This is a genomic window from Methylomonas koyamae (assembly GCF_001644025.1).
Taxonomy (GTDB): domain Bacteria; phylum Pseudomonadota; class Gammaproteobacteria; order Methylococcales; family Methylomonadaceae; genus Methylomonas; species Methylomonas koyamae_A.
Genome location: NZ_LUUK01000162.1, coordinates 1 through 45196, shown reverse-complemented (window position 1 = coordinate 45196; position 45196 = coordinate 1). Strand labels below are relative to the sequence as shown.

At 46.7% G+C, this 45196-nt stretch carries 33 protein-coding genes and 1 pseudogene; 17 read left to right on the top strand and 17 right to left on the bottom strand.

The genetic code is table 11. The annotated features are described in order from the left end of the window. Nucleotides 1-43: 43 nt before the first annotated feature. The 3 genes from A1355_RS11755 to A1355_RS11745 all read right to left on the bottom strand — a co-directional run bounded on the left by A1355_RS11755 (nucleotide 44) and on the right by A1355_RS11745 (nucleotide 5381). Nucleotides 44-3037 carry a Tn3 family transposase gene (locus A1355_RS11755; protein WP_064028276.1) on the bottom strand — a complete coding sequence of 998 codons (2994 nt, stop codon included), beginning with the start codon at nucleotides 3035-3037 and terminating at the stop codon, nucleotides 44-46. A 6-nt stretch (nucleotides 3038-3043) separates the two neighbouring features. Further along, entirely contained in the window at nucleotides 3044-4339 is a 1296-nt protein-coding gene (locus A1355_RS11750) for a site-specific integrase (protein ID WP_064028254.1), read from the bottom strand. A gap of 385 nt (nucleotides 4340-4724) precedes the next feature. Beyond that, complete coding sequence (locus A1355_RS11745) at nucleotides 4725-5381, bottom strand: HAD-IA family hydrolase (RefSeq protein WP_231883646.1); 657 nt, start codon at nucleotides 5379-5381, stop codon at nucleotides 4725-4727. A gap of 539 nt (nucleotides 5382-5920) precedes the next feature. Here A1355_RS11745 and A1355_RS11740 point away from each other — a divergent pair. Then, on the top strand, nucleotides 5921-7447 hold the full coding sequence (locus tag A1355_RS11740; RefSeq protein WP_064028251.1) for a hypothetical protein: 1527 nt from the start codon (nucleotides 5921-5923) through the stop codon (nucleotides 7445-7447). A 103-nt stretch (nucleotides 7448-7550) separates the two neighbouring features. On the opposite strand, the gene A1355_RS11735 is transcribed toward A1355_RS11740, so the two are convergent. After that, nucleotides 7551-8441 (bottom strand): LysR family transcriptional regulator, encoded by an 891-nt coding sequence (locus A1355_RS11735; RefSeq protein WP_064028249.1) that lies wholly within the window; start codon nucleotides 8439-8441, stop codon nucleotides 7551-7553. A gap of 226 nt (nucleotides 8442-8667) precedes the next feature. Between A1355_RS11735 and A1355_RS11730 the strand changes: the two genes are divergently transcribed. The 6 genes from A1355_RS11730 (at nucleotide 8668) to A1355_RS26125 (ending at nucleotide 14607) form a co-directional block, all read left to right on the top strand. Then, the gene (locus tag A1355_RS11730) at nucleotides 8668-9405 is read left to right on the top strand and encodes an MBL fold metallo-hydrolase (protein WP_197471791.1); all 738 of its coding nucleotides are present in this window, start codon (nucleotides 8668-8670) and stop codon (nucleotides 9403-9405) included. Nucleotides 9406-9896: 491 nt separating this feature from the next. Next, nucleotides 9897-10727, top strand: a complete 831-nt coding sequence (locus A1355_RS11725) for a class I SAM-dependent methyltransferase (protein ID WP_231883645.1) — start codon at nucleotides 9897-9899, stop codon at nucleotides 10725-10727. 80 nt (nucleotides 10728-10807) lie between these two features. Continuing rightward, complete coding sequence (locus A1355_RS11720) at nucleotides 10808-11626, top strand: class I SAM-dependent methyltransferase (RefSeq protein ID WP_231883644.1); 819 nt, start codon at nucleotides 10808-10810, stop codon at nucleotides 11624-11626. Between the two features lie 59 nt (nucleotides 11627-11685). Next, nucleotides 11686-12750, top strand: a complete 1065-nt coding sequence (locus tag A1355_RS11715) for a PD40 domain-containing protein (RefSeq protein ID WP_064028242.1) — start codon at nucleotides 11686-11688, stop codon at nucleotides 12748-12750. 98 nt (nucleotides 12751-12848) lie between these two features. Continuing rightward, a complete protein-coding gene (locus A1355_RS11710; RefSeq protein WP_082885506.1) occupies nucleotides 12849-13922 on the top strand; it encodes a class I SAM-dependent methyltransferase in 1074 nt (357 codons plus the stop codon). Nucleotides 13923-14211: 289 nt separating this feature from the next. Then, complete coding sequence (locus A1355_RS26125; protein WP_064028240.1) at nucleotides 14212-14607, top strand: hypothetical protein; 396 nt, start codon at nucleotides 14212-14214, stop codon at nucleotides 14605-14607. A gap of 66 nt (nucleotides 14608-14673) precedes the next feature. Here A1355_RS26125 and A1355_RS11700 read toward each other — a convergent pair whose 3' ends face one another. The 6 genes from A1355_RS11700 to A1355_RS11680 form a co-directional block, all read right to left on the bottom strand. Further along, nucleotides 14674-15072 (bottom strand): cupin domain-containing protein, encoded by a 399-nt coding sequence (locus A1355_RS11700; protein WP_064028268.1) that lies wholly within the window; start codon nucleotides 15070-15072, stop codon nucleotides 14674-14676. A gap of 47 nt (nucleotides 15073-15119) precedes the next feature. Further along, nucleotides 15120-16697, bottom strand: coding sequence for a sigma 54-interacting transcriptional regulator (locus A1355_RS11695; RefSeq protein WP_064028238.1), 1578 nt, complete (start codon nucleotides 16695-16697; stop codon nucleotides 15120-15122). Between the two features lie 96 nt (nucleotides 16698-16793). Beyond that, nucleotides 16794-17867: a hypothetical protein gene (locus A1355_RS11690; RefSeq protein WP_157197861.1), complete on the bottom strand. Its 1074-nt coding sequence runs from the start codon at nucleotides 17865-17867 to the stop codon at nucleotides 16794-16796. A gap of 5 nt (nucleotides 17868-17872) precedes the next feature. Further along, complete coding sequence (locus A1355_RS11685; protein ID WP_082885505.1) at nucleotides 17873-18772, bottom strand: ZIP family metal transporter; 900 nt, start codon at nucleotides 18770-18772, stop codon at nucleotides 17873-17875. Between the two features lie 52 nt (nucleotides 18773-18824). Next, a complete protein-coding gene (locus A1355_RS26610) occupies nucleotides 18825-19112 on the bottom strand; it encodes an FmdB family zinc ribbon protein (protein ID WP_082885504.1) in 288 nt (95 codons plus the stop codon). 121 nt (nucleotides 19113-19233) lie between these two features. After that, nucleotides 19234-19890 carry a beta-class carbonic anhydrase gene (locus A1355_RS11680; protein ID WP_064028266.1) on the bottom strand — a complete coding sequence of 219 codons (657 nt, stop codon included), beginning with the start codon at nucleotides 19888-19890 and terminating at the stop codon, nucleotides 19234-19236. Between the two features lie 978 nt (nucleotides 19891-20868). Here A1355_RS11680 and A1355_RS11675 point away from each other — a divergent pair. Together A1355_RS11675 and A1355_RS11670 are read left to right on the top strand one after the other, a co-directional pair. Next, a complete protein-coding gene (locus A1355_RS11675; protein WP_064028232.1) occupies nucleotides 20869-21375 on the top strand; it encodes a hypothetical protein in 507 nt (168 codons plus the stop codon). Further along, nucleotides 21372-22319, top strand: coding sequence for a ComEC/Rec2 family competence protein (locus A1355_RS11670; protein WP_064028230.1), 948 nt, complete (start codon nucleotides 21372-21374; stop codon nucleotides 22317-22319). The genes A1355_RS11675 and A1355_RS11670 overlap by 4 nt, the downstream gene beginning before the upstream one ends. A 232-nt stretch (nucleotides 22320-22551) precedes the next feature. Here A1355_RS11670 and A1355_RS11665 read toward each other — a convergent pair whose 3' ends face one another. Then, the gene (locus A1355_RS11665) at nucleotides 22552-25959 is read right to left on the bottom strand and encodes a ThiF family adenylyltransferase (protein ID WP_231883643.1); all 3408 of its coding nucleotides are present in this window, start codon (nucleotides 25957-25959) and stop codon (nucleotides 22552-22554) included. Nucleotides 25960-26156: 197 nt separating this feature from the next. Here A1355_RS11665 and A1355_RS11655 point away from each other — a divergent pair, with 197 nt between their 5' ends. The 7 genes from A1355_RS11655 to A1355_RS11625 are packed head-to-tail and all read left to right on the top strand — an operon-like array spanning nucleotide 26157 to nucleotide 35272. Then, the gene (locus A1355_RS11655) at nucleotides 26157-26945 is read left to right on the top strand and encodes a helix-turn-helix transcriptional regulator (RefSeq protein WP_231883642.1); all 789 of its coding nucleotides are present in this window, start codon (nucleotides 26157-26159) and stop codon (nucleotides 26943-26945) included. Nucleotides 26946-26988: 43 nt separating this feature from the next. Next, a complete protein-coding gene (locus A1355_RS11650; protein WP_157197860.1) occupies nucleotides 26989-27822 on the top strand; it encodes a ComEC/Rec2 family competence protein in 834 nt (277 codons plus the stop codon). Nucleotides 27823-27849: 27 nt separating this feature from the next. Then, nucleotides 27850-28554, top strand: coding sequence for a hypothetical protein (locus tag A1355_RS11645; protein WP_157197859.1), 705 nt, complete (start codon nucleotides 27850-27852; stop codon nucleotides 28552-28554). A gap of 17 nt (nucleotides 28555-28571) precedes the next feature. Further along, a complete protein-coding gene (locus tag A1355_RS11640) occupies nucleotides 28572-30068 on the top strand; it encodes a DUF3375 domain-containing protein (protein ID WP_082885503.1) in 1497 nt (498 codons plus the stop codon). Beyond that, nucleotides 30065-30817 (top strand): DUF4194 domain-containing protein, encoded by a 753-nt coding sequence (locus A1355_RS11635; RefSeq protein WP_231883647.1) that lies wholly within the window; start codon nucleotides 30065-30067, stop codon nucleotides 30815-30817. Before A1355_RS11640 ends, A1355_RS11635 begins: the two co-directional genes overlap by 4 nt. Then, nucleotides 30814-34125, top strand: coding sequence for an ATP-binding protein (locus A1355_RS11630; RefSeq protein ID WP_082885501.1), 3312 nt, complete (start codon nucleotides 30814-30816; stop codon nucleotides 34123-34125). Before A1355_RS11635 ends, A1355_RS11630 begins: the two co-directional genes overlap by 4 nt. After that, complete coding sequence (locus A1355_RS11625) at nucleotides 34103-35272, top strand: Wadjet anti-phage system protein JetD domain-containing protein (RefSeq protein WP_064028219.1); 1170 nt, start codon at nucleotides 34103-34105, stop codon at nucleotides 35270-35272. Before A1355_RS11630 ends, A1355_RS11625 begins: the two co-directional genes overlap by 23 nt. 696 nt (nucleotides 35273-35968) lie before the next feature. Here A1355_RS11625 and A1355_RS11620 read toward each other — a convergent pair. The 6 genes and pseudogenes from A1355_RS11620 to A1355_RS11590 all read right to left on the bottom strand — a co-directional run bounded on the left by A1355_RS11620 (nucleotide 35969) and on the right by A1355_RS11590 (nucleotide 43728). Further along, a protein-coding gene (locus A1355_RS11620; RefSeq protein WP_231883641.1) for an IS3 family transposase occupies nucleotides 35969-37101 on the bottom strand; the annotation gives its coding sequence in 2 pieces (ribosomal slippage) (nucleotides 35969-36837 and nucleotides 36837-37101; 1134 coding nt in all). An 89-nt stretch (nucleotides 37102-37190) separates the two neighbouring features. After that, a complete protein-coding gene (locus A1355_RS11610; protein ID WP_064028217.1) occupies nucleotides 37191-37580 on the bottom strand; it encodes a rhodanese-like domain-containing protein in 390 nt (129 codons plus the stop codon). A gap of 31 nt (nucleotides 37581-37611) precedes the next feature. Then, nucleotides 37612-38769 carry a YncE family protein gene (locus A1355_RS11605; protein ID WP_157197857.1) on the bottom strand — a complete coding sequence of 386 codons (1158 nt, stop codon included), beginning with the start codon at nucleotides 38767-38769 and terminating at the stop codon, nucleotides 37612-37614. A 275-nt stretch (nucleotides 38770-39044) separates the two neighbouring features. Continuing rightward, on the bottom strand, nucleotides 39045-39638 hold the full coding sequence (locus tag A1355_RS11600) for a TetR/AcrR family transcriptional regulator (protein WP_064028213.1): 594 nt from the start codon (nucleotides 39636-39638) through the stop codon (nucleotides 39045-39047). Between the two features lie 449 nt (nucleotides 39639-40087). After that, on the bottom strand, nucleotides 40088-40702 hold the full coding sequence (locus A1355_RS11595) for a recombinase family protein (protein WP_064028211.1): 615 nt from the start codon (nucleotides 40700-40702) through the stop codon (nucleotides 40088-40090). 149 nt (nucleotides 40703-40851) lie between these two features. Beyond that, a pseudogene (locus tag A1355_RS11590) lies at nucleotides 40852-43728 on the bottom strand (Tn3 family transposase). Nucleotides 43729-44097: 369 nt separating this feature from the next. On the opposite strand from A1355_RS11590, the gene A1355_RS11585 reads away from it, so the two are divergent. Next, complete coding sequence (locus A1355_RS11585) at nucleotides 44098-45150, top strand: DNA-binding protein (protein WP_064028209.1); 1053 nt, start codon at nucleotides 44098-44100, stop codon at nucleotides 45148-45150. Nucleotides 45151-45196: the final 46 nt, after the last annotated feature.

Sequence of the window (45196 nt, the reverse complement as noted above, 5' to 3'; positions counted from 1 at the left end):
AGAGGGTCGGCCGGGATTCATGTAAAAAGCTCAAAAAATATACTTAAGTATATGATTCAAAATCAAGAATTCGAAAATCCTTGTTTAATAATTCTACTTTGCGGCGGAAATCGAGGATGTAGTCACCATAACGATTGATGTGATCTAATCGATATGGCGCCAGACTGGACAGAATCTCCTGATTAATCAACACTCCATCAGACTGTAATTTTTTCAACACTCGACTCATTCCAACTACATTATGTAGAATAACCAGGTTAGCAACGAGATGGTTATATTTGACGATCTTTTGTTGTTCATGACGAAGATTCTCAGCGATTTCCCCTTCACTGCCAAAGAACAATTTTTTTGCAAAACCGTTGAATTGTTCTGACTTATTGGTTTCTGATTGAATAAGTTGACGTAATTCGATATCTCCAACGTATTTAAGCAGAAACATCGTTCGGATGACTTTTCCCAACTCTTTGAAGGCAAAATACAGTTTGTTTTTGCGACTATAGGTTCCCAACCGCCGCAAAATGGCCGAAGCTGATATTTTTCCTAACTTGATCGACACGGTTACACGTAGCATGTCTGGCAAATGTGTTTCGATCATCTGCCAATCGATATCCCCTGTAAACAAACGATCAATGTGCTGATATTTATTGCCGCTGTCAGGTTTGTGGAATACCAAATCTTTGATGCCACGAATGCGAGGCATTAATTTAATTCCAAGAAGGTGTGATAGTGCAAAGACCGTGTAACTTTGAGCTTGGGTATCCCCATGTACAGTGTCCGGTCTAATATCGGAGGTGTTGGTCATCAGTCCATCCAATATGTGGGTGCCTTCATAGGTACCGCAAGATATGAAGTGACTGAATAGTGCAATAAATTTATCTGAAACGTGGTAGTAACCGATGCCACCGTACCCCCCGTACCGAATGTGAAACTCAGAAATCAGGTTTTGCTCGTAGAGATTCCATTTTGTGCCATCCGCGGATACGTGTTTTCCAGAACCCCAGTAATTTGGTAATTCAAATTGATTATATGCATTGATGACTTTGACGATGGCTTGTTCCAGGACATCTTCAGTGACATATTTGATATTTAACCATGCCACTTGTTTACGACTTATTCCTCGAATCGATCTTGCCGTTTGTGTAGGGCCTAAATTACAACCGTAACAGAATAAAGTGCTGATCACTCGGGGTCTCAGCTCATCAATGCGGCTTTCGGTGCCAATCAATGGTCTGAAGAGTTTATTCAACTGCAACCAGCGCTCGGTATCAATCAGTACATCCACGATACTAATGTTTTCCATATGCTCGGTAATCAACTGATCGATTTGACGAAGGCCAGATGGCTGTTCGATCGAGGGTGGTTTTTTCAACAGTAACCGGCCATCAACAATTTCTGCATAGGTATTTTTCGGGAATTCCGCGTCAACTGTCTCGGCAATTTCGTGCATTGCTAATTTCAACTTTTGAGAAAAAGTTGTTGGCTCGATTTCAATTCCCGTCACTATTCCATATTCCACCAATTCCTTTTTTAGCGTTTCGTCATCGACTAGTTGCTCGCGATAATCATCATAGCGTTCGCCGTGCTGGATGAATAAATCTCCCGATTTCAGCTCCTCGCGAATAGCATATAGGACTGCTAGCTCTAAATAGCGACGATTAATGGCGACTATATTTCCATTGCTGCGCTCACAAAAGACCAATTTTTTCCAGGCTGTGGATAACCAGCGAAAATCATTTTCATCATATCCATCCAAAGGCAATTGAATAATTTCATGACGATTATTACGCAAGCTCTGTAAGAGCTTTATCATCCTAATCAGGGTATCGTCTTCGCTAGAGCTTTGCGGATTAATAATTTCAATACAATTGAGTAATTGAGCACGCAGTGCCTTGTATGGCTGAAGCAAAAAAGGCAAATGATTACGGCCTGCATAAGCTAAGTGTTCATCGCAGATCGCTACTAGATCATCAACATCAGCAATCAAGGACGAACCGATTGCTTCGACACGTTGACGATCATCTCCATCAATCCGGTAAGCCAGCAAAATTTCTTTTAGCTGACTGACAAGGCGATCAGTCTGGTTCAGTTGCTCTTGTTGATATACCGCGAGCTTGGTACGGGCTTGATTATCCAGTTTCTGAAGCATACGGATCAGCATATCTGTCGCATCATCAAGTGTTTTTGCAAATTGCGAACGAATGTAAATGACTGCCAAGGCATAACGCTTGTGTGGCTTCAGCTCGGCCATCTCACTGGCGTCCAACGATCGGGCAACGTAACGATACTGTTTCAGTTTGGGTACTGGTATATCTGGCTTTGGCAATTGTTCGACTAACACTTGTAGTCGCCGTATATGCTGAAGAAATGAGCGGGTCTCCTTGTTGGTCGGTTTTTTCGGTTCGCGTTTCAATAAGTTCCAGGCACTGCCGATTTCACCGGTATTTACTTTGAATAAAGTATCGATCAGCGTTTTGACCTTTGGATCCAACTGGTTAGTAATACTTGCAAAATGTATCTCATGGATTTTTTCACGAGCTTGGATTGCTAAACGATCCAGCGTGGAAAAAGCGGGTAATTCATAACGATGATGAACTAGCTCCTCCAACATCACGTTGATAATATCGACGACCACATGTCTGGTGTCAGCGGCAGTCTCTGAAATATGCTCTAACCAAGCGCGGCCTTGATTATCCAGTGGACGGACATCCAAATAGCGTCGCAAGGCGGCGATCACCGGAATTCGCTTGGTAGATCTATCGAAACGAGTTAACTCCTCAAATTTTGGCGGTCTTGGATATCCAGTTTGAAAGAGGATATATTGACGGATTACTGGTGGTACATCCTTAATTTGAACGAAATACCCGAGGCGTTGAAAAAGCTTCAGGTATAGAAAGGCAGCGGTACGTGCCGTTGGGCGCTTGGCTATTTGGTCAATGAATTCAATCTCGGCCGATGTCAAGGTATATACATCCTGAATCTCTTGAGTAGTCGGATCGGCTTTCAGCCGAGGATAGGCCGTTTCATGTATCTGGGTCATGGTCAATTATTCCCATTGTTTGCCACTGACCGGATCACGGCAATAGGCCTCTAGGAAGCATTGACCTGCGTCGGCGAGTTGATGAAGTTCATCCAGTAAGGTATATAGACAATCATCCAGCACATCCTCGGTGGGTGTTGGCACCGAAATACGATAAAAGCATCCCTCGCGGTCTATCTGCTGCGCTTGAAAGCGGGTAAGGCAGCTTTGTGTAATGTTTCGTAGTGCTCGCGACTTACCATTTTCTTTCTTATTATTGAACGGTACCAATTGAATGGAGACTTCAATAATGCATACAGGTATTTCTGGAATAGCTGGTAATTTAGGGACTATTTTCTGCGAAGCTTTTATGGAAAGTGGCAATACCTTCTCTAATCCGCGCTCAAATCGGGCTTTGAGATCTTCATCAGCCCCGTCCAAATAGCGCATTGCCGTTTTTACGTCACGCCAACCCACGTAATTCATTAATTCGCGAATATCCCAGCCGCTCAATCTTGCCCAATTGGCAAAGCCACGTCGCAGCGAATGGCTGCTAAATACCTCTGAATTAGCAACGCCAGCTCGAAGGAACAGCTGACGTAGTATGGGGACAATACTGCCAGCCGCAAGCCCGGAATCAGATAGATGACCCCAACGATTAATTTTACGAAATAATGGACCTTCTGTTAGCGTAGAAAACGCAAGCCAGGCTTGGACGGCTTCAATCGGGCATAACCTGGACAGCGCCGGACAGGAATATTCTCTGCCTTCCAGTTGTCGATCGCCCTTGCTACGCGGAAGAAAACAGGTCATACCCTCTTCAGGTTTGATTTCAATGCATTCAACACGTAGATTAATCAGCTCATCCGATCGAAATCCTCGCCAAAACCCAAGTAACACCAAAGCCCGATCCCGAGTATGCTTTAGCACAGTCGCATTATCACCGCGCTTCAGAGCGCACGCCGTTGCTTCTTCTAACCAATGACAAATAGATTGAAGTATCTCCACTTCCAATGGTTTGGCCCGTTTTTCTTGTGCAGGATGCAGGGTCCTAATACCTTTGAGAACCAATCGAATCTTGGGGTCCTTGGTTGGGTCCGGAAATCCATGATCTTGGTGCCAGCGTGATAAAGCAGCCAAGCGATGCTTTAGTGTGTTCAGTGAAAGCGATTCTGCATGCTCAGCAAGGTACTGAGCAACATTATCGACAGTGGAAGGAAGTAACCCGCCCCATTCGATTTCGAAATGACGGATTGCCGAATCATAACTGCGCCGGGTATTGGTTCGTTCGGCTGCGTTCAAATATTGTTCGACTCGATTCATCCTTTTTATCGTTAATTTTGATGTTCGGACAGACTGCTTAGTGGCCACAAAATAAAGCTAACGTACAAATTTCCCTAATGCTTTGTTTGCCCCAAATTAGCTTCTCATGAGGCCTAGATTGAAAAATTGGCCAGGCCTTTGAATTAGGGTAAATAGCGTCCATATTTAAAATATAGGGCGTTTTTTGCTGATTCTGCAAACAGTTTCGCCTTCATCGCTGCAGGGAGGCCAGCCCGTTCCCGGTCATTCAGATCAACGTCTGGTCCACGGGGATAAAGAATGGCTCTAACCAACACCGAGCTTCGCTACAAAGTCAACAACGCGATCTTTCGCCGAATAAGGTTTGCATTGCAGGAGTTGAACGTCCCGCATCATTATTAGTTGTTCATTGTGCAAAATCGGCGAGTAATTTCGGTAGCAGCAACATATCGTCAAATAACTCGATACTTTCTCCTCCATACGAAGCATATTCTCCCTTATGCAAATATCGAAATGCTCGCATACCTGCTGCCGCAGCTGCCTCAACCCCAACTTCGCTATCTTCAATCACCACGCATTGATCAGGCATAAAACCCATCGACTTGGCGGCATATTGGAATAAACCCGGCTCCGGTTTCCAGGAGCCCACTTCGTACGAACTGAAAAGGTTGTCGCCAAAATAAGGTGCGAGACCACTAATTTCCAGTGATTGCCGGATTTTTGGCATTGGCCCACTCGAGGCGATGCACTTGGGCACGTGTAAAGCTTCCAACATTTCGATGACACCAGGCATCGGCTTTAACTCGCAACGGAACAGTTCGGAAACACGCTGGCGATAATGTTGTTCAAAAGTTTCCGGCAACTTCCTGCCGAGGCGAATCTCGATATCGGTAAGAATTGCGGCCAATTTTTTACCGCGATAGCGCAACATCAAAACGTTGACGGTCTCATTCAACTGAGGAAGTAAGTCAAGGAACGCTTGGTTGCAAAGGGCCTCGCTATCTACTAGCGTACCATCCAAATCAAAGATTACGCAGAGTCCGTTCATTATTACGAGTTTCATTCCAATTCATACAACGTTTCACTTTGATCAACCTACTTGATAACCAACTCTTAGTTTAACGGCGTGCCGGGATTGGCTATGTCTTAAGGGCAGCGTTTTTCAAGTCATACACTGAACGCATACTACCACTCTACCGCTTTTAGCTAACAAAATGAGAAGGTAGACAACAACATACGGTTCAGCACTCTTATCAAGACCAACGGTTTAAGTAAAGAACTCATAAGTCTTTAAGAGATATCGCGATTTACACGATTCATTATATAGATCAATAACGTAAAGTAGCTTTACGCTAATTTTACGTGAATCCCGGCCCTCTTTTTTGAGGGCCGTCCAATGGTTCTAACTCAAGTTTTTATTCATTCAATGCAAATATGCATGATAAACATGTGATTATGCATATTTTATGTGCATTTTAATTACCCCAAGTGTGCCCTACAATGCATTCGAAAGGTCTCAGATAGGAAAAACTTCAAAAAGCCAGTGTGGGCGCGTTTTGTTCGAACGACTCGGAGACAAGAACAAGCATATGGAGGAAAACGATGAAAAAACTAATATTTTTGCTAGCACTACTTGCTTCTGCGCCGCTTTCGGCCGATGGGGACCACGTTGCTGGCATCGGGCAAGAACAACTTGGCACGGCGAATTTTGCCGTTTCTTGTTCACCGGCAGTTCAATTAGAGTTCAACCGCGCGGTGGCTATGCTGCATTCCTTTTGGTACGACGAAGCCAAAAAAACCTTTGCTCATATCTCGGAAGTTGAACCTGATTGTGTGATGGCACAGTGGGGTATTGCAATGAGCCTTTATCACCAGTTATGGGCAACACCACCCACAGTGGCAGAATTACAGGAAGGTCGTGACGCTTTAACGCGAGCACAAGGGTTACACGTGAAAACCGACCGCGAACGCTTGTACTTGGAGGCAGCCGCCCAACTATACCGCTTGGAAGAAGCTGACTATGGCCGCCGTAAATTGGCTTACACACAGGCGATGGCAAAGGTGCAAGCGCAGTTTCCCGACGATCCTGAAGCCAATGTCTTCTATGCGTTAGCCTTGATTTCCACCACCGATCCTCATGACAAGACCTATGCACAATCCAAAAATGCTTTGACCCTATTGCAAAAGGTATTGGATCAGATTCCCGATCATCCCGGTGTGGCCCATTACATCATTCATGCTAGTGACAATCCCGACTTGGCTTCGCAGGGTTTGGCCGCAGCCCGAGCCTATGCTCACATAGCTCCCGCCGTACCGCACGCGCTGCATATGCCATCGCATATTTTCATTCGTTTAGGATTATGGGAAGACGCGGCCGCGTCGAATTTGGCCGCCTATCTCGCTGCCAAAGACTATGCAAAGCTCAACTTTCCCGGCAAGGTTTGGGATCAAGAACTCCATTTCATGGATTACTTAATGTATGCCTACTTGCAAGACGGCCAAAACAGCAAAGCCGAAACGTTATGGAAGGAGGCTGACAAGATTAAAAAGACCCATCCAGAAAATTCGACGTCGGCTTACGCTTTAGCCGCAATACCGGCTCGTTATTTCATTGAGCGCCACGCATGGAAAGAAGCCGCAAAGCTTTCCTTACAGCCAAGTGATTTTCCGTGGGATCAGTTTGGCTGGTGTGAAGCCATTACGCAATTTGCCCGCGGTTTGGGCGCTGCCAGAAGCGGCGATCTGCAACAGGCACAAATCAGTGAAGTCCGATTGGGAGTCCTCAGAGACGCGGCAACAGCCGAGAATAATGCCTACGCGGCGGACCAAATCGAAATTCAACGGCTGGCCGTGGCGGCCTGGATCGCTTTGGCTGACCATCGGGAACAAGAGGCAGAAGCATTGCTGCATAACGCAGCTGATCTGGAAGACATTACCGAGAAAGATAACGTCACGCCGGGTCCCATCCTACCTGCCCGTGAAATGCTGGGCGATTTATTTCTCGAACTGCACAGGCCGGAAGCCGCCGCAGAAGCTTATCGGTCGTCATTACAAAAATCGCCCAAGCGCTTGTATGGCCAGCAAGGACTGCGGCTTGCAGAACAACAGTTGCCAGTTCAAACACAATGATGCCAAATTTTTGAACAACGCTTGTTTTAGCGCGGATCGTTGGAGGTCCGCGCTATTCTCCTGACGCTATCCATAAGATCCTGTGAGATAACGCAAAACCGGGCTAAGCAACTGCTCGTTTAGGCTTTCGCCCTTCCAGTAATTCGATTTCGTTATTCAAAAACTCGACCATTCGATCCCGAAAGATGCGGACTCTTGCCGTCGTGCGTAAATCGACATGGCTAAGCACCCAAACGTCTTGCCCTGGCTCGAGATATTCGACAGGGATGCGTTCCAGTTCGGCAGCCTCATCGCCCAAGGAACAGGGCAGCAAGGCTAAGCCCAAGCCCTCTTTACACATGTTGAACATGGCGACCCCGGAATTCGTCCGATAAGCCCGTTTGAGCTTGGGGAAATTCTTTTTAATCCAAAACGGTAGAGTGACACCATCCCCTAGCCAAGTGATGCAAGGAGGCATATCCGATAGGTTTTTTACCAAATCCGCATGTCCGTATACCTGAAATGCCATTTTGCAAATATGTTTGCCGACCACGTTAGGCGGCGGTTCGTTTACCGCCTGGATTGCGATGTCTGCTTCGCGATTAGCCAGATTCACCACATGGTCAGCCGTGATCAACTCGACATCGACTTCCGGATAATCGCGTTTGAAATCGCGGATGACCGGCATCACAAAACGCTTGGAGCAAACATCGGACACGTTTATTCGGATCATCCCTGAGACTTCCTCAGTGTCAATCTCGATTTTTCGATGGATGGCATTGGCTTGTATCGCCATTTCTTCGACTTGCGTAACGATTTTTTCGCCTACCGGGGTAATGACCCAGCCTTTTGCCGTGCGATCGAACAGCGGCTTTCCTAGGGCATTCTCAAGCGCAGCAATGCGTCGGCTGACAGTTGATTGATTGACGCCAAGTCGGTTCCCGGCCTCAGTGACGTTGCCCGAGCGTACAACCTCAATGAAATAACGCAGATCGTCCCAATTTGTATCATGCATATTTGCAAATCCAGTATGTTAATTTTGACTAATTCCATGCATTTTAATCTGTCTCGTGCTGCCTTACAATGCATTTGAAAGGTTGCAGACAGAAAAATTCTCCGGGAAAAAATGCTGTGACCGATCACTGGTTAAAGCGCTGATTTAACCGGTTCTAATAACTAGATGGCGTTCGCTTAAATAATCAAATTGACACTGAAAAATGTGTCTTTCAGAGGAGAGTCAAGTGAAACTTAAACATTTGCGTCCGGTGCTGTTGATGGCGGCATTACTCATTTCTGCCTGCGCAGAAACCAGTCGGTCCGTGCATACCAACCTGACATCAGGGAAAGCCAAAGTCACCCTTTTGTATAAGGGACATGTTCAACCCATTGAGGGTAAAACCTTCTTGCCATGGTCAACCCATGACGGCGTTCGATCACTGTCCACCTCGGTTTTTTTAATTGAAAGTGGCGGGAAGGTGTTAATCGGCGATCCAGGTGAAGTACGGAAAGGCGAATGGCCAAAAATCATGGACAAATTAGCCGACATGGGCATCTCCCCGGAAGATGTGGATTATGTGTGGATTGATCACCACCACCCCGACCATACTATGCATCTAGGTGCATTCCCTAATGCACCAGTGGTCGACTTTTGGTCGATCTATAAAGATGAGATATGGTCGGACCATCCCGATAATTTCGAGATTATTCCCGGCGTAACCGTCGTCAGGACGCCGGGCCATACCGAAGAAGATAGCAGTCTTTTAGTGGATACAGATGAAGGTGTCATGCTCATTACCCATATGTGGTGGCATAACAATTTGACACCTGTCGTCGATCCCGTGGGGGAAGATCAGGCCAGTTTAGACAAGTATCGCAAAGCGTTGCTTCGAAAAGCCGATTTATTGTTTCCAACACACGGCGAAATTATGAAAAATCCTTTCAAGAACAAGGAATGGGATGGTAAACCTTATACCCCCTAAGAGTTCGACACGGCCCAGATCATTCGCATAATGCCAACCGATTGCATGTAATGACTATCGAGAAGAGTCTAACACCGAGCGCTATATTTGTTAGTCCAATCCTTTCAAAATCGGTAAGCGGCCAAAGTAAAAGTGCAATGTTTCATACGTTGTACTGAACCGCTTGCCGGATTAATTCATAACAGCGAGGCCTTTAGCTTGCGTATGCCGCGAGTGAGCTTAACGGTCGTAATGGGAGATTTGCTGCGTTTCCAGTTTTCGGCAGTGTGTTGTTTTACCTAACGAAATTTCCGCTTAAGCAAAATATTCGCTTGACCATGACTGACGAGTACCAATTTATCTTGGCATGCAAATATGCATATTCATTATGCTAGATTAGAGATTGGTAATACGTTTCGGATTTGAGTTATTTTCCGTACAATTTATCTGTCTATTCTGGGTGTAGGCAGTTAACTAATTGGTCTCTTCGATTTAATCTAAGGAATATGACTATGGAACAAAGCATGAACGAACTAATGAGCCATACGGCCGACATGGGACAGGCGGAAATGTTTTCCAAGGCCTGGTACAACGAGTACTTCCGGCGTGCCGCAGAAAGTCCGACCCACTCACGTTTTTGCGAGGCTGTTTATGGCATCAACTTGTGCCAGCATGGCATGATGGACACCGACGAGATGGACTTTCTGGCCTCATTGCTTAAGCCCGGCGAGAAGGTGCTGGAAATCGGGTGTTCCAACGGCCACATTACAGAATATCTGCACGAAAAGTCGGGCTGCAACATCTTGGGTCTTGATTATGCCGATGCCGCCATTGCCCAGGCACAGGAAAGAACCCGGGATAAAGCCGCCGCATTGAATTTCCAGTCCGTGGACTTGATTCATGACGAATTGCCTGGCTGCGATTACGATGTCATCCTGGCCATTGATTCGATCTACTTCATGGGCGATTACAACAGGACGCTGGCCAAACTCAACGCCCGGCTGCGGCCTGGCGGTCGTATGATTATCGCAGCGTTTCAGGCCAAAGAAGAGCATGATTCCGATACGATTCTGTTGGCCGGTCATACGCGTGTGGATCAGGCTCTACAGACATTGTCATACCGCTATGTTCAGCACGACTTCACTCCGAATATTCGCAATCACTGGATCAAAAATTACGAATTCTCCCGCAAACTTCAATCTGATTTTGCGGCAGAAGGCAACGCCTTCCTGTGCGAAGCCCGTATGGCCGAGAATGGTTGGTTCAAGGATCATGCCGAGCGAGGGACGCTGGTCAGATTCCTGTATGTGATTGAAGATAATGCGAATATCGGGCTCTGTTAGGCGGAGATCCTCTCTGCAATAAATCGAAGGTGAAGGGCCGCAGTGCTACTGGTTATCTTTTTAAAAATTCCCGTTATTGATTGCAAAGGAAAATGACTATGTCTGGTTACGTTGATGAGGTTGTCATACCGTATGACCACGATCTTGGCCCTGTACTGTTCGAGCATTACGGCGCTGATACCGCAAGACGCATCGCCGAACAAACGCCGACCGACGTGCTGGAAATCGCGGCCGGCACTGGCATCGTCACGCGTCACTTGCGCACCTTGTTGAAGAAAGAAGCTCGCTTGACCGCCATCGACATTAGCGACTCGATGATGGATGTAGCGCGGCAAAAGTTTCAGCCCGGCGAACAAGTAGTGTTTCAAAACGCCGACGCCACGGCATTACCGTTTAATGACGAGGCCTTTGATGCTGTAATTTGCCAATTTGGCATCATGTTTTTCGACCGGGACAAAGGGTTTCGTGAGGTTTACCGGACCTTGAAGCCGGGCGGTCGATACCTATTCCGAGTGTGGGACTCCGAACGCTACAACCCCTTTGCGAGCTTGAGCTTTGAAGTGCTCAAACAATATTTTCCGTCGGATACTCCTCAGTTTTTATTCGATCCGGTTTCCTGTCATCAAATCGATCCGCTCAAGGAACAGTTGATTCAAATTGGCTTTGATCCGATTGTCATCTCTGTACAGCGTCACGTCTACGATATTCTTGATGTAACGGCCTTTGCCCGGGCTTTAGTGTACACGCCAGTGATCTTTGAAATCAGAGATCGAGGCGATGTCGATCCCGAGGAAATCGTAAAAGAACTGTCGGATGCCTTCAAAAAGGAGTTCGGTTCCAGTCCGACGCGCTATCCGATGCAAGCAATTCTTTTCGAAACAGAAAAGCCCAAGGTTTGATCTCAGCAAACAACAACATTCACTTTTGATCGATCCAGAAAACCTATGAGACACACGTTATGAAAACAAAATCATTGAAGCTCAATCTTCGTTTCGTTGGGTTCGCGCTGCTGTTAGGACAGAGTGCATCGTATGCTATGCCCGGCATGGATATGCCATCCGGCGCAAACGCCCAAGCGCCTTCTTTGGCCAAAAGCATAGGTGCACCGATCAACTCGGACGCAGCTGAATTCGAAATGACCTACAGTGCCGACGGCAAAACGGTGTTGTTCGTTTCCACGCGTCCTGGCAGCATCGAGTCAAAAGGCAATCCTTACAGCTTTGACATCTGGATGGCGCACAACGTCAATGGTGTTTGGCAAACGCCGATTCATTTGGGGCCGGACATCGACCCCAAAGTCGGCCCGAACATAAATACTGAAGCGTGGGAACTGGAACCCAGTCTGTCCGACGACGGCAACGCGATTTATTTTACCCGCTATCAACCCGGTAATTTTTCAACTGGCGATCTGTATGTGGTACAAAAAATCAACGGGGTATGGCAACAAGCCAAAAGTTGGAATGATGTACCCGAGTTACCTCACTTAAACACTCCGACAGGTGAAGAACATTGCCCAATCATCGCCTCGGATAGTCTGATCTATTTCAGTTATCAGCAACCGGGCGTGACCCAAGACAGCGATATTTGGAAAGTCGAAAAGAAAAACGGTAAATGGCAAAAACCGCAAAGCCTGGGATCAAGAATCAACTCACCGTACCGCGACCATTTGCATTGGACAGGGTTGTCGAAGGACGGCAAAAGCCTGATCATCACCAGCACACGCACCGACATGGGCTCGCGTGGCGGCCATGATGAATGGATTTCTCACCAAAACACCAAGGGTGAATGGCAAGAGCCATTGAACCTCGGCGACACCATCAATACCTCCGGTGAAGACATGTGCTGGTCATTCACACCGGACGGCAAGAAGTTTTTTGGTGGCTGGGGGCCTCAAGGTTCATACAACATGGACGTGCTATGGATCAACAAGGACGATGTCCCGTTGCTGAAAAATTTCGATCCTATTGGCCCGCCGCCAAACCTGATGGCCAAAAACAAGGCGACAGTCAGCAGTATTAAATAGGCGCTAAGTTCTGCGAAAAGAAGACACTTCAGCATTCTGGACGCATCTCGGATTCAGTGAATTGAGGTGCCTGACACTACACATCCGCAGGACAATACATGACATTGCATTTGAATGAAGTCGATACCGGCAAGTTGGAACAACTCCAAGGCAAAGTGATGAATGACGTCGCCGGTTCCATGGGGCTGTTGATGGCGTATATTGGCGACAAGCTCGATTTGTACAGCGCGCTACTGGAAATTAGTCCGGCTAGCAGCCAGGAACTGGCCAACAATACCGGCATGGACGAACGCTATCTGCGTGAATGGCTTTCCGCCAATGCCGCCGCAGGCTACGTCAATTACGATGCCACGTCCGGAAAGTTTTCGCTGTCGCCGGAACAATCAGTCATTTTTGCAGCCGAAGGCCATCCAGCCTGCATGCAGGGATTTTTTCAGGCGGTGATGTCGGTGTATATCGACGAGCCAAAGTTGACCGAGGTTTTCCGTTCCGGTAAAGGATTGCCTTGGCGCGACCACAGCCCTTGTCTGTTCTGCGGCACCGAGCGCTTTTTCCGGCCGATGTATGCGATGAACTTAATCGACCACTGGCTGCCGGCGCTGAACGGCGTGCGAGAAAAACTCGAAGCCGGCGCCCGCGTCGCCGATGTCGGCTGTGGACATGGCTCGTCGACCATCCTGATGGCCAAAGCTTTCCCGAATTCGACGTTCCACGGCTTCGATTTTCACGAACCGTCGATCGAACATGCCCGCGAAAGCGCGCGCGCCGCCGGCGTCGCCAGCAACACCATTTTCGAGGTAGTGACGGCAAAAGAATATCCAGGCAAAAACTACGATCTGGTGACGATCTTCGACGCCTTGCACGACATGGGTGATCCGATCGGAGCGGCGACACATGTTGCCGGTACTCTGGCCGAAGGCGGGACTTTTATGCTTGTCGAACCATTCGCCGGCGATAGCCTGGAAGAGAACCTGCATCCGTTGGGACAAATTTACTACTCATTCTCTACCATGGTCTGCGTACCCGCATCTAAATCGCAGGAAGTCGGCTTGGGCTTGGGTGCACAAGCGGGGCAAAAACAGCTCACGGAAGTGCTGAATGCGGCTGGTTTTAGCCAAGTCAGACGCGCCGCAACTACGCCTACTAATTTAGTGCTGGAAGCCAGGCTTTAATTTTCTGATTGTGTGGCCGCCCCCCATGTAATACCGAAGCGTCGGCTGGGCCGCATCGAAGCGCCTGGCAACACTATTTGTTTCAGTTATCAGCGGTCCGGCGTGACTCAGGACTGCGTATCTGGAAAGTCGAAAAGAAAAACGGCACTTGGCAGAAACCGCAAAGCCTGGGTTCACGTATCAACTCCCCGTTCCGCGGTTATTTGCATTGGACCGGATTGTCGAAAGATCGCAAGAATCCGGTGATTACCAGCATGCGCACTAATATAAGCTTGCGCGGAGGCCGGTCATGATGAATGAATTTCTTACCAAAATCCCAAGGGTGAATGACAAGAGCACTCTGATCCTTGGCGACACCATTAATACCGCCGGTGAAGACATGTGTTGGTCATTCAGTTCAGACGATAAGAAGTTCTTCGGTGGCTGGGGACTGCTAGGCAACCGAATCAAGAGCAATCGATGTCAGCCAATGCTCAACTGTCCGAGCATATTGCCGCGTCGAAAGGTGCGGCGAATCATGAATTCGACTTGGGAAAAGACTGCCGCGCCTCAGGATGTATATATCACGTTGCTCTTGAATCCGAAAGTTCCCAACGAAGCGCCGTTCACGAAAACCGAATACGTTTTGGCAGAGAAATCCAGACCAAAAATTCTGAGCCCGTTGATCACTTATCCGTGCTGCTGATAAAGGCTGTAAAACGCTTTTCTCGTTCATATTAATCTACCTCTATCAAAACCATTTTTTAAGCTGTTAATGTGCGTCAATCTTAGCGGAAGCCATCTCAAATATAATAATTTCAGCTTCGCTTTTTCCGATATTCTCTACCGTCATTTCAGCACCGGTTTCCCAAAACACTTCACCTGGACCGAAAACATTGCTTTGACCGCTATCCTCAATTTTCAATCTTCCTCTGAGTACATAGCGCGGTCCTGGGCCTTCATGAGTATGCAATGGTGTCTTGTAGCCTTTGGGAAATCGCACCCGTATAACATTAGTATCAATTTCCTTAGCTGGAAGTGAAACGTATTTTTTCAATAACAGTTCGCGCGAAAATTTTGCTGATGATTCATCGGCATTGACTGCAGAATTCATCAAAAGGTAAAAGCCCAATATAGAAGCTAAATAAATAGTGTGGCTAAGATGTTTCATACGATTGGTCTCTCTGATAAGGTTGTGGTGAACGATAGTGACATTTATCACTTCCGAAAAACTCCTGCATCGATGTTGTAGTGTTTCAACTTCTGGTGTACAGCGCGGCGACTTATGCCGATCTCATTGGCTACCGCAGTGACATTGCCGTTGTGTTTGGCTAAGGCGTCTTGTAAGGTTTTCGTCTCAACTTGGCTAGCGGCCAACCGTTTTTTGCCGCGTAGGTTTCTCTCGTCCCTCAAAACACCACCGTCAGGACTTACGTCTACGCCGACCTTGATGATGATTTGTCCGGGCGAAAACAAAAATGCACGTTCCAGTGCATTCTCCAGCTCCCTAACATTTCCCGGCCATTCATAGGCCATGATCTGCTGCCAGGCTTCGTTATTCAAAACCTTCGGCGGCTTGCCATAACGATGGGCTATTTGTTTCAACAGATAATTGACTAATGCAGTAATATCTTCGCGACGTTCCCTCAAAGGCGATATGCGGATGGTAACGACGTTAAGCCGATAATACAGATCCTTGCGGAATCTCCCCTGGTCGACCAGTTCGAGCAAGGGGCGGTTCGAGGCGGTGATGATACGAACGTTGCTATGCAGAACCTGCACACCGCCGACTCGCTCGAATTCGCCTTCCTGGAGGACACGAAGAAGATTGGCTTGAGAGAGGAGCGGCAAGCTATCAATTTCGTCGAGAAAAAGGGTGCCGCCTTCTGCTCGCTCAAAAAAACCGCGCCTGAGATCGTGCGCTCCGGTAAAAGCGCCTTTTTCGTGGCCGAATAAGGCACTTTCGAGCAGGCTTTCCGGAATGGCGCCACAATTAACCGCTACAAACTTATGTTCGCTACGATTACTCAGCGCATGAATGGCTCGCGCGATTACTTCTTTGCCAACACCGGTCTCGCCGTTAATCAGCACATTAGCCGAAGTGGGGGCAACCAATTCCACTGCTTGCAACGCTTCGCGCATCACCTCGGATTCGGCGATTAGCTCCGGCCGATCCAATCCGCGCTTCTGACCCGAAACAGCCTTTGGATTCCATGTTTGAGCCATTTTTTCCGAAACGCGCGCGGCGACCTCGGCAATGGCTGAGCGCGAAACAATCATGCCGCCTTCGTTGAAATATTCGTCACCTTCTTCAATCAGGGCGGCTTCACGATCGGTGTAGATCGTAACTTCGCACTTCCCGTCACCGGTGGCAATGCGCTTGTTGAGTACTACCTTTGCATAGCCGAAATTTCGGGCCGCAATGCCACCAAATACCGAAGCGGTGGTGCGACACAGCTCAGGTGCCTCCTTAACGCTCTCGCCAAATGGGCAATGGAAGTTTTCCACGCATAAGCAGCCTGCCGAGTCACTTGGAACCGGGGAGAAGCTTCCGCCAATTTGTTTCTTGATATGTGTAATGATCGACACATATTGTTCGGGGGTGATTTTACCGGGCAATCCTAATTGACGGCGGGCATGGGCTTCAAGATAACTGCTGGCAGTCAATCCTAAGTCTTGGATATGATTGGCCGTCCCTCTTTCACTGTTGTATTGCCCCGCCAGTTTGACGCTTTGGGTAATAAACATCTGTAGGAAAGATATGGCACTTAGTTCGGGCAATAAGGTGTCGGACATACATTAAGCTCCTGGGGTTGTGCCTGAACAACTAATCTAAAAGAGGGCATTTTAACTTTGTGGGCTCAAATGGGCTTGACCAAGGCATCCATCTTTCTATGCTGAATAATCCGCAAAAAACCAAAGGTTTGTTTGAAATCTGTTATCTTCAGTTCTTTGATCGCGTTCTACGGACTGTTTGAGCTTCAATAATCGATGGAGCAATTCTGCCTTTAGAAATTTTCTCCCCAAACTATGTCGTATTATCGAACCAGCGCCTAAAACCTGATCGGTAGACGTACGGACCGCATGAAAGATCAAGGTTCCGTTCAAGTAAGGCACCACACCTAGTATATCGTGGGTAGTATTATAAGAATGGCTAACATAAAATTGCCTATCAACAACGATTACCCCCAAACTTGTTTCTTGAAAAACATGATGTCCCAATATAGCGGTCTGTCTATCTTCTAGGGCTCGATTTAACCAGTAGTAACTTTCTTCAACGCCTAAGGAAAAATGATTAGGATAATTGTTTAAATCATTGAATAAATCGGCAAATAAACCTGATAAAACTTTGCAACTTTTCAAGGCACCTTTTAATTCCAGGCCTGGTTTGACGTTTTCATCTTCTCTGGAATATTCCGAAATACCCTCGATACCATGATCTTTGTACTGACGCCAGCGGTTGTAAAGTATTTTTTGATAGACTTTGGAGATCGAAAAGAGCAGATCTTGCTGCTTAGCGTCGTGTTGCTTTTTCCGGATTTCAGATAACTCTTCTATTTCACTTGCTGACAAATTAAGGTGATCGCCAGGCTCGGCGTTTAATAAGGCCAACGCTTCAGAGGTCTGCGCTTCGTGAAAATAAAACGCTTTAAATGTATCTGTGCTCGCATTTTCTGGAATTCTGCCGTGGGCCAAAACGTCGCCATGCATGACGGAAATATAATTATTTTTAATAAATTCAGTCACCGACTGCAAAGGGTATTCTAGGTAAATTGCAGTAATGGTCGCCAATTCCTTTTCGTTTCCTTCGCTTATTTCTTGTGAGATGGGTTCTCCACTATTTAATTTTGATAGTTGATCACTATGCAGGCCAATGAGCTTTAAAACCTCGTCTGAAGTCGGCATGGCTGCACAAGGAGTTAAAGTTGAACAAATTAAAATCGGAAAAATAAAGAAATATTTCATTGCCATCAAATACGGTATTTTTCATTTTCGCCTAGTGGAGCATGGGCTATTTTTGCTTCCAACACAGGTCCAGATTCTAGCGGTCGTGTCGTTTTAGTCTCAACCGCCCCTTGTCGATCATGGAAAGCCTCGGCTTGTCCATGAATCCAATACACCAGAAAAATACTGAACGTAATGAGGCCAATTTGCTGAAATGCCGGTTGTTTTGCTGTAGCGCTACGTTGATGGAGACTAGGGATAAGATCGGCTATGGCAACATATAAAAAGCTTGATGCGGCTAAGGCCAATATGTAGGGCAACATTTCATGCAGATTTGCCAGACTGAAATAGGCCAGTACTCCTCCGACCAGTGTGGATAGACTGGACATCAGGTTATAGCGTAATGCGTTGGTACGGCTGTAACCGCTTTCAATCAGAATAGCAAAGTCACCTATTTCCTGTGGGATCTCATGAGCTGTTACCGCAATGCTAGTAATGATCCCCAGATGTGTATCCGTAAGGAAAGCCGCCGCGATGAGGACGCCATCGACAAAGTTGTGGATGGCGTCGCCCAAAATAATCAGGGGACCAGCCGACCGATGGGAACGTCCCCTGTTATGAGCAACGCAATTGCCAGCATGACAGTGGCGCCAAAGCAGCAATTTTTCCAATAGGAAGAAACCGATTATGCCAGCCAAAACCGTAGCCAATAAGCTTTGTGCATGCTTTTCGCCGGCAGTGCGTAGTGCATCCGGCAGGAGATCCAAAAAAGCGACGCTCAACAAGGCCCCAACGGCGAAACTAAGCCCATGAGGTAAGATTCGTGGGTGGTAGCGATTTGGAATCAGTAAAAATAAGCCTGCCGCGCCGACGCTGAGCAGGCCTCCAGTGAGGGTGAAAATGATGATCCAAACAAGTGTGCTCATGAGAGGTTGGCCTGAATTATTCTCGAACCAGCGATGAGATCCAGACGCCGCATCAAGCGGCAGATGGAGAGGATGCCGTGCTGGTAGTTGCGTGGTGATGTCCCCCGCAGCATCCACATCCTGGACCATGACGATGACTAGCCTCTTCGAGTGGGCGTTGAAGCGAAGCCATTGCTTGGTTTCTGCCTACAGCCATGTAACCGTGAACGGCAGGCGCCGATAAAATTCTTTTTTCCATGATGCCGCCGCATTGGGGGCATTCGGGTGCATTACTGTTGACGGAATGACGAAATTCCAAATCAGAGCCGCAGTTTCCGCAATGGTAATCATAGGTTGGCATAGAACATTACCTCTAATATTTAAGACGTTAAAAAGTACGCATGGGGTTTTGATCGATCCCGGGCTTGCGCCCGGGAAAGTGCTCCGAGATTGAAGCAGATCAGTTATTTTCCCAATCAGGGTTAGGCTGACCAGCGAGAAGGCTGCTTGGCGGTAACACCGAATTGAGCAGCGGTGACATCAGTGCGAGCCCGTTTTTGCGCATCAAAAGTTGGAGCACGCAGACGGCGAGTCTCGACTTCCCATACCCAACCGCTAATTAATACATCTTTCGGAATTAATGGATGGTTACGGAATGTTTCAACGGTTTTAATGCAGGTTTCGTCAACATCATCCATCATGCCAATCCATTTAGCGAAGGCGCCTTTATCGAGTTTAAGTTCTGATAAAGTCGGGTCTAGCGTTAACGAATCAATATCGACCCCTCTAGCACGAAGCATCTTTTCCAAATCGTTCGCGTTAGCGGAAAGCATGCCGCATTGGGTATGCTGAACGATGACAATTTCCTTGGTGCCAAAAAAATTGCAGGTCAGCATCGCTGAACGGATTGCATCATCGGTGACAATCCCTCCCGCATTACGGAAACAGTGGGCATCACCACCGCCGACCGGCGAATCCACCTTGATTCCGAGGGCTTCATCAACGGGTAGACGCTCGTCCATACAAGCAAGGACCCATAAACTACGGTCATTGTGACCATCTGGCCCATATTGACGACGAGAGGCCCAGTGATCATAGGCCGCGATACGGGTGGTTAGTTGGTCTTTTAACGATGACATAAACATCTCCTGAATTGGTTTTTAGTTCTTGGGTACGTCCAAGTAGCCTGCACGTACCCACTTTGTTGGCCGTGGCTGTTGAGGCCCGACGGAGATGTATAATGCATTGAACGTACCATGTTGATATTTATATAAATATCAATGGGTTGCGCCTTCTGATCTGCGATCAAGTGAGAACTTATAGTTCCCTATCTTCTGATCCGATAATTCCAAATTGTTGGATTCTTGCTGAACTACTTAAAGTGAGAAAAGAATATTCCCACTGGGAAGCCGTGTTGCCTAACAATTTTCAATCAAAACAGAGTGAAAATGATCGTTTGCCAAGTGCTTTTTTTGGAGCCATTTAAATCTTATGAATGGCAAATATGAAACTTGATCTCGCCAAGTCGGATATCATTTAATGTCGAACGCAGCTTTCGGTTATAGGACGTGAGTGATCGACGGCGATCGCCTCGAATTTTCAAGCCCGAATACAGATATAAGACCGACTGATCGAAGCTAAAGAAAATTCCAGAATTGATTGCCTAGAAGCCAAAGTGTCTGGGAAGATATGGTTTTCTGTAAGTCCTTAGTGTTGTATTTTTTACCAATACTTTGGATGTTGATTTTAAACTTGCAGATAAAATCGATTTTTCTAGTATAAACAACTAGATTTATACGACAAATGCACGAGATTATTGGGCATCTGATGTCTCATACATTACATTTAGCCGCATGATCAGTACGGAGCTAGTCACAGTGGATTCTGCTGAAGCGCACGAAGCTTGCGCGCATGAGTTCTTGCTAGGTCGAGACCGATCACCAATCGGCACACAAGTTGTAGATCAATGGGCTCGCTCCCTCCGTCGGGGCGCAGAGGTCATTCAGTTGGCATGCCACCAAGCCACCATCCGCCGGACCTTGCGCATGAAACCGCGCAAGGTCCAGTGAATTTAGAAATTAGCACTCAAATTCTGATCTCGGGAAGTGACCCAAAGTATGGATAAAGTCATCGACAAGCTATCGCCGTATAACATCTTTACAAACTTGTTTCCGGGCGTCATTTACTGTTTTGTTGCCACCAAGTTTTTCGGCCTGTCCTTGATCCAAGATGATCTCGTCGTAGCCGCTTTTCTTTACTACTTTTGCGGAATGGTGATTTCCAGAGTCAGCTCTGTTGTCGTCGAGCCGCTTATGAAAAAGACAGGATTTGTTACGTATGCCGATTACAGTGACTACGTCGCTGCGTCTGCAGCTGACAAGCTCATTGAACAATTGCTGGAAACAAGCAATTCCTACAGAAGTGTTGTCGCTCTGGCGCTTTGTCTAGTAGGCACGGGCGCTTGGACTGCAGCTGTCGCGACGTGGCCAAAGTTTGGAGCCTTTAACTACTACATACTTCTTATCGCACTTCTAGTTTTGTTTAGCTTGGCATTTCGAAAGCAAACCCAGTACATCACCAAAAGAGTGACGCTGCATAAAGAAAAGAGTGGCATGGCACCATGACCATTCTATCGGTTAGAACGAGATTTCGAGCGTACCAGCTTGAGTCAGCGGGTTCTTCCTTTTCTTACGCCAGTGGGAATAGGTTCGTCCTTATCGAAGGGAGGTACTGTGATGGGAATGAAGACAGCATCAAGCAAGAGCTTGGCATTTGCGGGTTTGATCACATTACCACCCTTCACATCACCTCTTGGGATCAAGATCATTGCTCGCCAAAGCAGCTCGAGAAAATTCTTGACGAATTTAAGCCGCAAACGATCCAGTACCCTGGCTATCTACCGCATACGGATTGCGGAAAGGAGAGCCTAAAAATCATAGAAAATTACAAAAGGAACAGGGCGAAGGCGAGAGTAGTGGCAGTTACCCCGAGGTACATAGAGAGCTTAGATACTGCATCGAACTACGGCTACAACAACATTATGTATTGGCCCAAGGAAATCGACTCCGAGACCGCGAATAATAATTCGACAGTGAAGCAGTTCCGAAGTGGGAGCTTCAATGTGTTGAGTTTGGGGGATGTTGAATCAACACAAATTTCGGCGTATCTCAGAAGAGCTCGTACAATCAACTCCGAGGTCGATGTCATGATAATGGCCCATCATGGTGCGGATAATGGCTTTACGACCTCTGCTTTTTTAAAAGCTGTGAGGCCAACGCTGGCAATAGCTACATCGAATTTCGGTAACCAATTTGACCACCCTAAACCAGAAATTCGGGAACTTCTTCACAAGCACGACGTTAGACTATTTACGACTAAAACTGGCGACGTGATAGTTAGCTCTCTTGGGAATCATACTGGGCAGTTCGAGGTAGTGAATCTTAAAGCTGGCAGCACTGCGGTATCGAGTCGCTACGTGGGCCATGCACGAAAGAGCCTTTACTTGCGAAACAATGAGGACACGCTGAGAGATCGCCGAACCAAGCACAATCGAGGCCCGCGGCATTGAGTGATAACAAGACGTTGCCAGTGACGCTTGATCTGCAGTGCGCCTAAGTGCGAGGGCTAAACGACTGCTTTCGGATTTATTGCCGCCATACCCAAAGTTCTTTGAATGTCGTGTTATGGCCCGACCCAAGACGTTCAAAACTTGACAGGGTTTGAATCTAAACTGGTGGCGGCTTTACAATCGGAATGCCGGGCCGTTTTTTCGGAATTTGCAATCTCGCAGACGTTTCTGATTACCACCTTTCGACTGCACAATTGAATCCACTCGGAGTCCATATGAGAGAAACCGCAGGAAGTCCACCGGCATCTTGGGCAATTTTCAGCAATGTCGCCTTATCGATACCAGAATGGCTTCCGCCCATCGGATGTGAATGCCAGGTACCGACAAACATCAAGTAACCGATGGAATCTTCATTTGCTTGACGTAGTGCCGATATTAGCCCTTCCGTTCCAAGTACAAAACGTAAAGGCTCTCTCACACTGTCGAGTGGTGCAAATACCAGTCCTGCAAGAATAATGGTTTTGGTTTGAAAATCCACGTGCCCAAGAATCGCGCCGCCAGTCTCTATGTTACCCCAATGTCTAGCATCTTTATCGATTGCTTGAGCAACGTGATTTAAAACTCTGATATGCCAACCGCCATCATCGTTTACCTCGAGAACGATACTCGGTTCCACGACGATATCAAACCATCGAATACCAATTTTGTTTGGCTCTTCAACACCGAATATGAGATGTCCTTCGGTAGGTAGGCCATCGGCAAGCCAATTCTGTATTTGTTCTGTAACAAGCGCAGCTGCCTTGGAGACTTTGCTATCTGGCATTAGAGTCGTGAGTGACCGACAGTTATCACCAACGAATAGGCGGGTCGGGTCGGATCTTTCGCCGTTGATTGCTTGTCGGAGTGTCACATTCTCCCGGCATTGATCAAATAAATAGCTCACAAGATCATCGACACGGCAACTACGATCACTTCCTTCTAACATGATAACAGTACAACGACCCTGTCCATACATCGAACTTCGAATCAATCGCATGGAGGAAGAATCGAGCTGCTCGGACATTGTTTCAGCCACTAGCACTTTAAGCGATGCTGTTGTATCAAGAATAACACCACTTTCACAACCTATAACCTCGTTAAAGTGATCTCGCTGAAGAAGAACTTGTGTTATGTCTTCATCAAATCCACGAGTATTATTGTGAGAAAGCTGCCTAAATGCATCTTGCATTGATTCAACTTTCGGTAAATAAACACTAGGATTCTTTATGACTGCATGGCGAGCCAAGTTATGAGGCGACAATGACTCGTTGTCTACAAAAGTCAGTTTTCCAAACCCTGCGCGCCCCATATGAAGTGCCACTTTTGAACCTAAGCTTCCACATCCAAGCAAAACGATCGGAATAGAGGTATTAACCGGGTCAATTCCCGATGCTTTTGTTAGTAAAGCTGGAGATAAAATGTGAGTATGGAATGCCGGAGTAACTTCGGCTTTCCGTTCCGCTAATGGGTTGGAAGATAATTCGTAACGAATTAAGTAAGGCAATAGCTCAACATCACGCCCTGGCGAACCCACAATTTGGGCGGGACGTTGAACCAGCAAAACTACAAAGGCCAAAAGACCCTGGCTCCAACTTCTACAGTCTTGATCAACCTGCATGACCGAGCAGCGGTAATACGTATCGAGTTTTTCAAGTAATGTATCTATATCGATACCTAATTCTTGTGCTCGAGTTTTCAAAGAATCTAGATCATGCACCGATTCAGGTTGATAGGTTGACACGATTTGCGGAAATCGAGCGGCATCTACAGCTCTAGCTAAAAACATCTGAATATTGCCACTAACTACTTTGCCAGTGTTAATTTCACAAATATTCTGCGTAAAGTTGGCTTCTTTCGGCAACAATTCTGAATATCCATGAACATGATCATCCACGGAAACATAAAACCCGTTTACTGTAAGGATTGTCCCATCCATCGGCACTTCTGCAATTGCTTTCTCCGCACTAAAAACTATTGTACCGGGACAATCATCCCGTCGAGTGGGTTCCCAGCCTTGTTCCATATTTATAAGTTGATCAGCGGCTGCGCTACGCAACCATTCGATGAGTTGATCAACGATTCGGTCAAGACCAAAGCGGTGAAGCATTTCGTCTAGCGAACCTTCAAATAAGCACGGGCTAACCAGATGCCCCGGTTTATGCGGATTAATATGTGGCAGGTTTAGCGGAAAATCCTTTCTAAGTTTGATTGATGGGGCTTTTAAAGGCCAATCTTTAGTAAAGCAAATGACACAAGGTTCAACGGCTAAAACACCTGTAACGGATTTGCCGTTAACCTTTGCTCGACTAGGTAGCGGAACTTTGATGTTTACATCAACGATACATGTTGTATCGTCTTCTGTTACATTACAAATTTGCAGCCCATGATGACGCTGCAATTGCATAATAGCGTCTTCAAATATAGGTTTCATATCCAGCTGCCATGAGGCATCGGGGTACTTGCGCCTGAAACTATTGCTGCCGCTTTTGAACCTTCCAGGTGGCTGGATACCTTGCTTACCAACTGTAAATTCCAAAGGCTGAACTGCTGTCTCTTTAGGATACTCTCCCGTGCAATAAAAAATGCCGTCAACATCTTTAACGATAGATTCGTACTCACGTTTGGCACCAATACAAGGCGGATCCGATTCATCATCTTTGATAGCTTTGGAACTCGATACGATTATTGCACCTGAACGTGTTTGAGATAGCGCTGATCTGGCATCTTGAGAAACCTTAGCCTTGCCTTTTGTATCAGACCAACTTTCGTTAGATAAGGAATGCCAGGAACAATGATGAGGCGCTTGCATCAGATCGTACTCAAGTACCGTCGTTTCGTGCTTATGCCGTTTCCACTGTTGCTCCCAAATGTAAACCTCAGCATCACCACCAGTAAGAAATTTTGCACCATCAGATGTGGATACATCTGCCGCCAATGTGAAGTTGACGATTACGCTGGACTGATTTTTGGCAAGCAGTTCTTCTTCGTCCTTATCGCTGTTTGCCTCCAATGGTCCAAGCAAAAACGCAGAGAACCAAACGGATTTTTTGCCGCAAATTGAGTTAAAAGTAGTATTGATCTTTACCAGAATAGGTTCAAGATCATCAGTTTTTCCTTCAATGTCTTCCCCCATAATTAGAATCCGGTCGCCATCATCTACATTGAACTGCTTGTCTCGATTGATTTTCACACGTCGGCGAGCTTCCGTGTTAAAGGCTTTCGCATCTGGGCTTAGCGTATGACTTTTACTCGCACGTCGAAATACAAGTGGAGATGACCATATTTCACGAATAACAATCTTTTTATCTTTGTAATCTTTTTCATCGTCAGGATAATCTGAGAGCAATCCGAGGTAGAAATACTGTTCCAGACCAAGGCAGTGATCTTTATCCGGATGGCTCAGCAAAAACACATCGACATAAGGTCTACCATATTCATCCTTCTTTAGTCGTTCCCTAAGATCCTTTGCAACATCACGAATCCCGTTTTTGGGTTCACGGATATTGCAATCAATAAGAATGGCAGATTTGTCAGCATCACCAAACCGGATGAGTGTCATGTCCCCATTATCGACGGGGAAGAAAGTAACAGTAGTAGGCATAGCGGTAGAGTTCCTTAGACTTTAAGAGTCAACTTGAAAAAACTAGATAGCATGGGTATAATTATTATGCGTCTAATTTTTATATCCGTCTACTTTTTATGCCGATAACGAGCCAATCAGACCGAAAACAAAACACAAACTGGGGGCAGGAAAGTCGGCTACAGTTCATTGATTTTCGCCTTCGGTGGGAAGGATGCTTGAACCGTAAGGATCTTATGCAGCAATTTGGAGTTTCCGTTCCTCAAGCTTCATTAGATATTGCAAAATATTCGGAGCTAGCTCCGTCAAATTTGGTGTACGACACTAGTTCCCGCACCTATATGGCTACTGCGTTTTTTCAGCCACAGTTTTTAAGAAGCTCAGCCAGAAGCTATTTGGCCGAGCTCATCGCTATGAAAAATGGCGTAATCGAATCTTCAGTAAGCTATATCGGAACTGGTGTTGAAGTCGATGTTGCTCCCATTCCTCCCCGATCAATTGACGATGCAACAGTTGCAATATTGGTACGTGCCATTCAAGACCGACTGGTCGTAAATACTACTTATCAATCTATGACTTCAATAGAGCCTAGCGAACGCAAACTATCACCTCACGCGTTAGGTTATGATGGATTTAGATGGCATGTACGAGCTTATTGTCATACTAAAAAAAGATTCAGTGACTTTGTATTGGCCCGCATACTCGCTATCGAGATTTCGAATCAAAGCGAAATTGATCCCCGCGATGATATTGAATGGCACACGATTGTTCCGCTCGTCCTTGCTCCTCACCCAGACCTGCCTGATGCCACTAAGCGTGTGTTGGAGCTCGACTACGGTATGGAAAATGGTGAAGCTCGGTTGCCATGCCGGCAAGCATTTTTGTTCTACACTCTCAAGCGGCTGGGGCTTAAGACTAGCGCGGATTCAAATCCCATCGCACAACAAATCATATTGAAGAATCGAGCAGATGTTCAGCCATACATAGATGGAGTTACGAGGAAATGATTTGCTATTTGAGTTGGTTATTATTACTACGCAGGGATATGACATGTTAAAAATCCATTTTTTGAATGTTGGGAAGGGTAACTGTACTGTAATTAAATTTCCTAGTGGGCATTTGACGGTAGTCGATATTGATAACTCAAGAAATGAAGATGAGAACATATTGCAATGCCCAATTCAATTTTTAGAAGAAAATTATCCTAATAAAAATATATTTAGGTTCATATTAACGCATCCGGATATGGATCATATGTCTGGATTAGATGAGCTGTTTATCAAACGGAACATTGTTAATTTTTGGGACACAGATCATGATAAAAATGTTGATATTAATAAAATGCATTTGGGTGGTTACAATAAGCAAGATTGGATAAGGTATCAAAATATTCGAGAACAAGCCGAAAAGCCAAAGGTTCTTAAAATTCGCCAGCATCATGAGTCTTTAAATTACTGGCTAGATGATAATCTAAAAGTTCTTGGACCATCTAACGCGCTGATAAAAAAGGCCAAGGAAACTGGTGAGCATAATCATTGTAGTTATGTTCTAAAAATTGAGCATGAAGGCATAAAAATCCTTCTTGGAGGTGATGCAACCAAGGAATCATGGCAGGACATTCTTGCTCACCACGGAAAAAACGAATTGAAGGCTGACGTGTTCTTAGCGCCGCACCACGGCAGTCCAGCAAATATAGAAAAAGATGTGTTTGCACACATTAATCCACAGTATGTCATCGTTTCTGACCATAAAGGACATAGCTACGATTATCAATATTATAATAGTCTTGCAAGTACTCAGGTCTACTCTACTAAACACTTCGGGAACATAACGCTTGAAATTGGCGCAACCAGTAAAAAAATCACTCCAGAGAGAAATGGGTAAAAAATAATGAAGTTTGACGGATATGCATTGAAAGCCAGAATTATGCCAGCATTTTTCTCAATGATTATACCAATAATGGTGTTTAATCACTTCTACGTCAGTGAAGAGTTCTCTAGGTTTGTCGGAGGAGTTTTAGGTGCAAAGCTTGTATCGAACATATCAATTTCAATGATTTGTCTATACTTTCTATCTGAAATAGGTCGCATGCTATCAAAAAATATATTTCAGCGATTCTATTTTAAGGAAGAGTTATATATGCCAACCACTAACTATTTAATGTTCAGTGATAAGACATATAGTCAACAGCACAAGATTAAAATACGAAATAAAATATTTTCCGATTTCAGAATAAATCTTTCGACTGCCGACGAAGAGAGTGCGGATGAACATGACGCTAGAACCAAAATTGTCGAAACAATGGCTTTAATAAGAAAGAAATTAATGGGTAACAAGTTCTTACTTCAACATAACATTGAATACGGCGCAATGAGGAATGTTATTGGTGGCTCTGTTTTAGGGATATTGCTATCAATATTTAACCTTATATTCTTTAGCTTAGTCATTAAAATTAACCTGGCTTATTACATAAGCATTGCTACATTAGGCATATATTTTTTGCTTGTTATTTTTAGCAAAATAATTATTGATTTCTATGGCAATAATTATGCAAAAATACTTTTTAGGGAATATTTAGGAAATAGCAAAGGAAGCACTACTAATAAAACTGTTTAAAAGCAAACCTCTTTCGAATGGAAGAAACAGCGCAACAACGTACACACCGCTATATTTCGGCGCGATCCCAACATCCTGCTTGGAAATTGTTGGCCTCTCGTCGTGCGCCTTTGGTCCTTGGCTGCTTACAAACGCTGTTTGAACAGGCACATGATGGTATTCCAATGGATGACGCTTTGCAGGCGCTCTCTGAAATGCTTGCCGCTTATGCGAGCCAGGAGATCTATGAGATTGAACCGGAAAACATACATTTGCAGGCCGGTCGCGAGCTTCGGGCTTGGATTAAGCACTTGATCGTCGAAAGAGAAGGCAAGCTCTATGCAACGGATGCCCTGGAAACGGCGATCCATTTTGTCGAGTCACTGGACAATCGCATTATGACCTCCACGGCCTCCCGATTATCCGTCGTACAACGGGAGATCGAAAATCTGGAAATGGGGCTTAATCCCAATGCTGCGAGTCGCATTTCCAGTTTACGACGCAAAATTAAAGAGTTGGAAACTGAGCTTTCAGATGTGGAGGCTGGGAGTTTCACGGTACTGAATGAGACTCAAGCGATTGAAGGTATTAGAGAAGTATTCAGCTTGTCTACCAGTCTTCGTGCAGATTTTCGCCGTGTGGAAGATTCATGGCGTGAAGCGGATCGAGAGCTCAGGCAATCAATCATCAGTGAACAATATCACCGGGGAGAAATTGTGGACCGGTTGCTGGAAGGTCACGAAACGCTATTAAGCACACCAGAGGGGCGAGTTTTTGAAAGCTTTCAAGAGCAACTTCGTCAGTCCATTGAATTGGACCAAATGAAGGAGCGTCTAAGAACAATTTTGAGTCATCCTGCGGTACCCAAAGCATTGTCAAGGATTCAACAGCGCGAATTACGCTGGTTGGTAATGCGGTTAGTTAAGGAATCGGAGGCAGTATTTCAAGCACGGGCACGTAGCGAAAGGGATGTAAAAGGGTTCTTGAAAAACGGATTGGCAGCAGAGCATCACCGAGTTGGAAACTTGCTTTCCGAAATTATGAACGTTGCACTGAATTTGGATTGGCAACGACAGGCTGTACGGCGTAAACCAACCTCCCTGCCACCTGTGGGTTTGCCTGTTTCTGGTCTGCCGCTGGTCGAGCGTTTGCGCTTTAAATCCCTGGATGATGATGTAAGTGTGGACCTCAACTTAACCACAGACTCAGCGGATCTAGGCCAGATTGATGATGATTTCTGGGCGGCCCTAGATGGTCTTGATCGGGAAGCGCTGATTAAGGACACTCTGGCAATTCTAGCTGCGGAAAATAGGCCGATGAGTATCTCGGAGCTGACACGTTTTTTACCACCGATTCATGATTTAGAAACATTTGCACTGTGGTTGGGTATGGCACGCGAGGCTGGTATTCCGGTGGTACAGGATCAACCCGAAGAGATCGAGTTGATCGATGACGAGCACCGCCGCTGGCTGTTTCGATTGCCATACGCCAGTCTCGATAGCAAGGCACTGGATAGCATTGATTGGGAGCTGTGATTGTGGCAGGGATTTTTGATCGGATAACTGGTGGTTCTGTTGGTCTGGATGTCATAGATGATTCACCGCTCGAAGAGACTAGCGAGGTGTCTGATGGTGACGCTTTGGGAAATACGACTGTTGATTCGAATGATGAACAACGTACCAATCGCCGGCTGCGTGAAGCCGCACAGGAACTGCTCAAATACGGTTTACTGGAGGAGATTCACAAACCCAATCTTTACCGAATCGCGATAAGCCATGTTCAGGAGCTTTCGGATATTTTGGAACCATTGGATCTAGCAATAGGTATAGACGAGGTACGGGGCTTAGTTTTTGTTATTGTGCGGCAAAGCGAAGCAGCCGAGCAGGATGACTGGGCACATCCTTTGGTGCGAAGGCAACGTCTTAATTTAGAACAGTCCTTATTGGTCGCAATTCTCAGACAACAATTTATTGTTTTTGAACAGGAGTCCGGAACGGGTGCTAGCGATGCCATCATTGCCATAGACGAATTGATACCCCAGTTGCAGATTTATCTGGGAGATCTAGGCAGCGATGCCAAAGAGCGTACTCGAGTCATTAACTTGCTGGATCAGCTTAAAGGACATGGCCTAGTATCCACCATCGATTCTCATGAACGTGTGACAATCCGCCCCATTATTGCCCACTTGGCTAACCCGGAGAATCTACAAGCACTATTGAACTGGCTTCGTGAACAAACTGCTGTCGCGGCGGAAGCAAATGAGTACAAGGATGAGTTTGAATGAACCAAGCCGATCTTTTTGGAAATAGTGAAACCCTGATTCTTAGCCAGTTGGAGCTTTTTAATTGGGGTGGATTCAATGGCAGGCATCAGGCAACCATTGACCCAGCCGGCACCGCAGTGATCGGTCCAACCGGCAGCGGTAAAACGACCTTAGTCGATGCCTTAATGACGTTACTTTGCGCAAATCCTCGCTACAACTTGGCATCAACCGGTGGCCACGAAAGTGATCGAGATTTAGTGTCGTATGTTCGCGGCGTTTCCGGTCCTGGTGATGGTGGGGCCGATCAGTCCCACATTGCTCGTCCCGCTAAAACTGTAACCGCTATTGCGGCCACATTTAGAAACGAAGACAAGCTGACCCGCTTGGGCGTTGTGTTGTGGTTCGAAGATACGAGTTCGACTGCTTCAGATTTGAAAAAGCTATGGTTGTTTACCGAGTCACCAGAACATACTTTGGAATATTGGTTGACTGTCCACCATGAAGGTGGCATGCGTGCGTTGCGCCAAATGGAAAAAGACAGCACGGGTATCTGGACATACCCAAGTAAAAAAGCATTTCTGGCGAGGCTGAGAGATTATTTTGATGTCGGTGAAAACGCGTTCACCTTGCTCAATCGTGCGGCAGGCTTAAAGCAGCTAAATAGTATCGATGAAATTTTTCGGGAATTGGTTTTGGATGATCATTCGGCGTTCGACCGGGCCGCAGAGGTTGCTAATAGCTTTGATGATCTTACCGAGATTCACACGGAATTGGAGATTGCCCGTAGACAACAGCGTTCCTTGTTGCCGATTGCGGAAGGCTGGGAAAAACATCAGGTACTTGAGAAGGAGTTGCTCGAAACGGAAACCCTCAAACAAATATTGCCCATTTGGTTTGCCGAACAAGCTCATCGGTTATGGAAATCGAAGGCCGACCGGTTAGAAACCGCTTGGCAACAGGCGGAAGAAGTAAAGTCAAATCTGGCGTCAAGGCTTGAAATCCAAAAAAAAGAAGTCGACACACAAAGGCAAGCGTATTTAAACGCCGGTGGTTCCAGCATTGAGGATCTGGAGGAGTTGATCGGAGAATGGCGAAAAACACGAGAGAAACGTGCTGTCCACGTGCAGCAATATCAACAATTGGTAAAAAACCTGGGGTTACCCGATCAGATTAATGCCGAAATACTTGCAGCCAACCAGCAGGAAACTCGGTTTCGTTTGTCGCAGTTAAATGAAGAAATCCAATCAGCACAGGATGAAGCATTTAACCGGGGAGTGGACACGCGTAATACCAGCGATCAGCTGGCAAAATTCAAGAATGAATACGCCGAGGTGTTGAATCGGCCAGGTTCCAACCTGCCATCCCTGTACCACGAATTCCGAAAAGCACTGGCCCAATTCCTTGAGTTGGCGGATGAGTCGCTGCCGTTTGTGGCGGAGATGGTTCAGGTCAAGGAAGACGAGCACATTTGGCGTGGTGCAATTGAAAGAGCAATCGGCAGCCACCGGTTGCGGATTCTGGTGCCGCCGGAAGCGGCAGAAGCTGCTTTGCGCTGGGTGAATCAACGGCACAATCGTTTACATGTCCGTTTGTTGGAAGTGAAGCAACCGGAGTCCAGGTCGAACTTTTTTGATGATGGCTTCACGCGAAAACTCAGCTATAAGGACCATTCTTATCGTGAAGTGGTAAAGGATTTGTTGGCCGGCATTGATCGGCACTGTGTCGACAGTCCTGAACGGTTACGTCACACCCCCCACGCAATGACAGTTCAGGGTTTGATGTCGGGACAATCCCGTTTCTTCGACAAGCAAGATCAAAAACATCTCGATGAAGATTGGTTAACCGGCTTCGACAACCGGGACCGTCTTGCCTATTTGCAGCAAGAAATCGGTAATGCGAAACGACTGGTGAATGAGACAACGGCGCAGCTTGAGGTTGCCCGAGCGCATGTTGACCGCTTAATGGCACAGTCGTTAATCCTGAACCAAGTGCAAAACTTAGATTTTGAACAAATCGATCTTCCGGGTGCGGAGCAAAAACTTACCGAGTTAAACAATAAGCTCGAAGCGTTAACCAATCCTGATTCTGATGCAGCTGTCGCAAAGGCAGCTATGCAGGATGCTGAGAATCAGTTGAAAGCAATTGAGAAGGAACACGAGAAGGCAGTGGGAGGCTGTGCTCGGTTGCAAGGTGATTTTGACCGAGCCGTTGAACAAAAACGCAAAGCGTTTCGGCGAGCCGAGGCTGGACTGATGGGCGATCAAAGAGAACTTGGAGCAAAAAAATTTCCAGAGATTTCTGGCGATCAATTGGATGATATTCAGGACCTCGAGCGTAACGAAGATGCGGAATTACAGGAGCAGATAAAAAATTTACACGAAAAATTAAGCAAGCTGGCCCAGGACCTTGCGAGACGAATGTCTGACGCCCAAAAAGAAGATAGGGGGGCATTATCCGAAGTAGGTAGAGAATTGGAAGACATTCCTAAATACCTGGAACGCTTGCAGGTATTGACTGAAGAGGCTTTACCGGAAAAGCTCAATCGGTTTCTCTCATATTTGAATCGCTCTTCCGACGAAGGGGTTACTCAACTACTTAGTCATATCGACAACGAAGTGTCGATGATTGAGGAACGGATTCAAGACCTTAATCACACCATGCGCAGGGTGGATTTTCAGGCGGGGCGTTATCTGCGCTTGGTGTCCAATAAAGTCGTTCATGAAAGTTTGCGTACTTTACAACGTGCTCAGCGGCAACTTAATTCAGCTCGTTTTAGCGATGATGGGGGTGAAAGCCAGTATAAAGCATTGCAAGATTTGGTGGCCCTGTTAAGAGATGCCTGTGAACGTAACCGCACACAGGGTGCAAGGGCTTTGCTAGATCCTCGATTTCGGTTGGAATTTAAGGTTTCGGTGATCGACCGCGATACCGGCAATATCATCGAAACTAGGAGTGGCTCGCAAGGTGGCAGTGGCGGAGAAAAAGAAATCATCGCATCATACGTGCTCACCGCCTCTTTGAGTTATGCGCTTTGTCCGGACGGTAGCAATCGTCCTTTGTTTGGCACCATTGTGCTTGATGAAGCGTTTTCACGCAGCTCACATGCTGTCGCTGGGCGTATTATTGCCGCTCTGCGCGAATTTGGACTTCATGCAGTATTTATCACGCCCAACAAGGAAATGCGTTTGTTGCGTAACCACACTCGTTCGGCCATTGTTGTGCATCGTAGGGGGCCAGAATCCACACTTACTTCATTAAGCTGGCAGGCCTTGGACGAATTTCGCCAACAACACATTAAAGCTCAGCATGAAGTCACCGACCGAAATTAGTGAGCGTTTAGCAAGGCAGTGGCATCAGGCTCAAACGCGCTCGGAGCGTCTGCTATCTTCCGTAGCTTGGCCTTTGGTCATGCTCATTGGAAAACCTTCAGCGCGAGAGTTCTCGGAAAATATTAGAGCCGTTCAGTACCATGTGCAAACTTGGCAGGACGTTGTCATTGGTGAAGTAGAATGGGAGTCTGTGAATTATCGAGCAGGGGCAGAGCCTGTTCGCATACCCGTACGTTGGAGTTTACGAAATCCGTCGGAATGGGTGGCAGCAGCAGCCGATGCCACAGTCGTCCGTGAATATGCGCAACTCGAGCGATTGGTGGAAAACGTTGAAGATGTGTTTCGTCCGCTATTGGTTCGTCAACGCGCACTTTGGCTTAAAAAAGACCCAAACGAGGTCATCGCTACCGTCCGGCTTGCGGCAACCCTTTCCCCAGGATGTGCGAGAGGTAGGCCTCTACGTTTACTTGCGGAGCATGGGGTAGATACTAAGTTTTTTGAAAGAAACGGTACGTTATTGACTCGGCTGCTTGATGAGCGTTTTGATGGCGCCGTCACCGAGCAAGGTTTGGTTAATTTTCTTGATGCGCTCGAAGAGAATAATCATTGGGTGATGCTGGCTCCACTTGAAAAAGGATTGCTGCCATTTAAGCGTCTGAGGATTACAACGTCGGAATTAGCAGAAACAGAGCTGCCATGCTCACGTATTCTAGTTGTTGAAAACGAGCAATGTATTCATCTTTTACCGGAAATACCCGATACCGTTGCCATCTTGGGAGCCGGGATGGATCTGCAATGGTTGCGTTCTGGTCAACATGACAAAAAATTGATCGCTTATTGGGGGGACATGGATAGCTGGGGGTTGTTTATGCTTTCTCGGGCCAGGCAGTACAGACCAACCATTAGTCCTTTATTGATGACTCAGGCGTTGTTTGATACATACTCGCCCGATAGTGCAGTACATGAACCAGTGGCAGCGCAATCGGCTTCCCCAGAGGGATTGACCGAGTGTGAAGCGTATTTTTATCAATACCTGTTAAATCAAGAACGCGGGCGCTTAGAGCAAGAGTATCTACCAGAGAATGAAGTCGAAAACGCTCTTAATGCGTGGGCTACGGCAAGTGTAAAAATAGACAAAAACGGATAAAGCAGCGGATTTTAATCGCGAGGCATATTTTTACACATATGTTGGCTGTACCCGACAGTCTTAACTTCCCCCCGCCGAATTTCATACAAAACGCGCCGATAAAGCACAAATAGCCACTGATGATACTCAATAATTAGTGTTTTGTGTTGTGTAACGAGAAGGTCGCGGCAATGGGCAGTCTGACTCTTTGGCGAAGAGTGGATGTAAAGTACGCCTGAATTCAAAAGCACACGGCAGAATTCAATGTAGGCCTAGTGGGAGCGAAGCTACAATATTACGACATATTAGGATGAGCTAATTGAGCCAAAACCAATAAAAAGCTACTTGCTACGCCCGAGCAAACGTGAAATCGTTGCCGGATTGGACTAACGGGAGAATTTGGACAGAAACTTACGTTTTCAAAATCCGGCCATGCAAAATTACTCTAAAGCGGTCTCTGGCAATTATTCATTTCAAATAAGTTGGCCTTCTGGTTACGACCCTTCAGAGACATTCAAGTCCTTAAACTTATTGTCACTATGTGACGATAAGCTGCCGTTTGATAACCACAGCTATGCGATAGCGGGGGACGGTAAGGATTCCTTCGTAAATGAGTAACAAGCATCCCCAGAAAAGAAAAACCAAGGCATTGAACAGAAGTGGCCCCATCTGTTTAAACAGCAAATCCGGAATTTAAAGTGAAATTCCTGCCATGGTTTAGGCGGCCAACGAGAGGGTTGGCAACCCATCGTTATATGCCTGATGCGGCGTTTTTCGTTTCAAACTGGAATGCCGTCGTTCGTGGTTGTACCACTCGAAATAATCCAGGATTGAAGTGCGGGCTTGCCCGACAGAATCGTAGGCATGCAGATAAACCCGTTCGTATTTGACTGATCGCCATAGCCGCTCGACAAAGACATTATCCCGCCAGGCACCCCGACCGTCCATGCTTAACTGACAGCCTTGGCTTTTCACCGCCTCGACAAACGCCTTGGCGGTAAACTGGCTGCCTTGGTCGGTGTTGACGATGTCCGGCCTGCCGTAGTGCTTGAAAGCCTGTTCCAGCACGTCCACCGCATAACAGGCTTCCAGGGTAATCGCGACCTTGGCGGCCAGGACTTTGCGAGTGGCCCAGTCAACGACCGCCGTTAAATACGCGAATCCTTTGGCCAGTGGGATGTAGGTCGTATCCAGCGCCCAGACCTGATTGGCGCGATGGATGGTCATGCCGCGCAGTAGGTAGGGAAAGATTTCGTGACCCGGTGTCTTCTTGCTGGTATTGGGTTTGCAGTACACGGCTTCTATGCCCATCCTCTTCATCAAAGTTTTCACATCCTTGCGGCCGATCTGGAGGACTTGCAGATTCAGCTGATCCCGTAACTGACGAGCGCCCATGAACGGGTGCTTCAGGTGCAGTTCGTCGAGTCGGCGCATGATGTCCAAATCGCGCTCCGAAACCGGCTTGGGCAGGTAGTACACACTGCCGCGACTGATGCCCAATAGCTTGGCCTGCCGACCAATCGGCAACTTGGCTTGACGGTCGATCATCGCTTTGCGCTCAGCCATCCCGCCTTGGTGAGCGCGCCCTCTAAAAAATCGTTTTCCAATGTCAGTTGGCCGATTTTCGCGTGTAGGGCTTGCAGATCGACTGGCGGCGATTTTGGTTCCGCGGGCTTCCCAAACACCTCGGCCACCCGCTCGCTCAGCTGCTTCTTCCAATCGACAATCTGGTTTTGATGAACCTCGAATTCCTGGATCAATTGGGCCAGCGTTTTATCGCCAGCCAAGGCCTCCAGGGCAACTTTGGCTTTGAAGGCCGGTGAATGTTTTCTTCTCGGTTTTTTGGACATCTTCTGCTCCATTGTTTTGTCCTTACGGACGTTCAAAAGTAGCAGGTCTTTCACTTAACCGGCTGTTCAATTTTTCGGCACCACCTTTGTTATTGACACGTCGCAACAGGTAGCCCAGCTGCTTTCCATGCGTTCATGCCACCATTAATATTCTTGACGTTTTGGAACCCCATTTCTTGCAATACGACCGTGGCCATAGCGGATCGACCAGAACTAGCGCAGATAACCAACCATTTTTTCGCACGATCCATTAATTCCTCTCGGTGACCGGTATATTCGCGATCGGCAGCGGGTTCCAGAATGCCGCGAGGAATATTTAAAGCACTTTCGATGCTACCTGATGAAAACTCTTCAGGTTCGCGTACGTCTAAAATTTGGTATCCATTTTCTAATAATGCGATTACCTCAGAAACCTCTACTTCCTGTATTTGGGCTTTAGCTTGTTTTACAAAATCCATTAATGTTTTTTCTTTTTTCATTTATTTATCCTCCAATAGGTTGAATTTAATATTAATGAGCATCGTCGGTATGCCATTGAGGCATCATGAGAATAGAGTTGGCTTTCCAGCCTTTATCCTTGAGCGTGTTGATAGTCGCTATTGTTTCCATTTTGTGGAGATCAATGACCGTGATCGACCCATCATTCATTTCCGGCAAATTTAAAAAATTATTCTGAACAATTGCAAATCGTTCGTCTGGCGAAATCACGACATGATGGGCGCCTCCCGCAGTCGAAATCGACTTGATCAGTCGTGGTTTTTCAGGGCTAGTACTGATGTCGAATATGTTTAAAGCTCCCGGTTTTGCAGTAGTAACAAACAATTTTTTATGGTCATGACTGAAATAGATTTCCAGAGGCATACCTTGTTTAACATCGGCAAAATTAAATACCGGCTTTAATTGAAATTGCTTAATCTGATGTTGCCAGGACGCCAGCCACAATCGTCCCTCGAACATCGTATTGATATAAGCCTGAGCCGGATTGGAATGGGGAATAAACACTGCTTCAACAGGTCCAGAGCCACCTTGGAAATCTGGACCAGAAACTTTATGTGTCGCCACGATTTCACCTGTCGACGCTTGAATTTCTGTCACGGTATTACCAGGTTCGGTCAAATCGGGCTTGATAGTGCTGGTCACCAATAATCTGTCAATAGCCTGATGCAAACCGATACCGTGTGGATTTTGAATGAAATGTTTTGCATCTTTGCTAGTAATGACCTTAACAACCTTATCCGTATGGGCATCTCCAACAATCACATTACTTGATCCCATGCAGGTCATATACCAGAGCTTACCGTCTTCAGAAAAGATTATATCTTCAGCAACTTGGCACGCCGGAACATCAATATCCTTAGGATTAAGCGGCGTTTGGCGCATTTTCATGACTCTGAGAGCACCATTGCCCAAACTGGTAATGTAAGCCTTATCTAATGTTTTGTTATAGAAAATATGATGCGATACGCCATCCGTCGGTAAGGAAACATGATCAACGATTTCTCCGAAATGCGCAGAACTTGGATCAACATCCATTATGGCAATGCCTTCCTGACGCGGCTGCTGTGGCTCGGTTTCGTAGTTCAGCATCGCTAACATTTCCGCTGAAGCAGTTGTCGAAAGCAGGAGACTTTCGAGTAGAAATAATAAAAATAGATAGTTTATTTTCATAATCTTCATCCAATTTTTCAAACATTCCCCGGTATCATCGAGGTGATTTTAAGTTGCGGGTTTCCACTCTCAATGCTTAAAGGAAGTTTTTATAAAACATGCTTCGCGAATTCCATTAACTGTGGTAGTCACAGCATCAAAAGTTTTGGTCCAATTAAGCCGATCGAAAGAATTTCATCAGTATTTTCTTACCCCCCCTCTCGCCTCCAATTATTAATAGTAGACCGGTCGTCTATTTTTATAAGAAAAAAATAATAGCCTAAAATCTATTTGATCTAAGCCTTAAAGTAATCATCTAACAAATCCTTAAAAACGGCATTGAGCGGTTCGATGGACTGTTCGACTTTCATACGTAATAGAGCTCCCTGCCAACTATTTGACAACAAGTCTGCCATGCTCTTCGCAGAACGGTCGGTACGGACGCTACCATGATTTTGTCCTCTTAGTAACGCTTCTTGTTGCAAATTGGTATAACGCGAGATCGCGTCTAAAAGAGCTTTGCGGCAGGCTTCACTAGTATCGCCTATTTCTCCAATGAGGTTTCCAAGCAAACATCCGCCTTTGAAGTTAGTAGACTCAACCTCGTTGATTAGCCCAGCGTAATAACTCTTCAACGCCTGCAGTCCATCATTTTGATGGACACTTAGCTCTGTGGCCAAGCGTGTAATAAAAGGTTCGATGTAATGCCATATAACTTCAACCGCAAATTGTTCCTTGCTATCGAAATAATAATAAAACGAACCCTTGGGAATCTTAGCCGCCCCTAGAATTTCGTTAAGACCGCTGGAATGGTAGCCTTTCTCCATTAATAGCTGAACGCCACAATCGAGAATTTTGTCTTTTTTAAATTTTATATTTCGAGTCTCCATTAGAGAATAATAATACGACCAGTCGTCTAGGTAGTCAACAATTTTCTGTCTTCATACGGATTACCGTACATTTTTTCCATCTGTGTTGCATTCCAATAAAATCCATTTGATAGCTGCAATACGCCGGTGGTCATCCAGCATGCGATGTATCGCAACAGCCAACCGATAAAGACCAAATATCGAAGCTGTATCAAGCATTTTGACGATTCCACTAAAATTTACAGCAACAATCTTGATTACCCATTTGCCAAAAGTTTTTCACCATCAGGACGCAGTTCGCCGTTAGGTTCCACATGACGATACAGCGTGAAATGGTTTAATTATCCCGGACACTTCGAAAGACAGATAAACATTCCAAAGCTGTTGCTCAATTCTAATATTTTTAACCAGTTGAATGACTCCAATTGGCCTGTAGCCGCAAGCGAAACCTGTTGTTACTGAATCGATAGCTATCCCCGTGATAAAAGCTTTACCCCATCAGGTCGCAGTTCACCCTTGGGCGAAACATGCCGATACAACGTTTGCCGGGTAATGTTTAGTTCCTGACAGAGATTGCCCACCGTCGTTTCCGGTTGTCCCATGGCGACCATCGCCAATCTAAGCTTAGCTGCGGTCATTTTAAATGGCCGCCCACCTTTTCGACCACGAGCGCGGGCCGAAGCCAAGCCGGCCACTGTCCGTTCGGAGATAAGCTCCCGCTCAAATTCGGAAAGGGCGGCAAAAATACCAAAGACCAATTTCCCAGACGGGGTGGTGGTATCGATAGCGGCACCATGACCGGTTAATACTTTGAGTCCAATACCGCGGCTGGTCAGATCATGAACGGTGTTGATGAGGTGGCGAAGATCACGGCCCAAACGGTCGAGCTTCCATATATATAAAGTATCCCCCTCGCGCAGCGCTTTAAGACATGCCGTTAACCCAGGGCGATCTTCTTTTTTGCCAGAGGCATGGTCTTCATAAAGATGAGCCGCATGGACACCGGCCGCCAGTAAAGCATCGCGTTGCAGATCGGTGGCTTGAGAACCGTCCGCTTTTGAAACCCGCATATAGCCAATCAGCATGTTTTTACCTGTCACTTATACGTTCGATTATGTGACAGCGCAGAAGGATATGCTTTGTTCATCAAATAGTGTCACTTAACCCGTCATTTATAGTATGACATATAAAAGGTGTTGAATTAAGTTATAATGACAAAAATAAGCTTGGATTTTCATGCGGCCAGAGGCAAGCGCCTTGCCATATCCAACTCGATACGGCCATACGGATTCACATGATGGTAGATCAGTGGCGTGATGGCACGCCAGTCATCCACTGTCATGCGATCATTCCAAGCAGGTTCTGCCAGCACTTCCTGGATGAATAGGGTATTCACGTACACCAGGCAAACTTGCAATAAGTGAAGCGACAGGACACCCAGTTCCTGATCCTCGACTCTGTTGGTTGCGAATTCGCCACGCTCGCCGTAGAAGATGAAGTCATTGGCACTATTCCAGTTCTCTACCACGTTCAAGCCCTCGTGAATTTCCCGTCTCAGCGACTCATCGTGCAAGTAACGGCACAGGAAAATCGTCTTGATCGCCTTACCTAGCTCAGCTAGAGCCTTGTAAGTGGGGTGTATGACATTGGCTCGGGTGAAGCGACTCAGGATGGCTTCCGGTTCGGCCGTCCCCAAGCGTAGAGCCGTTGTATACTTGACCATCTCATCGTACTGCTGCCGTATCAGATTCCAATCGATCGCTCGAGTCAATATCGGTTCCAAATTCGCGTACTGTGCCGCGTCTGCCGTTGCCGGCAGATATAGTTTCTGCTTGGCGATGGCCTTGAGTCTAGGCAACAAGTCGAAGCCCAGGATATAACTGAAGGCGAAAGCCACCTCGGTCTGGCCGTGACTATCGACATACTGGCGTTCAATCTCCATATTCGTGCAATGGCGCAGTACGCCCTCGATCATCGCCGCCACTTCGGATGAGGAACAGCGCCGAAGCTTGGAATAGATGCACGTCGAGTTGGTATCCACATGCCAGTAAATCATGACACCGCGCCCACCATAACGCGCGTGCCATTCAGTCATCAAATTCTGATCGTAGGCGCCAAACTGCCTGGAATCGGAAGCGCAGGCAGTTGTCGCGTCGCCCCAGATGGCCGAATTGCGAATACGGAAAATGCCGTTGACAACTTCGCTGATGGCTGAGCGCAGTGCACCTTTCTGCACAAACCGGCGTTTGACGTAGCGTAGCTCTTCAAAGCTGACGCTCGGCTGTTGACTGGCGATGCGCTTTAGGCCGACATTGGTGCCAATGCCGAATGGACAAAGCAGCAGGCGGCGTTGCAACAATGCCGGATCGAGCACTTCGCGACTGGCGTTGGTGCGAAACGCGGTCGTAAAATTGAGCCGCAAGTCAACCTCTTTGATGATGTCAATCAGCTCGACATCCGACCAACGCCGTCCTATTTCGCGTTTTAGTGCTGCCATATTCGGCGGCTCTGGCTGCCGGTCTAATGGTGTAAGGTGGATAAGGTTTTTGCCTTGCTTACGCAGGCGAACCTTAGGATTGTTTGGAAGCTCGGTATTCAGTCTGGTCAACCATTCCCGCATGGCGGACTGTATTTGTGCAATGAATTCTGCCGCATCCTTGGGAGCCTTCAGTAGCTCGTAATAGCTATCACGCTTGGCCGCGAAGTCGGCGGGTAAATCGTACTCCGGGTTGCGATAGCGATCTGCGCCGACAACCCAGATTTCTTTGGTGCGCAAGCGTTTACGTAATGCTCTGAGTACGCAGATTTCATAGTTGATACGATTAACCCGGTCTTTGCCTTCCTTGTCCTGCTCCACCACGATATCGCGCCATTTCTTTTGTACAATGCCTTCCAGCGGGATTTCATCGGCGTTGTAGTATTGCCGCTGGCTGTCGCGATTGGCCTTCAGTATATCCAGGGCGTCGATGACGGGGCGGTGTACGGTGTTATTGGATTGAAAGCATAGCGCATCCAGTACCGGTATCAGCATCCGCCGGTAGTGGTGGCCATAGGATGAGCGCATGGTTTCCTGGACTTCGCGTTCGAAATCGAACCCCATGGTCTTAAACTCCTCAACCAATTCCTGCAAAATCTTCTGCCCTACCACGGGATAGACAACCTCCTTGACAATCCCTTCCGGCTGGTCCACTGTGGCCTCGGCCAGCTTGAATAGAAGCCGCGTTTTACCTCGCACCTTTTTGAAAGCAGCGAATTGACGTTTGTCGATTCTTTTTTCGGCGCGAGCACCCAAGTTGTGAATGACCTGCAACAGCAGATCGATTAAGGCATCGATCAATTGTTGCTGACGCCTCTCCGCAACGCTGCCGGAATTGTTCAATAAACTTGACGGGAATGTCCTGAAATACGACGGGCGTCAGGCCGATATTGGCGATACACTTGAGCTTAGCGATGGCAATCAGCAAACTATCGAGGTTGGCTTTGCCAAGGTCGGTTTTGAGATCGCTAAAGGAGATGGTTGTCGATTCTTATTGAGCGATTCTTCGCGGTCGGTTTCCTCGCTGGCCAGCAACCGGTCAACGGCGGATTTATTGGTCGCGCTCAATCGCGCATGAATGGTCGCCAACTGTTGTGTCTCATAACGATGGACGGCGGACCGAATGACGCGATCAAGATGATCGCCTGCCGGTGGCTCCAGATGGTGTGTGCGACACCAGTCGAGCGCCATGTCGTGCCCATGGCGGACTTGCGGGTCTAACGGCAAGACATCGTCGCATAGCCACTGAGCAAGCTGTCGTAGATCGGTGCCGGTTGCGCGGCGGAAACCAAGAAAAATACGAATAGTGCGCCGATGCCGTTGTCCTTGGCGCCCCCCAAGTTCATACGAGGACAGCGTATCCGTCGTTGTACCGAGCTGCGTGGCTAACCACTGAACTGCGTTCTGATCCAACTCTTCCAGGCTCTCGGGAAAGCGGCCGTATAGTTCCATAAACTTGAGCTGGACCGCGAAACCGAGCCGTCCTTTGTCGGTCATGCCTTGCAGCAATCCGGACTGGTCGCTAGTGAGCATCCACAAGTATTGTGTATCTGGATCGTTCCATGAATATGCCACGGCAAACCTTGCTACGCTTTGGGTTGGGAATATTATATCTAAAACTTCAGGGTTAGCTTTTTATTGGTCTGGGCCCAATTAGCTCATCCTAATATGTCGTCATATTGTAGCTTCGCTCCCACTAGGCCATGTAGCCGCGATGTGTTGATTTTTTAAAGCGCCATCGAGCGCCTTTTATGCCCAGCTGCATCGTCGCTCTAGCCTTATGTACACACTCTCCTTATTCCATATTTATGCATATAAAAAGCTAACATTGAATAATCTACCATTATCGCATGTTAAAAATATGAATTTCGTTTCATTGTTTTTTGTAAAAATAGTATGTAATATCATATTACGTAATACGGTATGAAATATACGAGGTGAGTCATGGCAAGAGCAGGCATTTATAGATCAGAGGTCGCAAGAGCACGTAACAATCTGCTGGCAATGGGTCGACGGCCGTCAATTGATGCCATTCGTGTCGAGCTGGGTAATACTGGCTCGAAAACAACCATTCAGCGCTATCTAAAAGAGATTGAGGAAGAAGAAAACGGTAATCATGGACCAAAAGTGGCCGCTAGTGAGGCTATATTGGATTTGTCGACTCGACTTGCGGAGCAACTTCACCAAGAAGCCGATCAGCAAATTTCCGTATGCACAGAGAAACACAAGAGCGAAGTTGCAGAGCTGAACAATTTAATATCCACACTACAGAACGAAGTCTCGTCATTCCGAGGACAAGCAGAACAGTTAGCGCTTGATCTAGCGGCCGAAAAAAATGTGCACATGGAAACTCAGAACAGACTTCAAGACGAGCGCCTAATAAACACTCAGTTGACACAGCGTATTCAGGATATCGAAGCTTTGCAGGTCAAAGAAGAAGAGCACCGTCTCTCTCTAGAAGAGAAGCACCGGCATGCCCGAGAAGCATTGGAGCATTTTCGTACATCTGCCAAAGAGCAGCGTGAACAAGATCGACGACAGTTCGAACAACAAGTTCAGTTTCTACAAAACGAACTGCGCACCTCCCAAAATACGGTGAATACCAAGCAACAGGAATTGATCACTAGCCACGAAAGCAATGCTCGATTATCGAGCGAACTGAAACACTCTCGTAGCGAGTATCAACGCGCAGATCAAGAATTACGATTGCTCAGTGCAGTCAAAGAGCAATTGATTATTGCCGACATGAAGAATGAACAACTATTGTCTCAACTAGCAATAATTAACCAGCGCGAAGCGGAATTGGTCAACGTAATAAAATTAAACGATGAACGGTTGCAAGAAGCGACCTTCACGGCGCAGCAGTTGGAAACAGAACTGATGGCCGCAAGAGCCGTTATCGCTACTCACCAGCAAATAATGCAAATGCTTTCGCCATCTCAGAATCCGCAAAATAAAAACATTGACAACATCGATTCACCTTTAAATTCAGAATAATACCCCCATTTTCTGAGTTTTTTACATGAATCCCGGCCAACCCTCT

Bases quoted from the DNA above. Each gene is read 5' to 3' on its own strand.
- A1355_RS11755 (WP_064028276.1), bottom strand. From the start codon at position 3,037: ATGACCCAGATACATGAAACGGCCTATCCTCGGCTGAAAGCCGATCCG.
- A1355_RS11750 (WP_064028254.1), bottom strand. From the start codon at position 4,339: ATGAATCGAGTCGAACAATATTTGAACGCAGCCGAACGAACCAATACC.
- A1355_RS11745 (WP_231883646.1), bottom strand. From the start codon at position 5,381: ATGAAACTCGTAATAATGAACGGACTCTGCGTAATCTTTGATTTGGAT.
- A1355_RS11740 (WP_064028251.1), top strand. From the start codon at position 5,921: ATGAAAAAACTAATATTTTTGCTAGCACTACTTGCTTCTGCGCCGCTT.
- A1355_RS11735 (WP_064028249.1), bottom strand. From the start codon at position 8,441: ATGCATGATACAAATTGGGACGATCTGCGTTATTTCATTGAGGTTGTA.
- A1355_RS11725 (WP_231883645.1), top strand. From the start codon at position 9,897: ATGGAACAAAGCATGAACGAACTAATGAGCCATACGGCCGACATGGGA.
- A1355_RS11715 (WP_064028242.1), top strand. From the start codon at position 11,686: ATGAAAACAAAATCATTGAAGCTCAATCTTCGTTTCGTTGGGTTCGCG.
- A1355_RS11710 (WP_082885506.1), top strand. From the start codon at position 12,849: ATGACATTGCATTTGAATGAAGTCGATACCGGCAAGTTGGAACAACTC.
- A1355_RS26125 (WP_064028240.1), top strand. From the start codon at position 14,212: ATGATGAATGAATTTCTTACCAAAATCCCAAGGGTGAATGACAAGAGC.
- A1355_RS11700 (WP_064028268.1), bottom strand. From the start codon at position 15,072: ATGAAACATCTTAGCCACACTATTTATTTAGCTTCTATATTGGGCTTT.
- A1355_RS11695 (WP_064028238.1), bottom strand. From the start codon at position 16,697: ATGTCCGACACCTTATTGCCCGAACTAAGTGCCATATCTTTCCTACAG.
- A1355_RS11690 (WP_157197861.1), bottom strand. From the start codon at position 17,867: ATGAAATATTTCTTTATTTTTCCGATTTTAATTTGTTCAACTTTAACT.
- A1355_RS11685 (WP_082885505.1), bottom strand. From the start codon at position 18,772: ATGAGCACACTTGTTTGGATCATCATTTTCACCCTCACTGGAGGCCTG.
- A1355_RS26610 (WP_082885504.1), bottom strand. From the start codon at position 19,112: ATGCCAACCTATGATTACCATTGCGGAAACTGCGGCTCTGATTTGGAA.
- A1355_RS11680 (WP_064028266.1), bottom strand. From the start codon at position 19,890: ATGTCATCGTTAAAAGACCAACTAACCACCCGTATCGCGGCCTATGAT.
- A1355_RS11675 (WP_064028232.1), top strand. From the start codon at position 20,869: ATGGATAAAGTCATCGACAAGCTATCGCCGTATAACATCTTTACAAAC.
- A1355_RS11670 (WP_064028230.1), top strand. From the start codon at position 21,372: ATGACCATTCTATCGGTTAGAACGAGATTTCGAGCGTACCAGCTTGAG.
- A1355_RS11665 (WP_231883643.1), bottom strand. From the start codon at position 25,959: ATGCCTACTACTGTTACTTTCTTCCCCGTCGATAATGGGGACATGACA.
- A1355_RS11650 (WP_157197860.1), top strand. From the start codon at position 26,989: ATGTTAAAAATCCATTTTTTGAATGTTGGGAAGGGTAACTGTACTGTA.
- A1355_RS11640 (WP_082885503.1), top strand. From the start codon at position 28,572: ATGGAAGAAACAGCGCAACAACGTACACACCGCTATATTTCGGCGCGA.
- A1355_RS11630 (WP_082885501.1), top strand. From the start codon at position 30,814: ATGAACCAAGCCGATCTTTTTGGAAATAGTGAAACCCTGATTCTTAGC.
- A1355_RS11625 (WP_064028219.1), top strand. From the start codon at position 34,103: ATGAAGTCACCGACCGAAATTAGTGAGCGTTTAGCAAGGCAGTGGCAT.
- A1355_RS11610 (WP_064028217.1), bottom strand. From the start codon at position 37,580: ATGAAAAAAGAAAAAACATTAATGGATTTTGTAAAACAAGCTAAAGCC.
- A1355_RS11605 (WP_157197857.1), bottom strand. From the start codon at position 38,769: ATGAAAATAAACTATCTATTTTTATTATTTCTACTCGAAAGTCTCCTG.
- A1355_RS11600 (WP_064028213.1), bottom strand. From the start codon at position 39,638: ATGGAGACTCGAAATATAAAATTTAAAAAAGACAAAATTCTCGATTGT.
- A1355_RS11595 (WP_064028211.1), bottom strand. From the start codon at position 40,702: ATGCTGATTGGCTATATGCGGGTTTCAAAAGCGGACGGTTCTCAAGCC.
- A1355_RS11585 (WP_064028209.1), top strand. From the start codon at position 44,098: ATGGCAAGAGCAGGCATTTATAGATCAGAGGTCGCAAGAGCACGTAAC.